Origin of the sequence: Mucilaginibacter sp. CAU 1740 (genome assembly GCF_039839285.1) — a bacterium.
GTDB lineage: Bacteria > Bacteroidota > Bacteroidia > Sphingobacteriales > Sphingobacteriaceae > Mucilaginibacter.
Genome location: NZ_JBDOQS010000015.1, coordinates 168,510 through 218,255 on the forward strand (window position 1 = coordinate 168,510; position 49,746 = coordinate 218,255).

General features: G+C 47.7%; 62 protein-coding genes (1 of these 62 cut by a window edge). 30 read left to right on the plus strand and 32 right to left on the minus strand.

Annotated elements, in window-relative coordinates; genetic code table 11:
- Nucleotides 1–194: the start of an OmpA family protein gene (locus AAFN85_RS26945; protein WP_347531020.1), read on the minus strand. It extends 427 nt beyond the left edge of the window; 194 of the gene's 621 nt are visible here — the first part of the coding sequence; it begins with the start codon at nt 192–194; the stop codon falls past the left edge of the window.
- Nucleotides 195–321: 127 nt separating this feature from the next.
- Here AAFN85_RS26945 and AAFN85_RS26950 point away from each other — a divergent pair, with 127 nt between their 5' ends.
- From AAFN85_RS26950 to AAFN85_RS26980, 7 genes are all read left to right on the plus strand, one after another.
- Complete coding sequence (locus tag AAFN85_RS26950; RefSeq protein WP_347531021.1) at nt 322–663, plus strand: hypothetical protein; 342 nt, start codon at nt 322–324, stop codon at nt 661–663.
- Entirely contained in the window at nt 660–929 is a 270-nt protein-coding gene (locus AAFN85_RS26955) for a YtxH domain-containing protein (RefSeq protein WP_347531022.1), read from the plus strand. The genes AAFN85_RS26950 and AAFN85_RS26955 overlap by 4 nt, the downstream gene beginning before the upstream one ends.
- A 9-nt stretch (nt 930–938) precedes the next feature.
- A complete protein-coding gene (locus tag AAFN85_RS26960) occupies nt 939–1,349 on the plus strand; it encodes a hypothetical protein (protein ID WP_347531023.1) in 411 nt (136 codons plus the stop codon).
- Complete coding sequence (locus tag AAFN85_RS26965; RefSeq protein WP_347531024.1) at nt 1,318–1,641, plus strand: YtxH domain-containing protein; 324 nt, start codon at nt 1,318–1,320, stop codon at nt 1,639–1,641. Before AAFN85_RS26960 ends, AAFN85_RS26965 begins: the two co-directional genes overlap by 32 nt.
- 8 nt (nt 1,642–1,649) lie before the next feature.
- Entirely contained in the window at nt 1,650–2,831 is a 1,182-nt protein-coding gene (locus AAFN85_RS26970) for an MFS transporter (RefSeq protein WP_347531026.1), read from the plus strand.
- A 64-nt stretch (nt 2,832–2,895) separates the two neighbouring features.
- Complete coding sequence (locus AAFN85_RS26975) at nt 2,896–3,882, plus strand: YihY/virulence factor BrkB family protein (RefSeq protein WP_347531028.1); 987 nt, start codon at nt 2,896–2,898, stop codon at nt 3,880–3,882.
- Between the two features lie 70 nt (nt 3,883–3,952).
- On the plus strand, nt 3,953–6,217 hold the full coding sequence (locus AAFN85_RS26980) for a mechanosensitive ion channel domain-containing protein (RefSeq protein ID WP_347531030.1): 2,265 nt from the start codon (nt 3,953–3,955) through the stop codon (nt 6,215–6,217).
- 118 nt (nt 6,218–6,335) lie between these two features.
- On the opposite strand, the gene AAFN85_RS26985 is transcribed toward AAFN85_RS26980, so the two are convergent.
- Both AAFN85_RS26985 and AAFN85_RS26990 read right to left on the minus strand, forming a co-directional pair.
- Nucleotides 6,336–6,923, minus strand: a complete 588-nt coding sequence (locus AAFN85_RS26985; RefSeq protein WP_347531032.1) for a DUF4142 domain-containing protein — start codon at nt 6,921–6,923, stop codon at nt 6,336–6,338.
- A gap of 87 nt (nt 6,924–7,010) precedes the next feature.
- Nucleotides 7,011–7,430: a PH domain-containing protein gene (locus tag AAFN85_RS26990; RefSeq protein ID WP_347531033.1), complete on the minus strand. Its 420-nt coding sequence runs from the start codon at nt 7,428–7,430 to the stop codon at nt 7,011–7,013.
- Between the two features lie 211 nt (nt 7,431–7,641).
- Here AAFN85_RS26990 and AAFN85_RS26995 point away from each other — a divergent pair, with 211 nt between their 5' ends.
- Complete coding sequence (locus tag AAFN85_RS26995; RefSeq protein WP_347531035.1) at nt 7,642–8,082, plus strand: Hsp20/alpha crystallin family protein; 441 nt, start codon at nt 7,642–7,644, stop codon at nt 8,080–8,082.
- A gap of 63 nt (nt 8,083–8,145) precedes the next feature.
- The gene (locus tag AAFN85_RS27000) at nt 8,146–8,439 is read left to right on the plus strand and encodes a hypothetical protein (protein ID WP_347531037.1); all 294 of its coding nucleotides are present in this window, start codon (nt 8,146–8,148) and stop codon (nt 8,437–8,439) included.
- Here the strand turns inward: AAFN85_RS27000 and AAFN85_RS27005 are convergent.
- Nucleotides 8,436–8,795: a response regulator gene (locus tag AAFN85_RS27005; RefSeq protein WP_347531039.1), complete on the minus strand. Its 360-nt coding sequence runs from the start codon at nt 8,793–8,795 to the stop codon at nt 8,436–8,438. The genes AAFN85_RS27000 and AAFN85_RS27005 overlap by 4 nt on opposite strands.
- A 165-nt stretch (nt 8,796–8,960) precedes the next feature.
- On the opposite strand from AAFN85_RS27005, the gene AAFN85_RS27010 reads away from it, so the two are divergent.
- Nucleotides 8,961–9,332 carry a response regulator gene (locus tag AAFN85_RS27010; protein WP_347531040.1) on the plus strand — a complete coding sequence of 124 codons (372 nt, stop codon included), beginning with the start codon at nt 8,961–8,963 and terminating at the stop codon, nt 9,330–9,332.
- Here the strand turns inward: AAFN85_RS27010 and AAFN85_RS27015 are convergent.
- The gene (locus AAFN85_RS27015; protein ID WP_347531041.1) at nt 9,329–11,236 is read right to left on the minus strand and encodes an ATP-binding protein; all 1,908 of its coding nucleotides are present in this window, start codon (nt 11,234–11,236) and stop codon (nt 9,329–9,331) included. The two genes, AAFN85_RS27010 and AAFN85_RS27015, sit on opposite strands and share 4 nt — an antisense overlap.
- A 141-nt stretch (nt 11,237–11,377) precedes the next feature.
- Here AAFN85_RS27015 and AAFN85_RS27020 point away from each other — a divergent pair, with 141 nt between their 5' ends.
- From AAFN85_RS27020 to AAFN85_RS27030, 3 genes are read left to right on the plus strand one after another with little or no spacing between them, the layout of a single operon-like run.
- Nucleotides 11,378–11,542: a hypothetical protein gene (locus AAFN85_RS27020; RefSeq protein WP_347531042.1), complete on the plus strand. Its 165-nt coding sequence runs from the start codon at nt 11,378–11,380 to the stop codon at nt 11,540–11,542.
- Between the two features lie 11 nt (nt 11,543–11,553).
- Nucleotides 11,554–12,660 carry a transaldolase gene (gene tal / locus AAFN85_RS27025; RefSeq protein WP_347531043.1) on the plus strand — a complete coding sequence of 369 codons (1,107 nt, stop codon included), beginning with the start codon at nt 11,554–11,556 and terminating at the stop codon, nt 12,658–12,660.
- A 4-nt stretch (nt 12,661–12,664) separates the two neighbouring features.
- The gene (locus AAFN85_RS27030) at nt 12,665–13,294 is read left to right on the plus strand and encodes an HAD family hydrolase (RefSeq protein WP_347531044.1); all 630 of its coding nucleotides are present in this window, start codon (nt 12,665–12,667) and stop codon (nt 13,292–13,294) included.
- Here the strand turns inward: AAFN85_RS27030 and AAFN85_RS27035 are convergent.
- From AAFN85_RS27035 to AAFN85_RS27060, 6 genes are all read right to left on the minus strand, one after another.
- Nucleotides 13,291–13,575: a circadian clock KaiB family protein gene (locus tag AAFN85_RS27035; protein WP_347531045.1), complete on the minus strand. Its 285-nt coding sequence runs from the start codon at nt 13,573–13,575 to the stop codon at nt 13,291–13,293. The genes AAFN85_RS27030 and AAFN85_RS27035 overlap by 4 nt on opposite strands.
- Nucleotides 13,576–13,642: 67 nt before the next feature.
- Entirely contained in the window at nt 13,643–16,327 is a 2,685-nt protein-coding gene (gene ligD, locus AAFN85_RS27040) for a DNA ligase D (RefSeq protein ID WP_347531046.1), read from the minus strand.
- A gap of 3 nt (nt 16,328–16,330) precedes the next feature.
- Nucleotides 16,331–16,486 carry a DUF3606 domain-containing protein gene (locus AAFN85_RS27045; RefSeq protein ID WP_347531047.1) on the minus strand — a complete coding sequence of 52 codons (156 nt, stop codon included), beginning with the start codon at nt 16,484–16,486 and terminating at the stop codon, nt 16,331–16,333.
- A 52-nt stretch (nt 16,487–16,538) separates the two neighbouring features.
- Nucleotides 16,539–17,021, minus strand: coding sequence for a PA2169 family four-helix-bundle protein (locus tag AAFN85_RS27050; protein ID WP_347531048.1), 483 nt, complete (start codon nt 17,019–17,021; stop codon nt 16,539–16,541).
- 46 nt (nt 17,022–17,067) lie between these two features.
- Entirely contained in the window at nt 17,068–17,256 is a 189-nt protein-coding gene (locus AAFN85_RS27055) for a YtxH domain-containing protein (RefSeq protein WP_347531049.1), read from the minus strand.
- A gap of 288 nt (nt 17,257–17,544) precedes the next feature.
- Nucleotides 17,545–17,826: a hypothetical protein gene (locus AAFN85_RS27060; RefSeq protein ID WP_347531051.1), complete on the minus strand. Its 282-nt coding sequence runs from the start codon at nt 17,824–17,826 to the stop codon at nt 17,545–17,547.
- Nucleotides 17,827–18,049: 223 nt separating this feature from the next.
- Between AAFN85_RS27060 and AAFN85_RS27065 the strand changes: the two genes are divergently transcribed.
- Entirely contained in the window at nt 18,050–19,225 is a 1,176-nt protein-coding gene (locus AAFN85_RS27065) for a hypothetical protein (RefSeq protein WP_347531052.1), read from the plus strand.
- Nucleotides 19,226–19,725: 500 nt separating this feature from the next.
- Here AAFN85_RS27065 and AAFN85_RS27070 read toward each other — a convergent pair whose 3' ends face one another.
- The 3 genes from AAFN85_RS27070 to AAFN85_RS27080 are packed head-to-tail and all read right to left on the minus strand — an operon-like array spanning nt 19,726 to nt 21,877.
- Nucleotides 19,726–19,902, minus strand: coding sequence for a DUF6496 domain-containing protein (locus AAFN85_RS27070; protein WP_347531053.1), 177 nt, complete (start codon nt 19,900–19,902; stop codon nt 19,726–19,728).
- A gap of 8 nt (nt 19,903–19,910) precedes the next feature.
- Nucleotides 19,911–20,699, minus strand: coding sequence for an SDR family oxidoreductase (locus AAFN85_RS27075; protein ID WP_347531055.1), 789 nt, complete (start codon nt 20,697–20,699; stop codon nt 19,911–19,913).
- A 14-nt stretch (nt 20,700–20,713) separates the two neighbouring features.
- The gene (locus AAFN85_RS27080) at nt 20,714–21,877 is read right to left on the minus strand and encodes a zinc-dependent alcohol dehydrogenase (protein WP_347531056.1); all 1,164 of its coding nucleotides are present in this window, start codon (nt 21,875–21,877) and stop codon (nt 20,714–20,716) included.
- 174 nt (nt 21,878–22,051) lie between these two features.
- Here AAFN85_RS27080 and AAFN85_RS27085 point away from each other — a divergent pair, with 174 nt between their 5' ends.
- From AAFN85_RS27085 to AAFN85_RS27115, 7 genes are read left to right on the plus strand one after another with little or no spacing between them, the layout of a single operon-like run.
- Nucleotides 22,052–23,029: an SDR family oxidoreductase gene (locus tag AAFN85_RS27085; RefSeq protein ID WP_347531058.1), complete on the plus strand. Its 978-nt coding sequence runs from the start codon at nt 22,052–22,054 to the stop codon at nt 23,027–23,029.
- Between the two features lie 3 nt (nt 23,030–23,032).
- A complete protein-coding gene (locus AAFN85_RS27090) occupies nt 23,033–23,521 on the plus strand; it encodes a low affinity iron permease family protein (protein WP_347531060.1) in 489 nt (162 codons plus the stop codon).
- Nucleotides 23,511–23,969: a DUF1003 domain-containing protein gene (locus tag AAFN85_RS27095; RefSeq protein WP_347531062.1), complete on the plus strand. Its 459-nt coding sequence runs from the start codon at nt 23,511–23,513 to the stop codon at nt 23,967–23,969. Before AAFN85_RS27090 ends, AAFN85_RS27095 begins: the two co-directional genes overlap by 11 nt.
- Entirely contained in the window at nt 23,966–24,598 is a 633-nt protein-coding gene (locus AAFN85_RS27100) for a hypothetical protein (RefSeq protein WP_347531063.1), read from the plus strand. Before AAFN85_RS27095 ends, AAFN85_RS27100 begins: the two co-directional genes overlap by 4 nt.
- Before the next feature lie 3 nt (nt 24,599–24,601).
- The gene (locus tag AAFN85_RS27105) at nt 24,602–25,804 is read left to right on the plus strand and encodes a DUF2252 family protein (RefSeq protein ID WP_347531064.1); all 1,203 of its coding nucleotides are present in this window, start codon (nt 24,602–24,604) and stop codon (nt 25,802–25,804) included.
- Complete coding sequence (locus AAFN85_RS27110) at nt 25,794–26,285, plus strand: inorganic diphosphatase (RefSeq protein ID WP_347531066.1); 492 nt, start codon at nt 25,794–25,796, stop codon at nt 26,283–26,285. Before AAFN85_RS27105 ends, AAFN85_RS27110 begins: the two co-directional genes overlap by 11 nt.
- A complete protein-coding gene (locus AAFN85_RS27115; protein ID WP_347531068.1) occupies nt 26,269–26,754 on the plus strand; it encodes a YetF domain-containing protein in 486 nt (161 codons plus the stop codon). The genes AAFN85_RS27110 and AAFN85_RS27115 overlap by 17 nt, the downstream gene beginning before the upstream one ends.
- A gap of 77 nt (nt 26,755–26,831) precedes the next feature.
- On the opposite strand, the gene AAFN85_RS27120 is transcribed toward AAFN85_RS27115, so the two are convergent.
- Genes AAFN85_RS27120 through AAFN85_RS27130 form a run of 3 tightly spaced genes read right to left on the minus strand, consistent with a single transcriptional unit; the run spans nt 26,832 to nt 28,255 of the window.
- Nucleotides 26,832–27,488, minus strand: coding sequence for a hypothetical protein (locus AAFN85_RS27120; protein ID WP_347531069.1), 657 nt, complete (start codon nt 27,486–27,488; stop codon nt 26,832–26,834).
- Nucleotides 27,489–27,540: 52 nt separating this feature from the next.
- A complete protein-coding gene (locus tag AAFN85_RS27125) occupies nt 27,541–27,912 on the minus strand; it encodes a hypothetical protein (RefSeq protein ID WP_347531071.1) in 372 nt (123 codons plus the stop codon).
- A 4-nt stretch (nt 27,913–27,916) separates the two neighbouring features.
- The gene (locus AAFN85_RS27130) at nt 27,917–28,255 is read right to left on the minus strand and encodes a zinc ribbon domain-containing protein YjdM (RefSeq protein WP_347531073.1); all 339 of its coding nucleotides are present in this window, start codon (nt 28,253–28,255) and stop codon (nt 27,917–27,919) included.
- A 45-nt stretch (nt 28,256–28,300) separates the two neighbouring features.
- On the opposite strand from AAFN85_RS27130, the gene AAFN85_RS27135 reads away from it, so the two are divergent.
- Nucleotides 28,301–28,588: a DUF5655 domain-containing protein gene (locus AAFN85_RS27135; protein ID WP_347531074.1), complete on the plus strand. Its 288-nt coding sequence runs from the start codon at nt 28,301–28,303 to the stop codon at nt 28,586–28,588.
- 173 nt (nt 28,589–28,761) lie between these two features.
- On the plus strand, nt 28,762–28,893 hold the full coding sequence (locus AAFN85_RS27140) for a hypothetical protein (RefSeq protein WP_347531075.1): 132 nt from the start codon (nt 28,762–28,764) through the stop codon (nt 28,891–28,893).
- Nucleotides 28,894–29,734: 841 nt separating this feature from the next.
- Here AAFN85_RS27140 and AAFN85_RS27145 read toward each other — a convergent pair.
- Nucleotides 29,735–29,980 (minus strand): hypothetical protein, encoded by a 246-nt coding sequence (locus tag AAFN85_RS27145; RefSeq protein WP_347531076.1) that lies wholly within the window; start codon nt 29,978–29,980, stop codon nt 29,735–29,737.
- Nucleotides 29,981–30,369: 389 nt separating this feature from the next.
- On the opposite strand from AAFN85_RS27145, the gene AAFN85_RS27150 reads away from it, so the two are divergent.
- The 3 genes from AAFN85_RS27150 to AAFN85_RS27160 all read left to right on the plus strand — a co-directional run bounded on the left by AAFN85_RS27150 (nt 30,370) and on the right by AAFN85_RS27160 (nt 32,053).
- Entirely contained in the window at nt 30,370–30,741 is a 372-nt protein-coding gene (locus AAFN85_RS27150) for a response regulator (RefSeq protein WP_347531078.1), read from the plus strand.
- A 10-nt stretch (nt 30,742–30,751) separates the two neighbouring features.
- Entirely contained in the window at nt 30,752–31,420 is a 669-nt protein-coding gene (locus AAFN85_RS27155; RefSeq protein ID WP_347531080.1) for an MBL fold metallo-hydrolase, read from the plus strand.
- Between the two features lie 63 nt (nt 31,421–31,483).
- Nucleotides 31,484–32,053 carry a DUF4142 domain-containing protein gene (locus AAFN85_RS27160; RefSeq protein ID WP_347531082.1) on the plus strand — a complete coding sequence of 190 codons (570 nt, stop codon included), beginning with the start codon at nt 31,484–31,486 and terminating at the stop codon, nt 32,051–32,053.
- A 94-nt stretch (nt 32,054–32,147) separates the two neighbouring features.
- Here AAFN85_RS27160 and AAFN85_RS27165 read toward each other — a convergent pair whose 3' ends face one another.
- From AAFN85_RS27165 to AAFN85_RS27175, 3 genes are all read right to left on the minus strand, one after another.
- Complete coding sequence (locus AAFN85_RS27165) at nt 32,148–32,726, minus strand: sigma-70 family RNA polymerase sigma factor (RefSeq protein ID WP_347531083.1); 579 nt, start codon at nt 32,724–32,726, stop codon at nt 32,148–32,150.
- Between the two features lie 123 nt (nt 32,727–32,849).
- A complete protein-coding gene (locus AAFN85_RS27170) occupies nt 32,850–33,392 on the minus strand; it encodes a hypothetical protein (protein ID WP_347531085.1) in 543 nt (180 codons plus the stop codon).
- Nucleotides 33,393–33,583: 191 nt separating this feature from the next.
- On the minus strand, nt 33,584–34,702 hold the full coding sequence (locus tag AAFN85_RS27175) for an alpha/beta hydrolase (protein WP_347531086.1): 1,119 nt from the start codon (nt 34,700–34,702) through the stop codon (nt 33,584–33,586).
- Nucleotides 34,703–35,702: 1,000 nt separating this feature from the next.
- Here AAFN85_RS27175 and AAFN85_RS27180 point away from each other — a divergent pair.
- The gene (locus AAFN85_RS27180; protein ID WP_347531087.1) at nt 35,703–36,914 is read left to right on the plus strand and encodes a site-specific integrase; all 1,212 of its coding nucleotides are present in this window, start codon (nt 35,703–35,705) and stop codon (nt 36,912–36,914) included.
- Nucleotides 36,915–36,991: 77 nt separating this feature from the next.
- Entirely contained in the window at nt 36,992–37,528 is a 537-nt protein-coding gene (locus AAFN85_RS27185) for an ORF6N domain-containing protein (protein ID WP_347531088.1), read from the plus strand.
- Nucleotides 37,529–37,599: 71 nt separating this feature from the next.
- Here the strand turns inward: AAFN85_RS27185 and AAFN85_RS27190 are convergent, their stop codons facing one another.
- The 5 genes from AAFN85_RS27190 to AAFN85_RS27210 form a co-directional block, all read right to left on the minus strand.
- Nucleotides 37,600–38,157: a hypothetical protein gene (locus AAFN85_RS27190; protein ID WP_347531111.1), complete on the minus strand. Its 558-nt coding sequence runs from the start codon at nt 38,155–38,157 to the stop codon at nt 37,600–37,602.
- Nucleotides 38,154–38,378 carry a hypothetical protein gene (locus AAFN85_RS27195; protein ID WP_347531089.1) on the minus strand — a complete coding sequence of 75 codons (225 nt, stop codon included), beginning with the start codon at nt 38,376–38,378 and terminating at the stop codon, nt 38,154–38,156. The genes AAFN85_RS27190 and AAFN85_RS27195 overlap by 4 nt, the downstream gene beginning before the upstream one ends.
- A gap of 110 nt (nt 38,379–38,488) precedes the next feature.
- Nucleotides 38,489–39,544, minus strand: a complete 1,056-nt coding sequence (locus AAFN85_RS27200) for a hypothetical protein (protein WP_347531090.1) — start codon at nt 39,542–39,544, stop codon at nt 38,489–38,491.
- Nucleotides 39,541–40,437, minus strand: coding sequence for a site-specific integrase (locus AAFN85_RS27205; RefSeq protein WP_347531091.1), 897 nt, complete (start codon nt 40,435–40,437; stop codon nt 39,541–39,543). The genes AAFN85_RS27200 and AAFN85_RS27205 overlap by 4 nt, the downstream gene beginning before the upstream one ends.
- A 221-nt stretch (nt 40,438–40,658) precedes the next feature.
- Nucleotides 40,659–42,185, minus strand: a complete 1,527-nt coding sequence (locus tag AAFN85_RS27210) for a hypothetical protein (protein ID WP_347531093.1) — start codon at nt 42,183–42,185, stop codon at nt 40,659–40,661.
- A gap of 187 nt (nt 42,186–42,372) precedes the next feature.
- On the opposite strand from AAFN85_RS27210, the gene AAFN85_RS27215 reads away from it, so the two are divergent.
- Nucleotides 42,373–42,792 (plus strand): helix-turn-helix transcriptional regulator, encoded by a 420-nt coding sequence (locus AAFN85_RS27215; protein ID WP_347531094.1) that lies wholly within the window; start codon nt 42,373–42,375, stop codon nt 42,790–42,792.
- 366 nt (nt 42,793–43,158) lie between these two features.
- Here AAFN85_RS27215 and AAFN85_RS27220 read toward each other — a convergent pair whose 3' ends face one another.
- Nucleotides 43,159–43,713 carry a hypothetical protein gene (locus tag AAFN85_RS27220; protein WP_347531095.1) on the minus strand — a complete coding sequence of 185 codons (555 nt, stop codon included), beginning with the start codon at nt 43,711–43,713 and terminating at the stop codon, nt 43,159–43,161.
- Nucleotides 43,710–45,200: a DEAD/DEAH box helicase gene (locus tag AAFN85_RS27225; RefSeq protein ID WP_347531097.1), complete on the minus strand. Its 1,491-nt coding sequence runs from the start codon at nt 45,198–45,200 to the stop codon at nt 43,710–43,712. Before AAFN85_RS27225 ends, AAFN85_RS27220 begins: the two co-directional genes overlap by 4 nt.
- A gap of 161 nt (nt 45,201–45,361) precedes the next feature.
- On the opposite strand from AAFN85_RS27225, the gene AAFN85_RS27230 reads away from it, so the two are divergent.
- Nucleotides 45,362–45,799 (plus strand): DUF1543 domain-containing protein, encoded by a 438-nt coding sequence (locus AAFN85_RS27230; protein WP_347531099.1) that lies wholly within the window; start codon nt 45,362–45,364, stop codon nt 45,797–45,799.
- 46 nt (nt 45,800–45,845) lie between these two features.
- Here the strand turns inward: AAFN85_RS27230 and AAFN85_RS27235 are convergent, their stop codons facing one another.
- The 4 genes from AAFN85_RS27235 to AAFN85_RS27250 all read right to left on the minus strand — a co-directional run.
- Nucleotides 45,846–47,537, minus strand: a complete 1,692-nt coding sequence (locus tag AAFN85_RS27235) for an FAD/NAD(P)-binding protein (protein WP_347531100.1) — start codon at nt 47,535–47,537, stop codon at nt 45,846–45,848.
- Between the two features lie 293 nt (nt 47,538–47,830).
- Nucleotides 47,831–48,112: a DUF3253 domain-containing protein gene (locus AAFN85_RS27240; RefSeq protein WP_347531102.1), complete on the minus strand. Its 282-nt coding sequence runs from the start codon at nt 48,110–48,112 to the stop codon at nt 47,831–47,833.
- 75 nt (nt 48,113–48,187) lie between these two features.
- Nucleotides 48,188–48,316: a hypothetical protein gene (locus AAFN85_RS27245; protein ID WP_347531104.1), complete on the minus strand. Its 129-nt coding sequence runs from the start codon at nt 48,314–48,316 to the stop codon at nt 48,188–48,190.
- Between the two features lie 1,054 nt (nt 48,317–49,370).
- On the minus strand, nt 49,371–49,746 hold a 376-nt coding region (locus tag AAFN85_RS27250; RefSeq protein ID WP_347531105.1), incomplete at its 5' end, for a hypothetical protein.

Here is a 49,746-nt window from a genome sequence, read left to right on the forward strand (position 1 = left end):
TCTACCGCGTCCCAATCGGGTTTCGTTACTGCGACGGCTTTAGTCGTCGAAGTGGAATAGGCGGTGCTGACCGTTGTTGTTTTAGAATTGCATCCCCGGAAAAGGAAAATGAGGATCACGACCGCGATGATCGCGATCAATAGCCAAAGCCACCAGGGACTGGAGCGCTTGGGCTGTACGTCTAGTTCTGCCATATGTTTTGTTTTTTAAGGTAAATAATGAAATATAACCGCCGCTCTGAACAAGATGTTTTGGTTAATTTATTTTCTTATTTTTTAAACCAAGCGCTGTTCATGTTGTTGCTTAAACCAGGGGATAACTATGGAAACAACAACTACACAGACAATTATCGAACAGCTTAAGCAGTGCCTGGAGACGAAGATCAAACTGCTGAAATATGAAGGGATCGATAAAGCCAGCGGCGTTATTGCGGATATTGTCACCGATATCGTGCTTATCATCATCGGCCTGGTCGCTTTTATTTTCTTAAGTGTGACGTTGGCACTGTTCGCCGGGTATTTATTGAAATCTTATTGGATGGGTTTTGGCTGCGTTACCTCATTGTATGTACTGATCCTGTTTTCGGGGCACCTCTTGAAAGTCAGCCTGCAGAATATGTTCATCCGGATATTTATTAAAAAAATGTTTAAAGACAGATCATGAAAGAATCAAAAGTTATCGTCGCCCTGCTGGCCGGATTAGCCGCAGGCGCGGCCCTGGGTATTTTATTCGCACCGGGCGAAGGCACCGAAACACGGGACAAACTATGCGAATCGCTGACCAGGCTCAGTGATTCGATCAAGGAGACAGCAGGGGAGCAGCTGGATAAGCTGACCGAAGTGTTACAGGATAAGGTAATAGGAACGATCAAAGAGAAACTCGGGTTCGCTGCTGCGGAAGAGCATCCGGACGACCTGGAACACGCTTAAATAAACGCCATGAATACTTTAGCTATTTCCAACAGGGAAGAATTGCGGGCAGAGATCAGCAGGCTGCGCAGCGCTGACATCGAGCAAGGCGAAGCCTTAGCGCTGCGCTTTAGCAGTCCGTCGGCCGTCTTCGCCAGCGTCCGGAGCCTGTTCCCGGGACACCAGGCAAATAAATGGCGCGACCCGGTAACGCTGATGGCACGCGTGCTGCTACCTTTGGCGCTAAACAAAACCTTGTTCCGCCATTCCAATTTCCTGACCCGCCTGATCGGCGATTTCGCCGCGCAGAAAGCCGCGGGACTGGTTACCGAAGAACGTGCCGAAAATGCCTGGCACGGTGCGCAGTCCCTGTTTAATAAATTGTTTCACAAAAAATCTACAGACAATCATGAAAAATCCATTCGAAAAGAACGACCATAAAGTGCTGATCGCCGGTATCGTGATCGGCTCGCTGGCAGCCGGTGCGGCTGCTTACCTGTTTTTGACCGAAACCGGCAAGGAAGTCCGGGGGCAATTGTCCGGTCATTTTAACCGCCTGCGCGATACTTTCCTCGGCCATGAGCCGGAAGCAGCTACTGCGGACGAAACACCTTCATACCTGCAGCACAAAAATAAAGCGCCAAAAACTGACCGGGAAGCGCTTAAAAACAACGAGATCCTGCATCAGGCACAACCCGGCAGTGCGGAGGATATTCAGGAACAGCAAAGTTAAACCAGGCGATGAAGGCTGGCAAAGCACTTTGGATCCTGGCCTTCGTCTGCCTGATCGACGCCATCGGTTTCGGTATCATGGTGCCGCTGATCTATAGTTACGGTAAACAGTTCGGGGTCAATAAAACCGTGCTGGGTTTCCTGACGGCATCCTTTTCAGTGGCGCAGTTCTTTGCGGGGCCGCTATTAGGGCGCTTGTCGGATCGCTGGGGACGCAAGCTCTTACTGGTGGCCTGCCTGTTGGGTACTGCCGCAGGATTTGTGCTGTTTGGTCTGGCGGGAAGCTTGGTCGTTTTGTTTGCCGCGCGGATCATCGACGGCGCAACGGGCGGAGATATCGCCATCGCCCAGGCGATGATAGCGGACATTTCCTCGGGTAAAGACCGCACCAAATTCTTCGGTATCCTGGGCTCGGCTTTCGGATTAGGCTATGTGATCGGACCGGCGGCGGGTGGTTTGTTAAGCCGTTTTGGGATGAGCGTGCCTTTTTTCTTTGCCGGCGGCCTGTCGGTGCTGGCGGCATTGTTAAGTATCTTTTTTCTGAAAGAAACGAACGGGGGTAAAAAGAAGGATAAGGATAGCGGCGTTAACTCTTTTTCCTATAGAGCCTTGATCGAGGTCATTAAATGTCCGGTGGTAGGTCCGGCCGTATTGAGCGGATTTTTATTGACTACCGCCCAAATTGTCATGCTGATAGGTTTTCAGACCTTTTGCGCGGACGCGTTACAACTGTCGCCGACCCAGGTTGGTTTGTTTTATGCAGGTTTCGGTATCAGCGGTATCATCATGCAGCTGGCCATCCCGCTGATCAACAAAATAACGAAAGCGCGCTCGGTCATCCTGATGGTATCGACCATCATATGCCTGGGCGCTTTGATCTGGGCGGGCCTGATCAGTACCATGGTGCCTTTTGCGATCGGTATCGGCATTTACGGTCTGTTCAACGGCTTGCGCAACCCGATGCTTAATGCGATCATTGCCGACCACAGTAAAGCAGGTGAAGAAGGCGAGCTGATGGGGATCAACCAGTCGTACACCTCGATAGGCCAGGCCTTAGGCCCGGCTATGGCGGGTGCCGCGGCGGCTGTTTCCTTGCACACGCCTTTCTTTCTGTCAGGCGCCCTAATGCTGGCCGGCCTGGGCATTGTTTTTCGTTTGAAGACCCAGGAATCTCCTGCGGGAAAGAACTAATTGTTCAAATGATGGTTAACCCATAAATAGTTAAAATCAAAAGACGCATCATCAACCTTTGCTCATGGCTTTAAAAGATTACCTGACCAAATCCGCCTTTAAGAACGGCTTTACGATCCTGAAGGCAGCCTTTAACGGCTTTATGAACGACCTGGCGCTGAAGTACAGCGCTTCATTAGCCTATTACACCATCTTTTCACTGGCACCGCTACTGTTGCTGGTCATTTCTATCGCCGGGTTGGTTTTCGGCAAAGATGCTTCGCAGGGCAAGATCTTTTATGAGATCAATGGGCTGGTCGGCAATGACGCCGCCAAGCAGATCCAGGATATGATCAAGCACCTGGAAATGTCCGGTAAGTCGACCATCTCTGTGATCATCGGCGTGGTCACATTGATCCTGGGCGCGACCACCGTATTCGGGGAGATCCAGGAATCGATCAATATTATCTGGCAGGTTAAGCCCAAACCGAAAGTGGGCTGGATCAAACTGGTGAAGGATCGCTTGTTATCCGGTTCCATGATCGTGACCATCGGATTTCTATTGCTGGTCTCACTCATTTTAAACGGCGCTTTGCTGGCTTTGAGCGATTACCTGAAACATTTTCTCCCGGCGATCACCGTCACCTTACTCAACGTGGCGAATGCGGTGATCAGTTTCCTGGTGATCGCGGTCCTCTTCGGTATCATTTTCAAGGTACTGCCTGATGCGAAGATCGGCTGGCGTGATGTGCGCTCGGGTGCGATCTTCACCGCCGTTCTATTTATGATCGGACGTTTGGTCATTGGCATTTATATCGAAAAGTCCGGCACGAGCTCGACCTATGGCGCGGCCGGTTCACTGATCGTCATCCTGCTCTGGATCTATTATACGGCGGCTATCCTGTATTTCGGGGCGGAATTCACGCGAGCTTATGCTGATTTCTATGGTATCAAGATCGAACCGGCAGAATTTGCGGTGCATGTCGAGCAAAAGGAAGAAACCAAAGATGTAGCTGTCTTGCCGGAAAAGAAAGATAAGAAAACCGGCGAAACATTAAAAAATAAAGATTGAGGCGAAGCTTTATATCGCTGGCGCTGGCAAAACGGTGTCAACAATTTGACGCCAAAGGTGTTTGCTTAACATGCGTTTCCTGAAAATTCTATTTATTTTATGCTGTTGCTGCCTGGCCGCGCAGGCCCAGGACACCTTGCGCCAGAAATTGAACAAAGCCAAATCGGCGCTGGACAAAGTCAATGCCACGGCCAAGAAAGCCGCTGCACCGGCACGTGTACGAAAAGACCTGAAAACAATTCACCAGCAGGTCGCTCCATTAACAGGAAAAGTCAAGGTGACCAGTGATAAACAAACACTCGGAAAGTACGCGGATACGCTGAAAAAAAATGCCGGCAAGCTTTCTGCTTATAAAAAGAGCTTGCAGCGCTCGCAGGGTAACCTGAAGCAAAGCCATAACCTGATCCAAAAGATCATCAAAGATTCGGTACTCGCCGTCAGTAAAACGGATTCCGTGAACCGCCCGGCCATCGCCGCCCAGCTGGCGGCACTTAACGAGCGCCTGCGCCTGACCGACAATTCCGTCAGCATAGGGCTGGATACGGTGAACCGTTTGCTGGCTGACGTATCGCAGGCTTTTGCGCAGATCAACAGCCTGGAGACGATGGTTGATCATAAGATCAGCCCACCGGCCCCCAGCAAATTCCGGCAGGAGGCGACCTATATTTGGTCCGCGCCCAAAGAAAATGGTAAGACCAGTATCACGGGTAATATCGGCAACACGTATGCCTGGCAGGACCTGGTGCTGGAGAAATTCCTGAACAGCACCTGGGGCGACCGCCTGCTGGCCATGCTGTTCGGCGTCCTGTTTTTTAGCTGGGTGTTTTTCAATTACCGGAAGGCTTTGCTGCCGGATGCTAAAGTTGGCGAACTGCATTTCCGCCACATTACCGCTGTACCTGTGACGGGCGCTATCATCGTTATGCTGATCTTATCGCCGCTTTGCCAGCCAGATGCACCTTTTCAATATATGGAGGTCGTGCACCTGTTACTGCTGATCGCCCTGAGTGTTTTCTTTTGGCGCCGCCTGCCGGGACATGAGCTGCGCTACTGGCTTTTCATGGTCTTCCTGTTCCTGGTGATCGAGGTCACCACGGCCGCTGTCCATGATTCCCTGTTCCTGCGATTATGGTTTGTCCTGCTGAACCTGTCGTCGATCTATTTCGGTTATGTCTTTTCCCGTAAGCTGCTCGCCGAGGAAGTGCATCCGCGGCTGATCCGCCCGGTAATGCTTATTTACCTGGCGCTGAATATCCTGGCGGTACTGGCTAATGTATTCGGCCGGATGAGCCTGGCGAAATCCTTTACCGGTACGGCGATCATCGGCATTACCGAAGTGATCGGGCTGGCCGTTTTCGTACAACTTTTTACCGATGCGCTGGAGTTGCAGATCAAGCTGAGCGCCTGCAGCGGGGGCTTGTTCTCCCGGATCGATATCCCCTCGGCGCGCCTGACCTTCAAAAAAGTTTTGAGCGGTTTATCTGTCATCATCTGGCTGCTGGTCTTTCTCATCAACCTGGGCGTGTCGCAACCGGTCTGGGATTTTATCAGCCAGCTGCTGGATGACAAGCGTTCGCTGGGCAGCCTGAACTTTACGATCGGCAATGTATTGTTCTTCTCGGTTATCCTGTACATTTCCAATATCCTGCAAAAAAATATCGGTGTGCTATTCGGCGAATCCCCGAGCAATCGTTTTACCCGGAGAGTGGAACACAAAAGCTCCAAACTAACGCTTTTGCGTTTAGTCGTGCTGATCGCAGGGCTGCTTTTCGCGGTGACGGCTTCGGGTATACCGCTCGACAAGCTGACCGTGGTACTCGGCGCGCTCAGTGTGGGGATCGGCCTGGGTATGCAGAATATCGTCAACAACTTTGTTTCCGGCATTATCCTGATCTTTGAAAAGCCCTTTCAGATCGGAGATTATGTAGAACTCGCGGACAAAAAGGGCAAGATCCAGGATATCGGTATCCGCGCCAGCCGAATGCTGACCCAGCAGGGTGCCGAAGTGGTGATCCCTAACGGCGACCTGATCGCTAACCGCTTTACCAACTGGACGATCGATTCGGCCTATGTCCAATCCGAGATCGTTTTGAAAGTAAGCATTGCTTCCGACCTAGAAATCGTCTCTAAGATCGTAAAGGAAGAAATGGCCAAATCGAATGTGCTGGTAAAAACCGAGCAGCCGGAGATCCTGGTCAATTCCATCACTGCCGACACGGCTGAATTGCGCATCCTGATCTGGATCAGCAGCGTTTTCGAAGAGGCGGGCTTTAAGAATCAACTCTTCCGGGCGTTGATGGTGCGGTTTCCGAAAGAAGGTATTAAGCTGATGTAGCTAAGCACCGCCCTTACATAGCATTCTTTATCAATAGCATTTCATTGGTTGTACCGTAAAATAACAAAGCCCGGGATCCCGGGCTTTGTCAAAAACTATAATACACTTTAAAAATTGCTTATTTCAACCCGTCATGGATCTTATTGATCATGTCCAGGTGCATCTTTACGGTCGGTGCGGTTTTTCCGGCAAAAGCTTTTAATTCTGCGTCTTTACCATCTTTGGCCTCATTCTGCATAAGGTCCAGGGTTTTCTTATGGCCGTCCACCATCGCATCCACGTAAGCCTTATCAAAATCGGTGCCTTTCAGTTTTTCCAGATCCGCCGCCTTTTTGAGGTGCGTGCTGTCCGGCTCGGTCGGCAGCGTAATGTTCTTGGTCTTGGCGATGCTCATCAGTTCATCGTTAGCTTTGCCATGGTCTTTGACCATCATGTTCGCAAAGTCTTTGATCTGTGCGTTGCTGGTTTTGGTGAGGGCCAGTTTGCCCAGTGCAACTTCAGCCATGCCGCCGCTGGCCGCTTCGGTCGCGAATTTCGCGTCATCGCTGGTCACAGCGATACCGCCGGTATTCATCGCATTGGAAGTGGTGTCTTTTGTTTTGTTCAGACTGTCTGCCGTCTGTTTGGCATCTTTCTGGCCATTACCGCAGCTTTGTAAAGCGAATAAGCCGGCAGCCAGAAGGGTCAGGTACGTTAATTTTTTCATGGGTGTTTGGATTGTTTGGAATGATAACACGATCACTGCCAATTAGTTTTACCGTTTGTCATTAAACACGTTCCACCTTTTTTGGCGCTAGACCATTACCACGATGGCCGGGTTCAGGCGTACCAGGTCGGCAATAAATTCGGCGCGTTCCTTTGGACTGACAATGACACTATCAAACTTTCCGTAAGTGATCTCGATGCGGTCAGCGACCGAAAGTGCCGGCGAGCTCAGGATGCTGTTGGTCGGCCGGATGGCTTTAATGCTGGCGACCGGGATATCGACCCGCACGATCCAGCCGGAGCGTACCTGGAGAATTCCGCCGTTGATCGTATAGCTGGTGTTTAAAAAGATCGGTAACACGATGCCCAGGATCACGCCGGTCACCAGGATACTGGATATGACCTGTCGGCCGTAGATCGCCGTCACCGCCGCCACGGCCAGCAGCAAGCCTGCCGGGATGAACAGCCCGTAACTGACCGCCGAACGATAGGTTCTGGAAGTTTGCATGTGGCAAGATAAGGAATGAAAATAACGCAACCATGTACCTTTTTTCTATGAAATGGAAAAATACTTTAACCAGCGCTGAAATTTTGACACGGAAAATGCAAAAACTTCAGCGCTGAACTGCAAATTTTGCAGTGCCAATACGCTGGCACAGGGCTTGTTACGGCTTTTTTAGTTTAATTAATTTATTGTTCAACTTTTAAAAGAGAAGGCCATGACCTTAGTTAAATTCAATCCTGAAAAAAGAAACAGTTCATTACTGCCAGGCTTTAGTGACGTTTTCGATTCTATTTTTAATGACACTTTTTTCAATGACCGTATGGTGACCCGCGTGCCGGCTGTCAATATTAGCGAGACCGAGAACAATTACCATGTGGAGCTGGCTGCGCCGGGCCTGAAAAAAGAAGATTTCAAACTGAATCTCGAACGCAACCAGCTGAGTATCTCGGTAGAACAAAGCACCAACCACGAGGACAACCAGAAGAACTACAGCAAACGCGAATACAGCTACAGTTCCTTCGTGCGTTCCTTTACCTTGCCGGAAAGCGCGGACGACAGCAAGATCGACGCTACTTACACCGATGGCGTATTGCGTATTGATATCGCTAAACGGGAAGAGGCCAAAACCCTGCGCAGGCAGATCGAGATCAAATAAATTTAGTGATTAATAGTTTGAAGCGGGAGGCCCTCAAAGGGGCCTTCTCTTTCTTTGTGCGTTATGAAAAGTGAGTTTGAGTTATTGATCAGCTTCCGCACGCCGGACGGCTTTAAGGCCTGCGGGCAATATTTTTTAGGCAAAGACCGCTCATTTGCCGAAACGGTCTTTGACGGGTTGAACGGCCGCCAGGATATAGAGGATAAGGCAATGCTGCACCTGGACCTGCTGGAAGTAGCGGGCGAAATACCGGTCAAGGTAAAAACCATCAGCTGCAAACTGAGCGAATTATGCGAGAACTGCCAGCACGTTACGCGCGAATTATTCCGGCTGCATGCCATCGAACCGCGGTCCTAATTTTTAGGAATATATTTCCGCAGTACCTCATATAACAATTCGAGGTCAAATGGCTTTGGGATATAATCATCGAAGCCATGCTGGTCATACACCTCGTTGATATTGCTGTTACAGCTCATCGCCACTACCGGCAGGTGCGGGTAACGCTTTTTGATCGCTCTGCAAAGCTGCCTGCATTCCTCCCCGCTAAAGCGGTAATCCAGTATCACCACATGCGGCCGTGCTTTATCGATCACTGCTAAAAAATCCACGTCAGCCTCCGGCAAGGCATACACGCGGAAACCTTCCAGCTCCAAAGCGGCGTATAATACTTCTAATACATCCTGATCGGATTCCTGAATAACAACGGTTTCCATGGCCTGGTTTTTTTGAAGGAATCCAAAAAAAGAAAGAAACTTTTGCTGTCGGCTGGTCGCTCGTTCTGGGTTCGATGTAAAATAAACAGCATAGTTGTACAATTGTTTGCTAATGGCATGGTAATTGGCTTACAACCAGCAATAAAAGGGTGCATAAAATAAAGTATGGCAGTTGGTTCGAAAAAGATACTCGTGGTGGACGATGATGAGGATATCCGGGAAGTAATGACGATGATTTTGGAAACGGATGGCTATACAGTATTCGCTCTTGATAATGGACACGAGGTCTTAAAAGCGATACAGGACAACCGGCCGGATGTCCTGTTGTCAGATGTGCGCCTGGGTGACATGGATGGCCGTGATATCTGCAGGGAACTTAAAGATAACCCAACAACGCGCGGTATTCCAATTAGTTTCGTTTCTGCCACACACGGCTGGCACACCATGCATGAAAAGAAATGTGGCGCCAACGATTACGTGGCCAAACCTTTTGATGTCGAAGACCTGTTGCTGCATGTCCGCCGCCTGGCAGCTTAAAGCGGCAGGCTGAAATAAAATATACTGCCTTTCCCTGGCTGGCTTTCTACCCAGATACGGCCGCCGTGATGCTCGACGATCTCCGCGCTCAAGTAAAGCCCGATACCAAAGCCGGAAACATGACGGAACGCTTTATCCTGCACGCGGTAATAGCGTTCAAACAGTCGTGCAGCATCTTCCTGACGGATACCGATCCCCTCGTCCCGTACACTGACTTCTGCCGCCCCGGAAACGATGCGGCAGGCTACGGTGATGCAAGTATCGCGCAGCGAATACTTTACCGCGTTGTTCAGCAGGTTGGAGATCACCGAAGCGATCTTGTCGCGGTCCGCGCTTATTTTGATTTTTGGGCCGTCCTCCATTACGATCTGGTGCGTGGTGCCGCCCAGGATCAGTTCATCGATCACTTCGCGGATCAGGTCGTCAAGCGTAAAGGGCTGCGGATCGATATGGATCTTACCGGCCTCCAGCCGCGAGACATTCAAAAAGCCATTGATCATCGTGGTCATTTTGCGTAGCTGCCGGCCGGCATTCTCCATTACATTAGCCAGGAAAGTATCATTACTTTTTTTCAGCTTCTGCTGCGCGAGCTGTACCATCGCGTTCAGCGAGGTCAGCGGCGTCTTCAGTTCATGGCTGACCATACCGATAAAATCATTCTTACGCTGCTCGTCCTGTTTTTGCTCCGTAATATCCAGCACGGAACCGATAAAGCGCAGCGGCCGGTTTTGCTCATCGAAATAAACCTGTCCCTTGGCCCTGACCCAGCGAACCCGCTGGTCTTCCATGCCGACGGTACGGTACTCGACATCGTACACCCCGTTCATTTTGCCCCTGTCAAAAACGTCGTCGATGATCCTGGTGATACGTTCGCGGTCATCGGGGTGAAGGCCTTGTACAAAGTCGCCTTCATAGGTCACTTCACCCTCATGGCTGATCCCGAAAAGCTCCCGGCAGCGCCTGTCCCATTCCATCGTTCCGGCCAGCATATCCATGTCAAAAGTACCGAGCTGCGCGGCTTCTTTGGACAAGCGCACCTGGGTATAGGCCTGTTCCAATTGCTTGCGCGCTTCCACCTGTTCCAGTACATCGATGGCCACGCACATGACACCGTAGACCTGGCCGGTTTCATCTTTTACCGGTTTATAGATAAAATTAAAATACCCGTCCTTTGCTTTACCCTCGATGGTCAGCGTGCCTTTCACCTCGCTGCCGTAGAATGTTTCGCCTGTAAGATATACTTTATCCAGCAGCTCAAAAAAGGGCTGGCCCACCAGTTCAGGTACCGCTTCCGCATAGGTTTTGCCAATGATCTCGTTGTCTTTGCCCAGCATGCGGTACATCAGGTCGTTGACAGTCTCAAAAATCATCTCCCGGCCGCGCAGTACAAATATCGCTACCGGGGCGTCCTGCACCAGGGCACGGAACCGGGCGTCGCTGCCCGCTAACCCTTCATTCGCTGTGGACAGTTCCCGGTTAGCGTTACCCAGTTGTTCATTCAGGATACTGATCGCTTGCCGTGACTTGACTTGTTGGGTATTTTCCAGCACCCAGACCGCGACCTTCACGATTTCGCCCGCGTCATTTTTTACGGGGGCATAGACGAAAGTCACAAAGATCCATTCCTCACGGCCGTGGCGGACCAGCATCAGTTCTACCTCGTCGGCATAATAAGGTTCGCCGCTTTTAACAACAGCCGTTAACGCTTTTTCATAATAGGCCCGCGCTTCAGCGAAAGGCTCCCAGTACCATTTACCCAAAATGGCTTCCCGGGACTTTCCCGCGATCTCCAGAAATTTATCATTAACGATCTCCGCTTTGAGCGTAGCCGCATCCAGGATACAGATCCCGATCGGCGCGGAACGCACTATAGCATAAAGATTTTCGCCGTCGGTGAGCTGCATGTTGCTTTGATTTATTAATGGCTAAAGTAGTAAAAATATGGCTCCCGCGGGCCTCCGGGCGGTCGTGGCTTCCGCTTTTTATTTCCTGCCCGGGGAAAACAATAGCAGACCGGGCAGGTTAACCTAATAGGCAATGACAGTATGGATGAGCATTTATTTTTGAAAGGACAGCGGGTCATCACCAAAGAGGGTGAAGAAGGCGAAGTAGTGGATGCCAGCGGCGACCGGATCAGCGTGAAGCTGGATAGCGGCGTAACCAAAGAATTCCCGTCTGATGACCTCCAGGATAATAACAGTGCCGGCTAACGATAATAGTGATGATAGAACAAGCAAACAGGGTCAAACAGATCCACGAGAATTTTAAGCAAAGCATCTGGCTGGACTTTATTGATCGGGAGATCATGCGTTCGGGTAAACTCACTAGCATGATCGAAGAAGATGGCTTGCGCGGCGTCACTTCCAACCCCGCGATCTTTGCCGCGGCCATTGCGGCCAGCGCGGACTACGATGCGGATATCGCCCGGTTAGGGAAAAGTGCACTGAGCGATGAAGAGCTATTTTTTGAGATCGCGGTCGCAGATATTCAGCAGGCCGCAGACCTGTTCGACGGCGTGTATAACGACGAGGTCAAGGGCGCCGACGGTTATGTCAGCCTCGAGGTAGCTCCTTCGCTGGCATTGGAAACGGAAAAAACCATTGCGCAGGCGCACCTACTGTGGGAAAAGGTCGGCCGCAAGAATGTAATGATCAAAATTCCGGGAACAGAACCGGGTTTACCTGCTATCCGTGAGGTGATCTCGGCGGGCATCAACGTTAATGTAACCCTGCTGTTTGGCTTGAAACGTTATGAAGCCGTAACCGAAGCTTATATTTCGGGGCTGGAAGACCGGCTCGCTAACGGCGAAACGATCAACGGGATTGCTTCGGTAGCCAGTTTTTTCCTGAGCCGAATCGACCTGCTGGTCGACCCCCTGCTGGACGAAAAGGGTTTACAAGACCTCAAAGGAGAAACGGCTATCGCCCTGGCCAAGCAGGCCTATGCCGTCTACAAAAGGGTTTTCAGCAGTGAACGCTGGCAAAAACTGGCCGACCAGGGCGCTAAACCGCAACGCTTGCTTTGGGCAAGTACCAGCAGTAAGGATCCTGCTGCCAGGGATACCAAATATGTGGAAGCCCTGATCGGGCCGGATACGGTGGATACCGCACCATTGGATACCATAGATGCTTTCCGCGATCATGGCATCGTCAACGCGACATTGGAAACCGGCCTGGAAGAAGCAGGCAATACCATCCGGAAGTTAACGAATGCCGGTATCGACCTGGAAAAAGTAGCACAGCAGCTGGAAGCGGAAGGGATCGAGAAATTCAATAAGCCCTTTGACAAGCTCTTAAATGCCATAGCGGGAAAACGAAATAGTAGATAAATACATGATCAAAGCGCTGATTTTCGATCTTGACAATACGATCTTTGCCACCACAACGATCAGCGACGAAATTTTCGGGCCGATCTATGAATTGATGGAACAATACCGTATTAATCTTAGCGATGAGATCATCGAAAGCATTAAATCGGAACTGGTTCGTATGCCGTTCCAAAAGATCGCGGACAAGTATCACTTTCCAGCCCAACTAAAAAGCAACGGGATCGAACTGCTGAAACAAACGGTTTATAACAAGCCAGTCAAGCCCTACAAAGATTATGAACTGGCCAGGTCGACCAGCGTGACGAAATTCCTGGTCACGGCCGGTTTTACTAAATTACAGCAAAGCAAGGTGGACGCCCTGGGTGTGCGCAGCGATTTTAAGGAAGTGATCGTCGTTGACCAGGAAGTCACCGACGAGACCAAGCGCGACGTTTTTGCGCGGCTCATGCAAAAGTATGGTTATGAGAAGGACGAGTTGATCGCAGTCGGGGATGACCCGGAATCGGAGATCGGCATGGCCCGTGATCTGGGCATCAAAACTTACCTATACGATCCGGAGAGCCGGTTCAAGTCCGAAGGCGTCACCTGGCACGAGCAACATTACGATAAGCTGGTGGCGCTCTTGCGTTCTTAACCTTCCCGCTTAAGATCCAAACCCACCAGGAATTTCTCCTGGTCGCTCAGGTCACCCACCAATATCCTGATCGGTTCGGGTAATTTTTTGATCAGCGTCGGCGTGGCGATGATCTGCTTGCCTTCGGCCAGGTGCGGGTGTTCCCGCAGGTCGATCACCTCGACCGTGTAGTGGTCTGCTAAATGTTCTTTACAATAGCGCTCCAGGTTTGTAATGGCGCTGCGTGATTTTTGCGTATTGCCGGCCACATACAGGCACAGCTTATATTTTTCCTTTTCCATAGCTCGGTCGGGATCTTTATAAATTGTACTTCTATCAATTGTTTTCGTTTATTTTTTGAATACAATTTTAGCTGAAAACGGTTTGTGCCTTTTGAATGGTTTTTGACAGGTCGATGCCTTCCCCTAAAACGCCTTTGAACAGGTCGCCGGTTTCTTTCAGGCGGCCCAGCGCGTTATGGATATTGAAATGCTGTATGGTCAGGCCGGGTTTGACCTCGTCCCAGCTCAGCGGCATGGAAACCGTCGCACCGGGTTTTGGGCGCAGGGAATAAGGCCCGGCAATAGTGGCGCCGGGGCGGTTTTGTAGGAAGTCGAGGTACATCTTACCATTGCGGGCAGCAATGCTGCGTTCCAGGCTGGTATAGTCGGGTATTTGTTTGTGCACCAGTTTGACAATAATGTTCGCGAACAACTGGCTTTGCTGGTAAATATATTTGGCTTCCAGTGGGATATAGATATGCATCCCGGTCGAGCCCGAAGTTTTGGGATAGCTGGGCACATCGATCGCATCCAGGATATCTTTGGTAATTCGGGCCGCTTCGACCACCTGGTCATAGGTATGTTTATCCGGGTCCAAGTCGATCACACAGTAATCCGGGTTGTCAGGTGTTTCTGCTCTACTGAACCAGGGATTGATCTCGATACAGCCTAACGAATTCATCCAAAGCAGGCTGGCTTCATCGGTGCCGACCAGGTATTTGGTAACCTTGCCTTCATCGGTGACATGGTCGAACGTCTTGGCCCAGTCCGGCGCCTTATCGGTAACGTTCTTTTGATAGAAGCTATGGCCATGGATACCCCCGGGAAAACGATTCAGCGACATAGGCCGGTCCTTTAAGTAAGGCATCATGTATTCGCCAACTTTATAATAGTAGTTGAGCATATCGCCTTTGGTCACTTTATCTTCCGGCCAGTACAGCTTGGTCACATGATTGAATTTCAGCTCATGGCCGCAAACTTTCTTGGTTTGGGTGTCCTCGGTCGGATTGACCAGCGTTTTCCGTTCGGTCGATCTGACCGGCTCCAATTTGAGATCAGTTTTTTTTGCTGGCTTGTTTTCGGTTTCGTGAACCGTTTCTTCCGTATCAACCGGTGTTTCCAGCACGACATCTTTGGCTTTTTTGTCGGTACGCATCCCTTTAAAGGAGGCTTGTCTAAACACGCCGTCGCTGGTCACTTCGGCAAAAGCCACCTCGCAAACCAATTCGGGTTTGAGCCAGGTCGGTTTGGCGCCCATACGTTTCGGCCGGAAGCGCGTCGGTTTATCGACATCCACCTCGTAATCAAAAGGGCTATTCTTGGTGATCAGCGGTTCGAATTGCGCAATCATTTCCTTTTGGAGCTTGTCTGAAAAGCCCGTGCCCACCTTGCCGACAAACTGCAGTTCGCCTTTGGCATCATAAACGCCCAAGACCAGCGCACTGAATGATTTGCCGGTACCCTCGTTCTTGGTAAAACCGGCGATGACCACTTCCTGCCGCCGTTGTACTTTTACCTTCAGCCATTCTTTCGAGCGCAGGTCGGAGGTATAAACACTGTCCGCTTTTTTGGCGATGATCCCTTCCAGTCCCATGCGTTCAGCGGCAGCAAAGAAATCAATGCCGTTGGCATCGAACACTTTGCTCTGGCGGATATGGTCGTTATCTCTTGGCAAAATGCTTTGAAGGATAGCCTGCCGTAGGCTTAATGGCAGGCTCATCAAATTCTTGCCCTCGTACCACAAAATATCAAAAATATAAAAGACCAAATTGCCGTCGGCTTCGCTGCGCCAGTTCTGCATGGCGCCGAAGTCCGAAAGCCCTTTATCATTGAGTACCAGCAACTCGCCATCGAGTACCGCATTCATGCCCCATTTCTTTAAGGCGTCATTGATCGGGTAATATTTTTCAAAGGGAAGATTGTTGCGGGAGATGAGCGAGACCTCATCTTTTTGAATATTGGCGATGGCCCGATAGCCGTCCCGTTTGACCTCGAACAGCCAGCCGGGTTCGTCAAAAGGTTCATCGACTAGGGTCGCCTTCATGGGCTTGATGTTAGCCGGGATCTTAGATTTTGGGGCTGCTTTTAACAGCGCCTGCACATCGACTTCAGGCGATTCTTCTGTTTCCACCTCGTCTGCTAATTCCTCATCCGGCACCACATCTTCTTCGTGGCCGTTTTGCCAGACCTTTTCACTGGTCTTTTCCATCGTTTCGATGGTCTTGCCGGAAAGGACGGATTTATCTTTTTTGGTCACATCTTCGCTGGTAGCGAATTCGTCCTTGTGCTTGATCATCAGCCAGCCGTTCTCGCCCATGCCGTGTGTTTTGACCAGCGCGAACTCGCCGTTGAGTTTTTCACCGTGCAGTTTGATCTTTAAAGAGCCGGAAGCCAGTTGTTTCAGCAAATGCTTCTCCTGTGCCTTCTTGCCTTTTATCGGTTCGATGGGCTCATAGATGCCTTCGTCCCAGACAATGACTGTGCCGCCGCCGTATTCGCCTTTAGGGATGATACCTTCAAAGTTCAGGTAGTCGAAAGGATGGTCTTCCACCATCATGGCCAGGTGCTTCACCTTCGGGTCAAGGCTCGGGCCTTTCGGTACTGCCCAGCTTTTCAATACGCCCTCCATTTCCAGCCGGAAATCGTAATGCAGACGGGAGGCGTCGTGCTTCTGCACCACGAAGATCAGGTGATCCTTGTCCTTGCTTTTACCGGCTTTGGGTTCAGCCGTCTTGTTAAAGTCCCGCTTTTTGACGTATTCTTTCAGGCCCATAAATTACTTTTTAAAATATTTGGCGATCTCTTCGAGGTTATCGCCGACCTTGTCTTTAGCTGCTTTGAATTCATCAACCGAAACATCGAAATGTTTGGCCCAGTATTCGTAATCGAACTGATCCATTTTGGCCACCTCGGCTTTATTATTTTCTTCCATAGTTCTATCTTTTAAGACCACAATTCCGCCCTGAAAACAGGGCGGCCTGTACTTATTCCTGATATTTTGCCTGCTCCGATTCGATCTGCGCCAGCGCAGTTTGAATACCTTCCCGCTGGCCCTTTAGTAATTCCATATGGTCAGCATGGTCGGCAAAATCTGCGATGAGTTCATCGTACTTAGCGATCACGGCTTTCTCCCCGGTGATGATCGTTTCTATCAGTGATCTGTTATCCTTGCCTGTCAAGGCACCTTTAATGATTAACCAGGTCCGGTGCAATCCGCCTAAGATACCGCCGCTGTCATTGTCGGCATCTGCGCCGTGCAGGGCAAGATGGTCCCTCAGCTCTGATGTATATACAATGCGCTCGCCCGATAACTTTGAAAACAGCGCTTTAAGTTCGGGGCTAGCGGTTGCTTCGGATGCGGTATGGTAGCCTTCTTTACCGTCATTGACCAGTTCCAGTAAATCTTTCAGGTCGCTGATCACTTCGTCTTTGGTTTTCAGGGATGATGATCCTATGTCGTTGTCCATTTTTTAAGTTTAATAAATCTATGCAATTACACTCCGTTTAGAATGCTCAACTCAGTTCTTCCTTGATGGCGTGAACCGTATCCTGCACCGCCAAATCTTTTGCCTGACGCATGAAGGCGCCCGGATCGGCTAATAGTTCGTCTAAAATGGAGCGACCGTCCGGCCCCTTTCGGGTGATGTAGTAAACACCATAGGCCGTGAACAGGCCTAAGGCGAATGATTTAAAATGTCCCATAATGTTTTTTATTACTGTCAGTCAAAGGCAGTGCCAAACGTCCAATAACAGCGTACTGGTCACAAACTTGGGTAGTGCCTATAGCGCAGGATCTTTCGTTATAGTTGATTTTAAAGGGCTGAACCAATGAAAAGATTTTTTATCTTTAAGCGTGCAAAAGATCCTTTGTTTATTGGTCAGTCATGATTGGCGCCTGCTTAACCAAAACGCACCGCGTTTGTCAGCGCTGTTGCAAAGCGCAGGTGAAATACCCTTATAACCGGGGAGCCTGGTCGGATCTTGAGTGAGCTAACGAAATTTAGCTGAAAGTTCCTGCCAGGGGCGGACGGCGGTGACCGCAAGCATGCACGGCACCAGGTTACGGGCTTGTTCCAGGATGGCCTGCTCAAATCCCTCGTCATCATTGTTGCCGGACAAACCCTGCCACAGCCCTGAAACATCATCCTTTTCTAGCAGCATAAATTGCCCCTTCGGTCTCAGGATCAGACAAAGGAGCTCTGATGGATCCTTCCTTTCGTAAAATAAAATATCAAATGGATAGGGACGGTAGAGGGTCAGTGTAAGGCTCATCAGGTTTGGTTTTATTCAAATATAAACAGCGGCCTGAAACCTTGCTATAGCGGCAGCCGAAAACCTTACTCCATTCCGGAATAATTGCGGCAGGGTGAATTTAAATTAATTGACAAAAAATTAACTCAAATTTAAAATCACATTCTCATTAAATTATTATATTTATAAAGTCAGACTCGCTGTAACAGTGAGGCCCGCTGGCGATCATTTCCATTTGCTATTCATGACACAACATACAGATGCGCACGCTTTAGCGAATGCGGCTAACCAACGTTTTGAAAACACCATGCACCGCTTTCTAAAGCGGTGGGCCAAAACTAACGGGCAGGCGACCTTGCTGCGCTTCGATCAGCCGCTGGGCGACTACCTACAAGGCGATGCCCTGCGGGATTTTTTTCTCAGCACCACGCACCCGATGCATGAGCTGTTGAAACATAAAGCGATCGCCAGGCACCTCGGCCGCTCTGTTCGTAGCGTATATTTCGACCCCATCACGGGCGATCCATTATTGGCTGTCACAGAGCAGCGTATTTACAACCTGGCCCGGCGCCTGGACAGCGAAAAGATGCAGGTGCCCTTCCGCTCGGTGCAGCCCAACAAGCAAACCCCGGAAGGTGATACAGCCGACATCGCGAGCTATCCGGAGCATTCCGACACCCTTCGTTATAATAGCGGCAACCATTTCAGCAGCCGCCCGGCGAACGGTAACGTGTTCGACGAAAACAGCCATCGCTGTTTAGCCGAGTCTGGCGGCAGGCTGCAGGTGCTCTTTAGCCGCGGCTATCTGGAGGACCGCCTTCAGGAGGTTAAAGTGCTGACGGCTGGGGCGCAGGCTGCCGGACAGACCGGGCCATTATTTTTTGTGATCTGTAGCCGTCATTCAGCCAAAGAGGGGCATTACGGGGTCAACCTGTTGGTGATGGACCCGGCGACACCGCTTTACCCGCAGCGGGTGTTGGTCTGCGATACCCTGCTCAAGGAATTACCGCAGCATCCCCGCTGGTGGTACTTCTTTATGGAAGAATACGCCAACCTTTTTGGCGCGGCTATCAAAGACCTGATCGAAGATATTTCCCACCCTTTGCAAAAAGTGAATGTCAGCGGCGATGATCCCTACCGGCATGACTGGGACTGTCCCTATTATGCCGCGGCCATGACGCTGGCGTTGATCCGGATCGTCAGGGCCCGGCCGGGACTGCCCCTGTTCGGTACAACCGAAGCGATCCACCGGGCGATGAAAAAAGAACTGCGGGAATATTACCTGGCCGATGGGACGATCAAAGACCGGGCGGGCATCCGGCTGGCCAATCGTTTAAAGCGCTGGAACAGCGGGCGGCTACTGATCAGGATCATCGCTGCCCAAGCGAAAACCCAAATATTGGAACGCCTGTCAGCCTGAAAACCGTATATTTACAGGACTTCAAATCAAGGACGATGAAGATCGAGTCGGTTATTCCTATTTTTTATTCAGACGATGTGTTGCGCAGCATCCGGTTTTATACCGAAGTGCTCGGCTTCGACGACCATTGGACCTTGGGCAAAATTTTAGCGCCAGCGGGTCCCAAGCTTTTTATGATTATGTCCTGGCACTACTACGAGGAGAAAAGATCGGTCTGATTTAAACCGGGTGTCACTTCCCTGAACGGAAATTTATTTTTAATGTGCCTGTTGAACCAGATGCCCTTGGCGACCGTCGCCTTAAATTGCCGGTACTCGCTTTCCGGTACGTTCAGGTAATGATACACCTTCCCGGAATGATAAACGACCTCGAAGATAACGCGAGCGGCGTCGTAATGATAAGATTTGATAACGGCAGACGGCATAGTTGTTGCTTAAAACCTGATTGACGCCAGGCCCGGACAATCGGCTTCCGGGCCTGGCGTTAATTCTTTTCTTCCATTAATCTTTCTTTTTAGGGGCTTTTGCGCCTTCTTTCCGGGCTTCGGAAAGACCGATGGCGATGGCCTGTTTTTTACTGGTTACTTTTTCGCCGCTGCCGCTTTTCAGCGTACCTTCTTTTTCTTCGTGTAAAGCTTTATGGACCTTGTCCTGTGCTTTTTCTGAATATTTTGCCATGAGCTTTGTTATTGTTTTTCGATAGGTTTTTGTTGTTCATATAATTGATGCGCTACAGCGCTGTCCGGCATCAGGTTGGCGGCATGCACTTCCAGGCTGTTCTTCCAGCCCGCGATCACCCGGTCCTTACCAGCCATCAGGGCTTCATAACCCTCTTTGGCTACATCAGCCGGGTCGGCCATGGCTTCTTTATCCTGTACGGCTTTACTCTCATTCATACCGGCTTTGTTAAAGAAATCAGTATCGGTCACACCCGGCATCAGTGCGGTCAGGGTAACGCCGCTGTCTTTCACTTCCTCGCGTACCGCCGTGGTAAAGGACAACACAAAGGCTTTGGTCGCATGATAAACGGCCTGCCAGGGGCCGGGCAGCTTACCGGCCACGGAACCCAGGTTCAGGATCTTGCCTTCCCCGCGGGCAGTCATCTGTTTCAAAAAGTGTTTGGTTAAGATCACCGTCGCGCAAATATTCAGGTGAACAATGCCCAGTTCGCGCTCCAGTTCGTTTTCGGTGAACAGGCCGTAAACACCCTGGCCAGCGTCGTTGACCAGCACATCCACCTGCTCGGTCACTTCCGTGCACAAAGCTTTGGCCTGCTCCATATCGGAAAGGTCTTTGACAATGGTTTCTACCGTGATGCCAGCTGACTGCAGTTCAGCAGCCGTACTGTCCAGTTCTTCCTGGTTACGGGCGACAAGAATCAAATTATAGTTTTCTTTAGCGAACAGTTTCGCCAGTTCTTTGCCGATCCCGCTGGTACCGCCGGTGATCAAGGCCGTTTTAGTGTTATTTTCCATAGGTATTGCATTAGTTAAGCGTGCGGGTCGAGGACGATCTTTACGCAGTCCTCTTCCTTTTCGTCAAATATTTTATAGGCGTGTTCCACCTGGGTAAGCGGCAGGCGATGTGTAATGATATCATCCAGTTGCACCTTATCCTGTTTGACCAGGTCGATGAGCTGGTCGATATAATTCAGTACCGGCGCCTGGCCCATTTTCAGCGTGATGCCCTTATCGAACAGGCGGTGCAGCGGAAAGTTATCATAAGGCGAACCATAAACACCCATGATCGAAACCGTCCCCATGCGGCGTACCGCTTTAAAAGCCATTTCCAAAACCTTGATGCTGCCTTTTTCAAAATTGACCGTGGCTTTCAGCTTATCGAATAAATTGCGTTCCGGCTCAAAGCCCACCGCATCCACGCAAACATCCGCGCCGCGGCCATTGGTCATCGCGCGGATCGCTTCCACCACATCCACTTCATGCGGGTTCAGCGTATCCACTTTATTGACCGCTTTGGCTTTTTCCAGGCGGTAGTTCAAAGGATCTATGGCGATCACCCGGCTGGCGCCGTTGATCCAGGCCGCTTTCTGCGCCATCAGGCCCACCGGGCCGGAACCGAAGATGGCCACCACTTCGCCGCCTTTTAACTGCGCCCAGTCGATGGCCGACCAGCCCGTAGGAAAAATATCGGTCAGGAACAGTACTTGCTCATCCGTTAGGTTATCCGGCACGATACGCGGGCTGATATCGGCATAAGGTACACGTACGTACTGCGCCTGTCCGCCGGAATAACCTCCATAAAGGTCGGTATAACCGAACAAGGCGGCGCCTTTCTGGTCCATCAGGTCACCGTCCGGCCCATAAGTTTTATAATTGGAATGCTCGCAGGCAGGCGAAGCGCCATGCTGGCAAAAAAAGCAATGACCGCAAGCGATGGGAAAAGGCACGACCACGCGATCGCCTCGTTTCAGGTTCTTCACCTCTTTGCCGACCTCTTCCACGATGCCCATGAACTCATGGCCCATGATCATCGGTTCCTTTTGTGGCACCGCGCCGCTCAGGATATGCAGGTCGGAACCGCAGATCGCGGTCGCCGTGACCTTTAAAATAACATCTGTCGCCAGTTCGATCTTCGGATCTTCTACGGTATCGCAGGTGATCTTGCCTGGTTTGTGAAATACTGCTGCCTTCATAGGTTTATAATTAAGTTTTGATGCTTATAATTAACTTGAAGGAAACATTATTGTTTAATAATATTTAAAAAACAAATACCGCCGATCCTGATGTTATAGTGAGGTGAAACCCTTTACTCTCTGTGGCTATGAAACTGACCCTGATTAAATTATTAACGTCTAAAACCTGAACCCATGAGCAAACCAATTTCCTTAACAGGCACTACCATTGTGATCACCGGCGCTTCCAGCGGCGCGGGCCGCGCGGCCGCCCTGGAGTTCGCCAAGTATCGGACCAATTTAGTGCTCGCCGCCCGCAACGAGGCTGCCCTGAACGAGGTCAAAGCTGAATGCGAGGCGCTGGGCGCGCAGGCGCTCGTGGTACCGACCGATACCAGCGATGCCAAAGCCATGATCGCACTGGCTAATGCTGCTGCCGACTGGCAGGACCGGATCGATGTCTGGATCAATAATGCAGGCGTGCTGGCGGCGGGTGACTTTGACAAAACCCCGATGGCCGTCCACGAGCAGGTCATTAAGACCAACCTCCTGGGGTACATGAACGGCGCGCACGCTGTACTGCCTTTTTTTAAAGAACAGGGTTGGGGCACGCTCATCAATAATATTTCCATCGGCGGTTTCCTGCCCGTGCCCTATGGCGCAGGCTATACGGCGGCCAAGTTCGGCCTGCGCGGCTGGTCGGAAGCGTTGAAAGGCGAACTAACCGGCTTTCCCGAGATCTATGTATGCGACCTGTTCCCGGCCTTTTTGGACACGCCCGGTATCCAGCATGCGGGTAATTACACCGGCAAGGTGCTTAAACCCGCGCCGCCGGTCTACGACCCGGTGCGACTGGCCCAGGTCATGGTCAAGGTAGCCCGACGGCCCAAAGCCAATACCTATGTCGGCAGTGTATCGCTTTTGTTCAAACTTTCGCACGCGCTGCTACCGGAAACCGTGACCAAAATGACCGGTTTCGTCATGAAAAAATACCTGGATCGTGCAGACCCCATCGCCCTGAGCGACGGCAATGTTTTTACCACCGTGGATTACGGCATGAGCCGGCACGGCGGCTTTGGTCTGCCGGGCAAACCCAAAGCTCACCGCAAATATATCGCCGGCGCTTTGCTGGCCGGCCTGGCCCTGGGCTGGGTGATCACTAAAAGAAAATAAGCTATGAAAAAGAAAAAAAGTTTTTTTGAAAAGTTCTCCAACTGGGCCACGACAGCTACCGGGAGTTCGGCCGCATTTATGATCGCTGCGGCGACAGTTGTCATTTGGGCGGTCAGCGGCCCTTTATTCCATTATTCTGAAACCTGGCAGCTGGTCATCAATACCGGCACCACCATTGTCACTTTCCTGATGGTGTTCCTGATCCAGAAATCGCAGAATAAAGATTCCAAGGCCATCCACCTCAAACTCAACGAACTGCTGGCCTCGCACGAGGGCACCAGTAACCGCATGGTCAATATCGAAGACCTGACGGAGGAAGAGTTAGATCACTTATACAAGTTCTATATCCGCCTGTCCGAACTGGCTGAAAAAGAGGATGATCTGACCTGTACGCATTCCATTGATGCCGCTGAGGAAAATAACCGCACCAAGTCCGGGCATTTCCGCAGCCGGAAATCTTACCGGCCAAAACCGAAGAAAAATGAAAGCTAAAACATCCGGCCATCTTCGCTCAGCGCTCACCGCGCAGCCCGGTGCGACCGAACGTTTATCCGATATCCTCGGCAGCGTTTGGTTCCTGATCGCCTGCCTGCTGCTGATCGTTTTTTATATCGCCTGGAACAGCGGCTGGATCGCGGGACTGAAGCCTTTTGACGCTTCGCCCTTCAATGTCCTGGATACGATCCTTTCCATATTTGCCATCGTGCTATCCGTAACCGTACTGATCAGCCAGAAAACACAGCGCCGGCAGGAAAAGATCAGGGAGCAGGTCGAGTTCGAGATCAATGTCCGGGCAGAGCATGAGATCACCAAGATCCTGGAAATGCTACACGAGATACAGCAGAAAATGGGCATTAAGCGCAACGACCAGGAGCTGGAAGAAATGAAAAAAGAAACTGATATCGCCGACATTCACCAAAAAGTAAAAGACAAAACGTGAAAAAAAACTTACCCCTCATTTTACTGCTGTTGTTACTGCTCAGCGCCAGACAAATGCAGGCCCAGACCATTCCGCCTGCTGCAAAGCCTTTGCTGGTGGGCCATACGCAGCGCGATACGGTGACCGAAAAGGACACCACCAGGGAAAACCAGGAACCCCAATATTTTTATCTGTCATTTAATGCCAACGTTTTCGTAAACAGCAAAGGCGGCGTGGAACAGCGTTTTTCACCCGCCGTAGAATTTGGCAGAACGTTCGGGATCTTTGATATCGGCCTGGCAACCGGCAGGCTCAGTTCACTCGATCACGGACCCGATACTTCCCGTTTCATCGAGTTCCGGCCGACAATCAATGTGTTCTCCAAAGGACGTTTCGCCGAAGCGCTCTGCCTGGGCGGCGGCTATGTTTTCAAAGCCAAGCAGGGCATGATGACCGAGATCTGCAACAGCATCAATTTTAATGTGACCGAAGTTTTCGCTGTCGCCGTACAGCAGGGCTACCTGTTCTTTGACGGTACCAACGACCACAGGAACGAACAATACATGGGTTTTGCCTTCACCTACAATTTCCTGCGGAAACACAGTGTAAATATGCGGCGCAAACGAAAAGCCATCGTCAGCGATAATTAAACTATGGATAAACTGCTATACCGTTTAAAGAAATTTAACGAAGCCCTGCTGCCGGAAAAGGTGCAGCTGAAATACGAAGCGATGGCCGAGAATGCCTTCCGCTTTTTTCGCGGCACCTGTCATTTGTTTTACGAAGACCTGGCGGCAGCCGAACCCCTGCCGCTTTCACCGCTGGCCTGGATCTGCGGCGACCTGCATATCGAGAACTTCGGCAGCTATAAAGGCGATAACAAGCTAGTGTATTTTGACCTGAACGATTTTGACGAGGCGCTCCTGGCACCCGCGAGTTATGAGACCGTACGCATGGTGACCAGTATTTTTATCGCTTTTGACAACCTCGGTTTTGAAGAAAAGAAAGCCCTGAAAATGGCGCAGCTCTACCTCAAAACCTATTCGGCTACCCTGGCCAAAGGCAAAGCGATCAGCATCGAGCCAAGGACCGCCAAAGGCATCGTTTGTGATTTTTTAAAAGCCGCGGCTGATGGTACTTACAGGGAACTCCTGAAAAAACGCACGGTCAGCAAGAAAAGAACGATCATGCTGTCGCTGGCCGATGAACGGCATTTCAAACTGGATAAGCCACTAAAGAAAGAATTAAAATCCCACATCAACGAATGGATCAGGACCAGCAGCGACGGGCCCTATAACTATGAGGTGCAAAGCATAGTTTTTCGATTGGCAGGTACCGGCAGCATCGGCGTCAAACGCTACCTGTTCCTGCTGAAAAGCACCAATACCAAAGATCATTATTTGCTGCTGGATATGAAGCAGGCCCGGCCATCTTCGGTACAGCCGCACCTGTCCGTTCAGCAATTGGCCTGGGACAGCGAAGCCGCGCGGGTGATCGGTATTCAGCAGCGGCTGCAGAACGTCCCCGCTGCCTTGCTTAGTACCACCGAATTCCGGGGCGAATCATTTATTATCCAGGAACTGCAGCCGGTCAAAGATACCATCAAGTTTAAATTGCTGAAAAATTACCGGGATATGTACGAGGTGATCGATGACATGGCCGCACTGACCGCCTCGGCCCAGCTCCGCAGCGGCGGCATGCAGGGTTCGGGTAATATCGATGAACTGATGGCCTTTGGTCTGGACCAGGGCTGGCAGGAGGCCGTGATCACTTATGCGCAGCGCTATGCAGCAAAAACCAGATCCTATCATGAAGAATTTGTCAGAGACCTTAAAGCCGGGAAGTATGGAAACTAAAACGATCACCGTTATGGTCGAAAGTCCCAAAGGCTTCAGCCAGAAATTTGATTACGATGAAAAAGTCAACCGTTTCCGTCTGAACAAGATTCTGCCCGCCGGGCTGATCTTTCCCTTTGATTTCGGGATGATCCCCGGTACGAAGGGAGAAGACGGCGACCCGCTGGATATCATCGTCATCGATGAGAACGGGACTTTCCCGGGTTGCCTTATCGATTGCCGGATCATCGGCGCCTTCCAGGCCGAACAGACGGAGCGGGACGGCAAGCAGATGCGAAACGACCGCTTCGTCGGCATCCCCGATGTATCCCAGCTTTTTTCCGAAGTGAACACCCTGGCGGAACTACCCGAAGCCCTACTGAATCAACTGGAACACTTTTTTAAGAACTATAATGAACAGGCGGGCAAACAATTCCGGGTCACCGCCCGGCTGGATGCGGCGCAGGCGCTAAAATTGATCGAACATGGAACTATTACTTAAACTTTTTGGCGAGGGCGAACACCTGGACGCCCTGCAAATGAGCAGCCGGGGCATCGTGATGTTCCTAGTCATGCTGGTCCTGATCCGTATCTCGGGGCGCAGGTCTTTCGGGGTGCGGACCGCGCTCGATAACATTATCGCTATCTCGCTGGGCGCGATCATGAGCCGGGCAGTCGTCGGCGCTTCGCCTTTCGGAGCGGTCATCTGCTGCTGTTTCGTGATCGTCCTGCTGCACCGGGCCACCGGCCGGCTGATCGCCGGCAGTCAAAGGATCAGCCGGGTCATCGAAGGTGAGAAGATCCTGCTTTTCAAGGACGGTGTGTACCTAAAAGAAAACATGAAAAAGGCGCTGGTCTGTGAGGAAGACCTGATGCAGGGCGTCCGGAAGTCGGCTTTGACCGAGGATATGGACCAGATCCAAAAGGTCTATATGGAACGGAACGGGGAGATCAGCGCGATCAAAAAATAGCCATAGTTTTTGGAAGAAATGTGTAGCCGCTTTACTTTGATATTTATGCCGAGATGAGCGCTGTCATTCGCGTCTCATTATTTCCGTTTATTGCTCCGCCCCAGTTTTTTCAGCGTCTCGATCAATTTGTTCGGTTTGCCTGGTTTAGCCGTTGCCTTATCTGAAATATCCCGGATGATCTCGTCCAGTTCCCCGGCGCTGCTTTTCAGCATCCGGGTCAGGTGCTGATAGTCCTCGTAACCTTCGACGCTATCCATCAATTCAATGATGCCGACAATATTGGCCAGTGGCTTGCGGACACCGTGGGACTGGATATAACCGATCTCGTCCAGGTCAGAAGCGGCCTGCTCCAGTTTGTTTTGCGTGTCAATGAACTGCGTGATGTTGTAGCCGATGCAAAAGATCCCTTCCGGCTGGCCGTTCGCGTCGAAGAGGGCCTGCATTTCCCATTGCGTGATCACAAAGCCGCCTTTGCCATCATGCTTGCGCAGCGTAGCCGGGAACAAGCGCCCCGGTGCCGCAAAACATTTCGGGCCCACCGCTTCGCAAACCTTGATATCATCCGGGTGCAGCGTGACCGAAAAATGCTGGCCCTTGAGCGTTCCTTTACCTAAGCTGAAATTGCGGTCATAGTTCGGGCTGACAAAAATGTAGGTACTGTCCATCCCGATCGCGATCGTATAGAACAGTTTGGACGTATGCAGGAAGGCGTTGATCTGGCTATAGCGATGCATAAAGTAAAAATTAAGAATAGATGTAATTCACATGCAAAATCATGCCAATAAATCAATCAAAAAGTGCTGCACTGGCGGGGGTGACCTTGCCAATGCGCTGATCCCTGTTGTTCACCAACCGGCATAGCTTGGTCGCTGCGTCCTCGAAATCATCATGCTTGTCGCTCAGGAGCAACCAACTGGTATCGAAGCCTTCCTCCAGATCGAAATTTGTAATGGCGAGCACATCAGCTTTTAAGCTTTGATGATGTTCTTTGCGGGTGGATACCCAGATGCCATTATGCTGCGGATTCTTTTTCGTACGACGGAAGATCAGCACGATCTTGCCGCCAAAATAAACATAAAACATGCCGACCGCGGGTTTGACGATGATGCTTTTGGGCAATTCGTCCAGCAGGAAAGCAAATGGCATCTCTTGCTTCACTTGCTCAGGCTTTTTTAACGAATTCGGATTTCAGCGCCATGGCCCCGAAGCCGTCGATCTTGCAGTCGATGTTGTGATCGCTCTCCACCAGGCGGATATTTTTCACTTTCGTGCCCGCTTTGATGCTTTGGGAAGTGCCTTTAACCGGCAGGTTTTTGATCGTGACCACCGTGTCGCCGTCCTGAAGCACATTGCCATTGCTGTCTTTGACCACCAAAACATCTTCAGCTGCCGGTGCTGCTGAAGCAGCCCATTCGTTCCCGCACTCCGGGCAGACGAGCAGGTCGCTTTGTTTATAGGTATAAGGGCTTTGGCAGACCGGGCAGGAAGGAAGTTGGTTCATTTTTTGTAAATACGTTTAAAGCACAAAGGTAAACATTATCAAATAATGAGCTGGACCTGTCCTAAATGTGATCGCCAACTGCCCTGGCAGGATTACCGGCATTATTGCCAGCGCGTGAACCTCGACAGTTTATTCGAAGGCCGCTCGCCGGAACTGGTGCTGGTATTAGATAAGATCCTGGCCGAGGTCGCCGATTGGCCCAAGGTGCTGATCGGGGTATCACCCAACTGTATCGTCTTTACCCGGCGGGTGGGGTTCCTCATGATCCGCCCCATGAAAAAATGGCTGGATCTCAAGTTCTATTCGACGGTGGCGCATCCGGAAAACCGGTGATCAAAAGCGTGGCTGCCGGAAAGAACTTCGCCAACCATATCCGAGTGGACAGACTGGACGACATTCGGCCCGGACTTTTCCAGTACATCCGGGAATCTTATGCCGTACCTTAATTTCAAGCCAAAACAAAAGCACAGACCGAGTGTATTATTTACAGATCAAAAATTAAAACCATGGGCATTAAAACAGGACCGAAAAAAACAGCGAAATCAACCGGTAAGGTCGACAAACGTCAGCGCGACAATAAGGAGACGCCGAACAACAACCCGGCACTCAAACCGCACGAACACAAAAAGGGGGATTAATCGTGCCGCGGGACAAGCCAGTTAACGAGGTCAGCGAGCTGCGCAGCTATCGCTGACCTCGTCATATTTAAAGCTTATCCAGATCACCGCGCTGTTTCCCCCGCGAACTCGACATGCTGGATAAGTATTTGATTATTTGCCGGGCGAAGACTACTTGAATATCATTTAAGGAAATACAAATTACTAGAATCAAAATAGTAAATTTGACTAACAATTAGATTACCCTCCTATTGCGTCATTCGTAGCGTAGGATCACCTTATAAATTATAATACACTGAATACCAGTTATAAGCATATCAGGTTTAGAACCTTCTTAGTAAGCTGATACATCAAGTCAAATGAACTGCGTCATTCGTAGAGTCTTTTTGACTTTGTCGTCAAAAACGGTATCAATAACGCGTAGATTGCATAGGGTCGAATCTCTCCCTCTCCTCTATTCACTTCAGTTAATTACAAGTCCTTCACCGAAAGTTGGCATGGAAAAGAATTATAAATTATATATTTCAATAATCATCTAAACTTATTACGGTAGTGAAAAAATCAATCTACATATTCATACCATTCTAATTTTAAGCAAATACACTTTGACTTTACCTTGGAGATCTGAAGTCATATACTAAAAAATTAGAAAATAAATGGCATCGCAATCACAAATCACAATTATGATTTTGATTAATCAATTTAACAATCCCTGAATCGTCGATTACGTTGCTGACTTCGGTGGCGGTATGCTGGATGGCATAGGTTTGGCCCTGTTTATCCAGCAGCGGCTGGTAAGTAAAATCAAAATAAAAGGTTTGGGCCGGCCGTCGACCACGAGCTGTGCCTGCAGGCCTTTCTCTTAGCAGGTTTTCCCGATGAACCAGCCTTCTTTCAATAAGCCGGTAAAGGGCTGGCCTGCCATTTCCGGCAGGACGGCTTCAAAAGTACTGTCGCTCACGTCCTGATCTTTCCCCCAGAGCAGCAGCATGCCTTCGTTGGCGAAAGCGATGGTCAGGTCGGCATAACTGTAAACTGCAGCTGCTTCGGGAATAGCTTGTAATATCTGCAGCAGCTGGTTTTGCTCCAGCCCAATTTGCTCATTCATAAACATTAACAGGGGAAAACAGTACGGGTGATCGGATGCCCTAAATTAATTAAATATACTAGAAGTTAAAATAAAGCTGCTGATTAGGTCATTGCTGTAGCGATTAAGCTACAGCTGTTGCTGATTGGAGGGGCATTCCCGCATGTAAACCGTATGGCACGGTTATTAGCCCATTTGGTTTATCAAAACAACCACTATGAAAACGACCGCCAAAACCGCTGTACTGTTAAAATCATTCGACCTGCAATTACTGGCTTTGCTGAAAAGCGATTTGCAGCAAGTAAAAGCCGTAAAGAAGGCGGCATAATATATTTATTTCCATCCACCTGTGAAGGAAAAGCAGCTTCGGCCTCTCTTTTTAATTAGTGTGATGAAAAACACTGATTAAAATGGAAAACCACAAAAAAATTCTGATCGTGGACGACGATAACGACATCCGCGACATTATCCACCTGATCCTCGAAGGCGAGGGTTATGAGGTCAGCGAACTGGCCGACGGCCACAGCATCAATAGTGCAGTGGATCATTTTCACCCGGACGTAATCCTGCTGGACGTAATGCTCGGAGATATGGACGGCCGGGATATTTGCCGCGAACTCAAATTAGCATCAGGTACCGAATCCATTAAAATTATTATGATATCCGCCAGCCACAAACAGGAGGTTTTAAAAGACGGGGGCTGTCGGGCCAATGATTACCTGGCTAAGCCTTTCGATATTGAAGATCTCATCCAGAAAGTCGGCTTTTACGCCGCCGCTTAATACGCAATTCATGAAAATCACAAAATACATCCATTCCTGTTTGCTTTTTGAAAAAGATGGTTTTAAATTATTATTCGATCCCGGTAAATTTTCCTTTGCGGAAGGTTTGGTCAAACCTGACCAATTTGCAGATATCAATGCAGTGATCATCACCCATAACCATCCGGACCATTTGGACACCGATAACCTCCGCAAGATCATTGAATTAAGCCAGGCGGCCATCTATACCAACGCAGAGGTTTCCCAGGAACTTAAGGAAGCCTGCCTGGAAAGTATAATTGTCGAAGAAGGTGAAATGACACTCGGGCATTTTCTGTTCCAGGTTATTAATGTTAAGCATGAGCCTTTGCTGGATAGTCCGGCACCTAATATGCATGCTTATGTCATTGATCAGCTTGTCCTTCATCCCGTAGATTCCTTTGATGAAAAATTAAATGAATATCAGGGTATTCCCCTGCTGATCCTGCCAATTATGGCGCCCTTTACTACCGAACTTGCGGTTGCCGGATTTGCTGACCGGATCAATCCAAAGGAGGTACTACCGGTACACGACGGCTATGCGAAACCTTTTTTTTTAAAACAGCGGTATGAAAATTACACGGAACATTTTGAAAAGAACAATATTAAATTTTACAGTGCGGGAGAGCCGGGTGACGCTCTAGTGATCAGTCAGGAATAAATGCTTTTAGTTCTTTAGGAAGAACTTTTACATATCAAAACTAAAATTTTAAATACAATCAACATGAAAGACAACACAATTGAGCGCAGAGATTTTTTAAAAAAATCCATCGCATTGAGCGCAGGCCTGACAGTAGCGGGCGGTATGCTAACATCTTTTAATGCCGAAGCAGCAACTGTTGTCGACAATCCAATGGCGGCCAACGAAAAAGAATTCCGTATGGGCGTAATCGGCCCGGCCGAATTATCTCTGGCGACCAGCCAAATCGCCGTGAATAAAGCCACCAACAAAAACGCGAAAGAATTTGCGGGTTTTGAACTTGGGGAAGCTATTGCGGTAACGGGCGTGCTGAAAGACCTGGGAACACCAGTGCCGATGATGGATGCCAAAGCAAAAGCTACATTGGAAAAGATCAAGTCCACCCCGGCAGGTCCTGAATTTGACAAAGCCTACATCAAAGCGCAATTAGAGAACCACGAATTTTTACGTGACCTCGCGCAAAACTACATCAGCAAAGGAAAAATGGCTGGTGCAGCTGAAAACCAGGGCAGACACTTGGCCACATTGTCACTTGCGGTATTTAAAGAGCATGTGGCCATAACGAGCCGGATATTAAAAGAATTGGGTGCTTAAAATTATTATTTAAATACTCAGTGTTATAAGGCGGGATAGGATCCCGCCTTTTTATTTGGTTTTTTCGCGGATAAACAACAGCACCGAGTTTAATTTAAGCGCTACAGGCAACTATTTGCCTGTCGGATAGGTAATATTCCCTTAATTTGTTTATCGCGGCGCGGCAGCGGGTTTTAACAGTACCCAGCGGCATTTGCAGGGCTTCGGCGACCTCGGTATGTTTAAAGCCTTTAAAATAGATGAGTTCCAGTACCTGGCGTTCTTTATCCGGCAGGTTAATGACTGCCGAGCGCACTAGTTTGAAGTCGGTGGGGTCAAACAGCGGAGCTGCTTGCGCCAGTTCGTTGCCATATTCGGCAAGGTCCAGGTGCAGCGCCTGTTGCCGGTAATCTTTTTTGCGGAGGGCGTCGATGGCTAGGTTCCTCGCGAGGTTGACCATCCAGGTAAAGAGGCGGCCCTTTAAGGCATCGTATTTGTCAAAAGAGTTCCAGATTTTCAGGAACAGTTCCTGTAAGATGTCTTCAGCTAGGCTACTATCAGGCACGATGCGGCTAACCACACCCAGCAGCGAGCCGGCATACATATCATACAGCGCTTTCGCACCTAAGTCTGTTTTTTCCTGTATTGCGCGGATCAGCAGTTCTTCGCTGAGTTTGATTTTGCGTCTGGCCATAGTTCACCTTTGACCTTTTTTCTGAATGGTTATCGGGGGGTCTGGCAAGCCGGATTAATGATAAAAAAGCAGGGGTCTTTATGTTAGTTACAACACGGCTAAGAAAAAGTTGTTTGCCTGATTTTAAACACTTTGTGGCACCGGCCTGCGCGGCGACCGCAGCTTCAGGTTCAAGGGCCAAATGGCATCGGCTTTGGCAGTCAGTTTGCCGCCCCTGACGGTGGCACCTAAAACGATAGCGCCGGATAAGAGCACAATATTTTTGATAATGTATTGGCCGAGCAGGGTCGGGATAAAAAGTGCGCTGAACGTTTCCTGCGGAAAAAACCAGAGCGGCAGAAAGGTGCCGATCATCTGAAGGTAAAGGAGGCCGAGGGTCAGTGTCAGCCAGCGGCGGAACAAAAGGCCCAGCCCAATGGTGCATTCCCAGATGGCCAGTACCGGCAGGGAAACGGCCGGTTTAACCGTGCCGAAAGTAAGTTTGAGGATGGTCCGGCCAGCGATCTCTTCTGCCGGGCTGACGCCGTGAAAGAATTTGAGTACGCCGAACCAGATAAACACCAAGCCGAGTGATACCCGCAGAATATTAAGGCCGTTGCGTGCCTTCCACTCGACGGAACTGCGCTCCAGTCGGATCAATTGTCGTATCAGCGGCCAGTTTCTCATGGGTGTGTTTATAAGAACTACGAATAGTTGCGCTTGCCGGATGCATTTGCGTAAACAATTAGTCATTCTTTCTGGGAGTACGAATTTATTGGATATAATTAAATTGATCTTTCGGTTCATTCCCCGACACCCAGGCCAAATAAAAAGGGCAGCCGCGTGGCCGCCCCTCTTGTTTTCCCAAACACTATCAATTATTTGCCAAAGGCCTTTTTCAGCTGGCCGGCGGCATAAGTTTCGGCTTCCTTAGCCTGTGGCACGACCGCGCCCATACCAAAGAATTCGTGGGTGACCCCGTCATAATTTTTAGTGTCTACATTCACCCCGGCCGCTTTCATTTTGTCAGCCAGCATGGTACCATCATCATGGAGCGGGTCATACTGATCGGTAATGATGGTTGTTGTCGGTAAGCCTTTTAGGTTTGCGGCCACCAGATTAATGCGCGGGTCCTTGGCTTCGGCCATATTGTTTAAATAGTTTTTGACGAACCAGGCCATCATCGGTTTATTCAATGGTTTATCACCCGCATTTTTGATATAAGAATCGGTATTCATGTCCGACTGCGCTACCGGGTAAACCGTCAGGATGGCTGTCGGCAGCATGACGCCCTTATCGCGTGCTTTGATGGCGGTGTTCACCGCCAGGTTGCCACCGGCGCTTTCGCCAGCTAAGGCGATTTTTTGGGGATCTCCTTTAATGCTGGCTGCATTGTCCACCACCCATTTGTAGGCGGTATAAGCATCTTCATGCGCCGCAGGGAATTTGTGCTCCGGTGCCAGGCGGTAAGCCACGGATACCACCACCGCGCCCACCATATCGGACAGGGTTTTAGGTGTCGCATCATACACATCCAAATTCGCGATAACAAAACCGCCGCCGTGGTAGTAAACGATCACCGGGAAAGGTCCGTTTCCGCTTTTCGGTGTATATATTCGCACGTGCAAACCTCCGGGAATATCTTTGCCCGTAGTGTCTACTGCCAGTGCCGGCATGAGGATATTATTTTCTTTCATAAGGTCCATCACCGCGTCGGTTGGCGTGTGATTTTTACGCGCTTCCGGTGCGGTTAACTGCGGAATCGGTTTATCACCATAGCTATCGAGTTTTTCCAATACGGCCTGCATTTCGGGTTTCAGGTCGGCACCCCAGGCAGGCTTCGGGCTTTTGGGTTTTAAGCTTTTAGAACTGTCGGCCATGGCCATTATAGCCGTGTCTTTCGTCGTCGTGTCGCCGGCGGTCTTGCTGCCGGAACCTGAACAGGCAGCCAGGCAAAGTGCCGCGCCAGTTAGGCCTAATAAAATCTTTTCTTTCATAGGTGATGTTTTTGTTTAAAACAAAACCAGCGCTGCAAAAGAATGTTCTACTATAAATTCAATTATTTCACAACCAGTTAAATTATGAAGGCATTATTATTTATGGCTAGTTAACATCCGGACAAGTTATTTTTCCAACTTAACCGGATTCGCCGGTGCGATGACAATAAAGTCGGGATTGCGGTGCTTCCTCGACGGGTAGATCTGCACAAAAATCGCGATGGCCTCACTTTGTTCATTCAATTCAAACATTTCAGGGATAAAACAGCCATCCCACTGAGATTTGATGATATAATAATTTAGTTGTTCGACTATTCGGGGACCTAGAACTTTTGTAGCGCTTTTCTGTCTTCAAAATATATTTTCCAATATTAGCGCCAAGTATCGTCTGTTGCGTCTGCCCATATAACTTCAAACGTCAGATTTGGATGCAGACAAATTATTGTAGTCAGCTCGTGAATCATGACTTTGGTAAATTCTTTAAGCTTACGGTAAGTTTTTTTAATGTCCCTCGATTAGTTAAATACGGCAGCTTTATTGTTAGGTATTTTAAATTAATATAAATAAATGACAGAATTTTAAATTAGACTAGAAGGTTAAAAAGCTTTTCAATTAATAATTATTTTTCTATATTTGATTTAACAATTAGAGTATAGTTGCTGCGTGCGTCATTCGTAGAGTAACGGACTTTTTAAAATGTAAATTACTGATAATAAAAACATAAGAGCGTTGGTTCTGAACCCTAGCTCTCCGCCAAGTATTATTCAATTAGCATCAAAAGCGCTGTAAATAAATAATTTACGGCGCTTTATGTTTTTGGCCCACATCAAATAAACCAATAAATCGCTTTGGTCCAGGGACCTGCGGGTGACCTTTTGAGAGGTAAAACCGCTAGTCACCAGAATGCTTATAAGTCACTGTTATTGAGCCTGTTTAGTATTTAAACATCTTGATTTCAGGAGGATATGTAACTAATTTTATTCACTTAAAAGCTTCAGCGATGAACAAATCTTTTAACCTCCTCTTTTACGTAAAGAGATCAAAAACAAATGCCGAAGGCCTCGCCCCTGTTTACCTGCGTATCACTATTGATGGTGTGCGCATCGAAGTCTCCTCTAAACGCTATGTCAATCCAGACAAATGGAATACAAACGGCCAAAAGTTAACCGGGAACAATGAGGATACAAAAAGTATCAATGCTTACCTGAAAACATTAGAACACCAGGTGTACGATGTTCACCGGGATATGATAGAGCGCAAATTGCTAATCACTGCTTCCAACTTAAAAGACAGACTCCTCGGCGGAAAAACCTCGCCCGGAAAAATGCTGGTACCAATATTCCAGGAACATAACCGTCAGGTCGCAGCGCTGATCGGTAAAGAATATGCAAAGGGGACGCTTGATCGATACGAGACAAGTCTCAAACATACACAAGCATTCCTGCAATGGAAGTTCAACTCCTGCGATATTGATATCCGGGCAATCGACCACGAGTTTATTATGGCTTATGACTTTTATTTGCGTTCGGAAAGGAGTTGCAACAATAACTCAACCGTTAAGTACCTAAAAAACTTCAAGAAGATCATTCTGATCTGTATCGCCAACGGATGGCTTGATAGAGATCCATTTGTCAAATACAAGCCTAAAGTTAAAGAGGTTAAAAGAGATTTCTTAAACGCTGAAGAACTGGAGGTGATGGCCAATAAGAAACTTGTTAGTGACAGGGTATCACAAGTAAGGGATATTTTTCTTTTCAGTTGCTACACAGGCTTAGCTTATGCGGATGTTAAGAAATTAAAACGTTCAGAAATCGTAACCGGAATCGACGGACAGAAATGGGTTTATACCAACCGTCAAAAAACAGATACTTCGTCCCGAATTCCTTTACTTCCCCAGGCAATGGAATTAATGGCAAAATATGAAGATCATCCGCAATGCGTAAATGATGGTTTATTGCTTCCTGTATTGAGCAATCAAAAGATGAATAGCTATCTGAAGGAAATAGCTGATGCCTGCGGCATTAAAAAGGAATTGACTTACCACATAGCCCGCCATACTTTTGCAACAACTGTAACACTTGCAAATGGCGTTTCTATCGAAAGTGTATCTAGGATGCTCGGCCATACCAATATCAAAACAACCCAGCACTATGCGAAAATTCTTGATATGAAAGTCGCCCAGGATATGTCTAAACTTAGGCAGCTTTATTAACAGACCACCTGATTAAATAACCACGGAGCCAAATTATGGTTCCGTGGTTGATCATTTTGTTTTTAACCAACAAATACATGAGCAATACAATATTAATATCAGACGATATCATTATGACTAAGATCTATTATATCAGGGATCAGAAAGTAATGCTGGATAGCGATCTCTCCGAGCTTTATGGCGTAGAAACACGACGTTTGAACGAACAAGTAACAAGAAATATTGACAGGTTCCCGGATGATTTTATGTTTAGATTGAACGAACCCGAATTTGAAAGTTTGATGTCGCAAATTGCGACGTCAAAACGTGGAGGCAGACGAAAATTACCTTATGTGTTTACAGAGCATGGTGTATTGATGCTTTCAAGCGTGCTAAACAGCAAACAGGCCATCCAGGCCAACATTCAGGTTATGCGGATATTCAACAGGATAAGAAATATGTATCTTGATAATACCGAGCTTCGGTTGGAAATTGAACAAATTAAAAGCAAATTGATCAAGCAGGATAAAAGCCTTGAGTTGGTATTTGGATATTTGGATGAACTTATTGAGAAAAAGTCGCAACGAATGGACAGAAAAAAAATCGGTTATATGCCGGATACAGATAGTTTCTAATCGACAGAAATTGGTACTACCTTATCTTTTTGAAGAATACCGGCATGGAGATATGCCGGTATTCATTCATCCTACATATTTAACGATAGCGATTTTCCGCCATCAAAACTTCTATGTTCGTCCTGGTGGACATACCCAAGCTGATTAGTTACCAGTTTAGTTTTCCCAATGCTGAACTCGGGTGTACCATCGTGATGATGGCCATAAATCCAATAGTCAACACCGCTTGCCTCTATAAACGCATCCAGATCAGTTGCAAAAGCTTCATTTAAAATGCTCTCCAAATACTGTTTGGGGTAATGCTGAAAGGTAGGTACGTGATGCGAAATAACGATATTTTTGACATGCATCTTCTGATCATCTTCACCATTTCTTAAAGCAGTATTAAGAAATGCTAAAGAATCTAAATGCATCTGGTTATATTTTTCAACTGACAATCTTATCCCCTCATCCCTGATTACCCGAAAATCCATCATACCACGTTCTATATACCGGGCTTTGTATTTCGATATTTTCGACCATAGTGTTGTAAAATGGACCCTGATCTGGTTCAATTCAATAGTGGAATTATTGAGCAGTGTTACGTTAGAGCGGATCGATTCACGAAAAGCGCCTGTCCTGTTTACTATATCAAAATCGTAATACTCATGGTTACCCGGAACCCAATAATATGCCCATAACTGTCAGCGAGCAAATCAAAAAAGTCTCCATGTCGGTCAATATCTTTCAACGGAATAATATCGCCCGCCAATAAAAGTATATCCCCCTCGGCCTTTAAAGGGTTTGACACCATGTATTTCCGGTTTTCCGGAAACTCCAGGTGAAGGTCTGAGGCAAACTGTAATCGCATAATTGTAAAGGTATTTAGTATTTAATCAATGATGGAATATTAAACCTTTAATGTTGGGCGAAATCTGGAATGACATTGGATCAGACCTGTTTTCATAGCAATATGATCGATCAAAGATCATCCTTATCTGCATCGTTCAACCAATCGTCCTCTGCCGGGTTATAAGGATCGAGCCAGTCTGCTTTAGCATTCGCCCAGGAAAACCATTGCGGATCAGCGTCTGGCGTGGCAAGCGTGAATTCCCGGATCAGTTGTGCTTGTTTCCAGCGTTCGGCATTTTTCATCAATTGCTTATAGGCATCTTTCTCCTGCTTTTTGCGCGCTTCAAATTCGGCTTTTTGTTTTCGTTCGCGTTCCCAATCCGCTTGCCAAATCCGGGCTCTCTCAAGGTAAAGCTCTTCCTCTTTCGCTGTTAGCTCCAGTTTAGCGAGGATCTTAGGCAATTGCTCTTCCAACAACTCCGCCTTGAGGTCCTGCCATTCTGATTTCAACCTGGCTTCAATCCTAAAGACAACTTTTCCGTTGGGGTGCCATTCGTAATTCCAGTACGATTTATCATGCACCCTTATTCTTGTGGTTCGCTCCCGAAAAGTAATTTTCAACCTGATATTCCTTATCACGACATAGCTGCCTTCATCATCCAGTTCAAATAAATATCCTCGCGCCCTGATACATTTGATCAACGTGTCCATAAATCGAAGTGCCCTGCCGATATTGGCTGGCGAGACTTTGATATCCAATTCCCTCTTTCCGGTTATCGCCATGCCTGGGTAATTAGAATCGGTCAGCTTTTTAAGGCTTTCACGTGCAGCAAGGGTGACCGGCTCAGGTCTAATCAGCCGGTCAGGAACTTTGAATGGTAGTTTCTCCGATGCAACTTTCCTGGTATGAAGTTTAAGCTGACTCTGTTTTTTAACAGGTGTTCCGTCTGGCCGTTCTTTTAGCTTGGCGGGTAAATAGTTTTTGCCGGTTACAGGCAGGAATGGTCGTTTGAGTTTATAACCAGCTTTAATTTTTGCCCAATAACCTCTTTTCGGAAAGGGCACATCCATTCGGATGCATAGTTTACGAAACCCTACATCTGATATGGCATATTTTTCGGCGATCAGCGTCATCGGCGTTTCCCATACAAGCCGGTATATTTCTTCGCGTGTCAATACGATCATAATACAGGTGCCGCTGCTTTTAACTCCTCTGTATCAAATTCGCCCAGGCTTCGGAGGTATTTTAAGGTGACCACCACTGAAGAATGTCCCATTATCTTCTGCACCATATAGACATCCTTGGTCCGCCGAAATACGTCTATGGCGGCTGTATGCCTGAACGAATAAAGGGTTTGCTTAGGATAGATCAGGCCGTGACTTAGCATTTTCTTCTTTTCACGGTTCCATTGCTTGCTAAAATAGGTTTGGTTAAAAGGTTCGCTAATCCCACTAAAAATATTATCCTCTCTTTTTAACTCGCATAATACCGGTTCCAGTTCTTCCCTGACATAATCCGGCACGTAAACGACACGGATCTTGCCACCCTTATTTTCTGAACCGTCTAAATGGATTTCCGTATTGTCCCGCTTGAAATGTTTTTTAGCCAATAACCTGATCTCTTCATGCGGACGAAGCAGGCAGCCATAGGTCATCAGGCAGCATCGGTAAAGATTAGTATGATTGGCTTTCAGGAAATCGAGAACAGGTTCCAATTGTTCTTTTTCGTAGGCTAAATGAAGTGTTGCTTTAACCCTTCTGGATTCGGTTCGCTTTGCGGCCTGTAAATCCTCGTCAATCATTCTTGAAGCCAGATTAAATAGGATATTCAGTTCGCGCCGCCTGTTCATATAATAGGTGGCTGATGAACCGAAAAGTTGCAGGAACTCTTCGATCCTTGATGTGGTCAACTCCCGGATTGACATTTCACGTCCGCTTTCGCCGAGAAACTCCATGAAATGGTTAAACGCATAGCGCAGGTTGTTTTTGTGATGCTTGCTCAGGTCAGATGCAAGCTTTTTATCCAATGCTTGCTGAAACAACAGGCCAATTGAATCATTTTTAATTTTTTCGTTCATCGGGCAAAAATCTTTCACCAAACGACAAAATGATAACCTCGGCTAAGCAAGCGGGGCTGTGAATTATTCACATCCCCGCGATGCTTTCGCCGGCCTTGGCCGTTGCCTCCACTCGTTCCTTGGCGGTACAATACAAATTTCACAATGAAAATCCGGATAATCTATTTTTTGCGTTTCTAAAGTATCCTAAAACATGTCATATTTTAGTTTACGGTATTTGCTCACGAAAATTTGCCCAGAGAATACTCAAGAAATGCAATTTGTTGAGTATATAGCTTTTCAGTTCTCGACAGGTACTGTTCAATCTTTTTCACGGCAGTTTCCAAAATGGATTTGTCGGCTTTGAAATTTTTCGTTTTAGCCTTAGGATATCCCTTATCGAAAAGATTGTAGAAAACAAACTCCGTGTCATCATCCGTATCCTTATAAAGGATATATTGGTAATCATCAGTAAACAGGCTAATTATCTGTTGCAGTTTGGCAAATTTTCCGTCCTGTCTGTTGTATCCCAATTTAAGCTCTATCGCACACTGTTGTACAGTTTCAATCGCTTTGATCATAAATGATAGTGCAGACTTGTATTCTTCCTTATTAAAGTGGGTTTCTATTCGTTTTAACAGGCTGCGGCACTCTTTATGAGCGTTCTTCCAGGACCTTTCCAACACCGACTTATGCATTTCGACAGTCACATATTCAGGGTTCGGAATTAGAAGATCCTGGTCAGTATATAATACTGTCCCTGCATAAACTACCCATTCCCAAAAGCGTGGATTCGTTTTGATTTCATCTAAAGCATCTTTGACTTTATAAACGATGGGAACGATAAAGGTTTTTCCAAGCCTATCAGATTGAATTTTATCCGATACCTCATCTTCTGTCATTACAACCTTATCATCAACTAAAATCAGCAGGTAAATCCTGTCCGCATGGGGTATAGCACCCAGGTGGCATACATGTTTAATAAATGGAAATTCCTTTACGAGAGCCTCTGCCATTTCCCCGAATTTAAATTCCCTCTCTAATCTGTTTTTTCGTTTAAGTGCCCGTGGCAACTTCCAATCGAAAAGATTGTAATTTTCCGTGTCCTCCATGATCGTGATCACCTTTCGGCCCTCTTTAGTATAAGATAGGTGATGCCCGTTATTTGTAGTAAGGGTTTCCCATACCGCGCCGATAGCAAGTTGTTCGACCATATAAGCTGCCGAGTGGAGTTTTAACAGGTCGTCAAATAATTGGGGCATATTGCCTTCAAATTCTTCTACAGTCAATGCCTTATTGCTAAGAGCTGCGTAAAGCCAGTAATCGAAATAGTCACGGAGGTCCTGCAAGCTGATATAGCTAAAAATTCGCCTAAAAACTATATATGGATTGCGCTCTTCGTAGAACGACAAATCATCCGGAAAATATTTCCATGTATGTTTGGCAAACCGCAATTCACTCCCCTCAACAATTTCGGCCTTATCCCAATCATCCGGGGTTTTTCTGTCAAGCCACAAAATAAAACAGATCTCGATCATCCGCACCCACTCGTTTACCGCCTGCACCATTTTTGCAGGTCCTTCTTTGCCACCTTGATAATGTATATCGCTAAGCGCAAATGTTTTTAATTGTTCCAGCAAACGTTTATTCCCTTCTGGTTCTTCGCCCCAAAAAGCATCTCGTAACGCGCGATACGGATCGCGGATTTCATTAAAAAGCAGGAATTTAGGATAGTTCTCCCATGGTACATAATGTTCGTCACCTCGCATAGCTTAATGAATTAAGTGAATAATATCTTAATACCCGAAGTTGAAGAGATCCTGTTGTATATCCTACTCAGCCATGTTCTATCTGACATCAGATTATGCATATTTCACCCGTTATTATTTCTATATTAGATAAAGTACAGGTTTTTATTATTTTGTTTAATTTTGAACAAACTCTACATACTGACTTATGAATACTACCGATACGCCCAAAAATATCCATCAAGGCCGAAACATTAAACGCTTCCGTGAAATGATGGGGCTAAAACAAGAGGCTTTAGCTATCGCACTTGGTGAAGAATGGAGTCAGAAGAGAGTGTCATTATTAGAGCAAAAGGAAAAAATTGAAGATGACATTTTGAAGCAGGTCGCTGAAATATTAAAAGTACCCGTTGACGCGATTAAAAACTTTAGTGAGGACAGCGTTTTGAATATAATTTCAAACACTTTTACAAGTACAGATACTTCCACTCTAAATGCAATAAATTACCAACCTACTTTTCATCCAATTGATAAGGTGATTGAATTATTTGAGGAAAATAAACTCTACGAACAACTTTTAGCGAGTGAAAGAGAAAAAGTAGAGATCCTAAAAAATAGGAATCTATAAAAAGCATATATTTTTTACTATCGCTCATCTGATCAGCCTCAAGCTTTTAGCAGATCAAACTGTTACTTCATGCGTGACCAATTTTGAACGCCATGAAAGTAACTATCAGAAAACTTCCGCTTATCAAAGGGCGGTAACACTTGTATTTGGATTACTATCCTTGATTATCAATTCGAAAGCTAAAAAGCAAACAGGCTACAGGCACAAAAACATGAGATGTTCCCCAGTTTACGAAAACACGAGAGTTTTATAACCTACTTCAAAAATTTAATGATCAGCAACGCGGCTTAATAAAACAGTTCGACAATCATATCATTGTTCCACAATGCCAAACGATTAAGGACTTGTTTTATGAAATCAATCTGTTTAACTATCAGCATAGATTTTTAACGCATGACGAGCCGTTTTAAGAGCTAACTGTCGCATCGTTGCATCTCCTTTATCCAGCTGTTTTAGTAACTTTAGCTTGCGCTTCAGATATCGCCTCACTTTTCTCTGTTGATAACGTATCACCCAACCAATATTATAAACCATGTCGGCGTATTTGACGGTTTGCGCCAACGGGCAAATGCGTTCCAGCCGGTTCGCTTCTTTTTGCCGGCGTTTCTTTTTGGAAAGTTCGGGATAAGCCTCGGCAGTGAAGACATCGGTCAGTTCAATGACCGTGCGCCTGATCAACGAAATTTCCTTTTCCGTGTAATGAAGTCCTTGCAGTACAGCTTGAAGTTCCGTATCCGTACAGATGCCATCCTCCAGCATGTCGTGGCAAAGACCCGTCTCATACCCCAGGTCGGCGTACTTTCCGGCTAATTCCGCCACGGTCAATACATGGTGAAAATAAGGCTCTCCACTCAGCGGAGTCAGCCGGCCCGCGTACTTACCGCTTACCCAGGATCTCAGTTGTTCCTGGCGTATGTTCATGCTGATAAGCGTTGCAGCGCTCTGCGGTTCATGAGCTTGGTGATCAGCGTTCTCAGGCGGCTGTGGTAATCCTCCATCAGCCAGTCGGTGTAATTTTTGGTGACTTTGCCCAGGCATTTGGCGTATTGCCTGATCCGCCAGTTGATTTCTTTATCCAATAATCCGGCCAGTTCAAGAGCACTGCTGACATCGTCTGCATTCTCGGCACACATCAGTGCATGCTGCCGGATCGCATCCCGGATCACTATTTTGGGTTTAAGGTGCTGCGCGAGAACCTGTTGATGAGCCTGTTGGATATCAAAGGAGAGCTGCAGTGTATTGGGAAAACGCTTGCGCAGCTCCGGTGCCAACTGGTGGGCTTCGAATTCGTTTTTGGAATGCAAGGCCAGGTGAAACGCTTCGGGGCGCTCAAATACCTGCTGCCAGTCCAATGGCGCGTTCCATTCACCGAAACGTTCTGTGTTATTACCAAGGTCAACGATGGTGAAAGTCTTCTTTTGCGGAAGCCGCCTTGCACCGCGCCCGATCATTTGATGGTAAAGGGTCAGCGAAATGGTCGCCCGGTTCAGCACCACGGCTTGTACGGTCGGCTCGTCAAAGCCGGTGGTCAGGATCGATACAGAAGTGAGGACTGCGCCTTTTGTTCGTTTAAACCAGGTTAAGATTTCCAAGCGTTCATCCGCAGGTGTCTCGTTATCCAGGTGTTTTACAGGAAATCCGACCTCGCTGAGGTACTGGCAAACCGCTTTGGAAGTAAATATGCCATGATTAAAGATCAGCGTCTTTTTGTTGCGGGCATGTTCCTGCAAGCCATGCAACAGCAATTCGAGCATTGCCGGGCTGCTATACAGTGCATCGGAACTGGCCACGGTAAAATCGCCCCCGGGGCCTGTTTGCAGCGTGTTTAACTCTACATCGTAGCGCTTGTTAACAGGTTTAGCCAGGTAGCCCTGCGCAATCAGGCTCCTAATGCTTTCCCCCACAATGAGTTCTTGATAAATTTTCCGCATAGGCCGATCGATATCGGCACTGAAGGGCGTTGCTGTAACACCGACCACTTTTTGCTGCTCAAATCTCGCCAGCAGTTTTCCGAAAGCATTGTAATGTGCCTCATCGATGATGACCAGGCCGATGTCTGAAATATCTATATCACCACTTTCCAACCGGTGATAAAAAGTTTCCACCATGGCAACGTAACAGGAGTACGGATTTCTAGGAGACAACTGTTTGACCTGGCTGTTGATTAGTTTATTCCGTATACCCAAGGCTTTGAGTGCAGTTGAGGTTTGTCGACACAGCTCCTGTCGGTGTGTCAGGATCAGTACTTTCCGTTCACAACAGTCCAGGAAACGGCGCGCCGCTTCTGAAAAGATCCGTGTTTTGCCTCCCCCTGTAGGCAGCTGATATAACAACCGGTAGCCCGGCGGGGCCTGCTGGATTTTACTAAAGATCAGATCAAGATCGCGCTGCTGATATGGGTATAACATGTTTTAACTGGTTTGCAAGTAGGAATATAGGAATACAATATTTATGCCACGCGGTGAGCCGTAGTAATAATCTTTTGCCGTTTTTTAAACAGTTATGATCACAAAAGAAGTTGACACCTGAAAGCAACTAATCATGGATGTATGAATCAATTATTTAAAATTTGATATTTGAATTAAAGTCTTTTTTCGCTTTGCACGCATTCTGGCCTGAGGCTGGGAGCAGCCTGCATATAGACGGATGGCGGGAGGTCACCCACGTTGACGGTTACCGTGTAGAGGTCCGCAAGGTTTCGGAAATCAATCCAGATTTGAATAATGGCAGACGCCTCTTTTTCGTTAACCTGGGCGGCTATCAAACAGCGAAACTCGAAGAGCAGCACTACACTTTGTTAACGGTTCAGGAACATCGGAAAGGTGCCATCAAAACTTCGACGCTGACCAATTTTTTTAAACAGCAAACTATTACAGCTGTTAAAAGCGCCAGTGCGCATATTGATGAAAAATATGGCATTGATGTCGATGAGATTTACCAGATCGATGACGTTCTGGCTCCCGTGATGAAATTACATTACCGGTTGGTTTTAACACCGATCCTTTAGGTACAGCCGACGAAATCCATCTGGGATATTATAAATTGGATAAAATTTAAATCAATTTTTCGATGATCCTGGCTGAAGCGGCTTCACCAAAGTCCAACCCGGAATAATCGGGATTATAACCGCCGATAAAGGGTACAGCCATCATATGGATCCTTTTATTGGTTCTGCCAGCTCCATCAATGACCCGGAAGTGATCGTCGATGGTAACTCCAGGAACTTTTAGATAGTAATTGCCATCCTCTGCGAGATGAACCTGTTCATTACCGGCAGCGATGCCGGCAATCGCATTTTGCCGGTCTTTGAACCTGATCCTGGCCGGAGATATCGTTTGATCGTTGATGAGGCTAGGAAACGGAACCTGTTCATATTTTAAATGCGGCTGTCCGATGCAATCAATAAAAGTATCGTAGAACAGGGATATCTTTTGTCCCGTAGCTTCCAATAAATGATAATAAATCCCTCCTTCTTTGCGTACTTCTATCTCACCTTTTTCGCCCACGCTAACCAGTTTTAAAACGCCGGCATCATACAGCGCAATCATTTCCTCCACAGAATTTTGTGGCGCGAATGCGATCACGATGGAGATCAGCGGCATCAAGGTTTTCTGCAGTCGCAGCATGTCCTCGCCGGAAAAATATTTGGCCGGATAATTCATGGCAAAACTTAAAACAGCAAGCATCTCTTTCCAGTATACCGAACGCTTCAAGGCGATCGACCGCTCTGCCTCGGCATACTCCGCTTTTAATAAATCAAATGCAGCCGTATCTTCACGTCGGATCATCATCAGCTCAACAAAGTCTTCCAGGCTAAGCTCTTTGATCAGTTCATAGAATTCAGGGCGGTTATCCTTTAAGCCATTTAAAAAATTTCTCCGGTAAACATGATCCAGTGGCAAAAAACCACCATTTTCTTTTCTTACCCTTTCCACTTCTTCCGCGTCAAGCACGGAGTCTTTAGCCAAGTGTGAATCTTCCAAATGGAACCGCACGGCCGGCAGTAGACCGTTCCTGGAATGCAGGATGATCCTGAATTCAGCACAATCTTGACGTAATTGATAAATCATCTTTCTATTATCGGAAATTTCAAAGGTGCCATTGTTTAAAGCCAATGTCCGCAAGGCATCAATGGCTGTAAGCGACGCTCCTCTGATCGCAATCGGGCGGTTGACAATATGGGCTAACTTTTGTGGCGGATAAGGTGAATCAAAATAACCGGAGATCGATCCCTCGTGTGACTTAGGCCAGTAATGACCGCTGCAAACGACGACTTTATCGAATGTAAATATGCGCCCATCTAACGCGTAGATTTCCACCTTATCGTTTAAAGGCAGGTCTTTGATATCTATAATTTCGGTGCTTAAATGGACATTGACCTCAAGCCCGGCACGTTTAGCTTTAATCAGCAAAAAGTCAAATTGCTGGCTCAGGTATTCGCCAAACAGCAACCGTGGCAAGACTTTATAATCATTGAAGTTCTTAACCGTTATATTATAGTTGACAGCAGTTTCGCCGTTCATGCCAACCCAGTCCTCTACAGTGGTCACCAGTTCCGGGATTTCATTCCCGGAAACGTTCGTGATATGTTCCCTGCATGCGCCTTCGTGACTATAGGGCATACCAACCCCCAGTTTTTGTTTTTTTTCAAATATACTGACCGTTAAACCGCTTTTTGTTGACTCCACGATTCTTTTCAGCATAAAAAGCGCGCTCGGCCCGCCCCCGATAATTCCGATATGCATAAGTTAGGCAGCGATCGATTGTTTGTGTAACCTGCGTGCTTTTAGTTTTTTGAGATCAGCCTTTAGAGCAAGCAGTATTTTCAGGTCGAATAACTTTATCTGTTTTTTTTTATCTTCCGGTTCCATAGTTGAAATGATGTGCTTACCTCTTACATAAATCATTCCTAACCTTCTAAAGCGAGAACCTAATCATTTTAAGTCCTGGTTTAAATATTATCTTATGAGGATATGGCGGTTTTTTAATACACTGTGTCCCAATTGCAAAAAAAATCTTATGAATGCCCTGGACCGGGTCAGTCGGCTTCAGGACGCCGGTCGGATTGAATTTGATTTTTCAGGCCAATGCGAATAGGGCCTTTGATCGGACCGTTGTCAATCGCGACGCCTTTCCGGGTAATTACGATCTGCCCGTTTTTATGCATCTGTAATGCCACGGTTCTGATTTCTTCCATGTAGCTTCTCCAGTCGTGAGGAAAAAGTGCACGGGCGATCTCCGAGGGACAGGTAGTTTTCGAAACGCCGCGGGAGAGTGCTTGATCAAGAATAGCTTGTCGGATGTCAGGTTTAACAGACATGATTATTTAATGGAGGGGCATTGTAAATATAAAGGCGGCACTTTCGCGCCGCCTTTAAAGCGAAATCCTGATTGTTTATTTGCTGCTTTTTTTGCTACCGCTGCTCAGTTCTTTAGCTGCCGCGCTTTTTTCCTGTTTTGAATTTTTGGGGTCGCGCATCTCTTTCGATGCTTCCGATTTGCTGTTTTTTGCTTTAGTAGGCATGATGTTAAAATTTAAAGTTTATAAAGTTTTTCATATGCGGTAACCCGCAAATAATTATTTTCACAAACCATGCCAATATAGTTGACCTGTCTGATATCTGTGAGTATAAAAGGATATTCGAAATGAAATTTTCATTGATTAGAAAAGCTGCGCTATTGAAGTCCGTTCCAACTATTATCGGTAAACCTACGTAAGCGATATACATCATTAGGGAATGGCAAGCTTGCTAACTTTTAACAAAAAGGTTGGATTGTTGCCGTATATAATGAGTAAAATTGCACTTACATGCGATTAAAAAGAGGTTTAATTTAATTAGGAAGTGAGCGCAAGCTTCTTGATGCCAGTGAATCTTAAATGCAAATAGTGGAAAGGATGTTGCGTTAGTTATTTACGGTGACAACGTAACAGAGTTAAAACCATGCCTTTGCCTATACTAAAAAAGTCGTTGCAAAGCCAATTATCCTTATAGTTTTAAAATTCCTATGCATTCTTTTTAAGTGAATCATTTTTCTTACATATTAATTAAATTGTATCGCATCAGCTTTTTCCAAATATCGATCCGGCCGGTAAAAGTAAAATCTAGGTTTTATCTTCATCGATTAACAAGTTGAATATCACAAAATCCTAAGCGGATCCGCGCGTTGAGAGTGTTTTATTTAAGCCAATTGATTTTGGAAAAATTAAGGCCGTCTTTTTCCCAAATTAAAAGTCATGTGAGACAGGGAATTGCCGAACTGCGCACATCCAGTCATACTAACGCTTAAACACCCGGAGCTGTTAGAAGGCAAACTGTCAAGGCCTGGCGATAGCCAGTTTATATAGCCTTGACAGTTTGCCTGCGTAGCTAACTTTGTGATTGCGGTGCTGTGACTAACCGATAAGCCGAGGTTCGGAAAGGCAGATGTGTATGAGAAACGAATACACGCCTGCATGTGCGGCGGCGTGGCTGGCGGCGTAATGGAACCCGCAGCAAAGCGCGTGGTGTAATGAAGCCGCCTGCCGCAGCTGCATGGCCATGCTCCTCTATCAAAAAAGAAAACAGGTCAAAGTAAAATCACTTGGCTGACCTTACTTTCTTCAGGTTATCCCGCGCCGTTTTCTGATCCTTGTCTGCCTGATCGGCAAGAGCTTTAGCGGCATCAATGGCTTGCTGTTTCTCCATCGCCTTTTCAGCCTTAGCAATAAAAGCATTTGGATCATTCTTCAATCCCGTAATAATTATTTTTGCTGTTTTAGGATATAGCGCCCTAACCAGCCAGAAATTATAAGCCTCCTCGTTTAGCCGGTCGTTTTGATGGTTAAGATATAAAGCTGTACCAAATGATCCGGCTGTAATAACAAAAGCTACCACTACCCCGATAACCAGGCTTTTTGACCATACCCCGAAATGATGATGATTTTTGACACCGATCACTTTAGGCACCCGCGAA

Coding starts and splice junctions, on each gene's coding strand:
- AAFN85_RS26950 (WP_347531021.1), top strand. CDS start 322: ATGGAAACAACAACTACACAGACAATTATCGAACAGCTTAAGCAGTGC.
- AAFN85_RS26955 (WP_347531022.1), top strand. CDS start 660: ATGAAAGAATCAAAAGTTATCGTCGCCCTGCTGGCCGGATTAGCCGCA.
- AAFN85_RS26960 (WP_347531023.1), top strand. CDS start 939: ATGAATACTTTAGCTATTTCCAACAGGGAAGAATTGCGGGCAGAGATC.
- AAFN85_RS26965 (WP_347531024.1), top strand. CDS start 1,318: ATGAAAAATCCATTCGAAAAGAACGACCATAAAGTGCTGATCGCCGGT.
- AAFN85_RS26970 (WP_347531026.1), top strand. CDS start 1,650: ATGAAGGCTGGCAAAGCACTTTGGATCCTGGCCTTCGTCTGCCTGATC.
- AAFN85_RS26975 (WP_347531028.1), top strand. CDS start 2,896: ATGGCTTTAAAAGATTACCTGACCAAATCCGCCTTTAAGAACGGCTTT.
- AAFN85_RS26980 (WP_347531030.1), top strand. CDS start 3,953: ATGCGTTTCCTGAAAATTCTATTTATTTTATGCTGTTGCTGCCTGGCC.
- AAFN85_RS26985 (WP_347531032.1), bottom strand. CDS start 6,923: ATGAAAAAATTAACGTACCTGACCCTTCTGGCTGCCGGCTTATTCGCT.
- AAFN85_RS26990 (WP_347531033.1), bottom strand. CDS start 7,430: ATGCAAACTTCCAGAACCTATCGTTCGGCGGTCAGTTACGGGCTGTTC.
- AAFN85_RS26995 (WP_347531035.1), top strand. CDS start 7,642: ATGACCTTAGTTAAATTCAATCCTGAAAAAAGAAACAGTTCATTACTG.
- AAFN85_RS27000 (WP_347531037.1), top strand. CDS start 8,146: ATGAAAAGTGAGTTTGAGTTATTGATCAGCTTCCGCACGCCGGACGGC.
- AAFN85_RS27005 (WP_347531039.1), bottom strand. CDS start 8,795: ATGGAAACCGTTGTTATTCAGGAATCCGATCAGGATGTATTAGAAGTA.
- AAFN85_RS27010 (WP_347531040.1), top strand. CDS start 8,961: ATGGCAGTTGGTTCGAAAAAGATACTCGTGGTGGACGATGATGAGGAT.
- AAFN85_RS27015 (WP_347531041.1), bottom strand. CDS start 11,236: ATGCAGCTCACCGACGGCGAAAATCTTTATGCTATAGTGCGTTCCGCG.
- AAFN85_RS27020 (WP_347531042.1), top strand. CDS start 11,378: ATGGATGAGCATTTATTTTTGAAAGGACAGCGGGTCATCACCAAAGAG.
- tal (WP_347531043.1), top strand. CDS start 11,554: ATGATAGAACAAGCAAACAGGGTCAAACAGATCCACGAGAATTTTAAG.
- AAFN85_RS27030 (WP_347531044.1), top strand. CDS start 12,665: ATGATCAAAGCGCTGATTTTCGATCTTGACAATACGATCTTTGCCACC.
- AAFN85_RS27035 (WP_347531045.1), bottom strand. CDS start 13,575: ATGGAAAAGGAAAAATATAAGCTGTGCCTGTATGTGGCCGGCAATACG.
- ligD (WP_347531046.1), bottom strand. CDS start 16,327: ATGGGCCTGAAAGAATACGTCAAAAAGCGGGACTTTAACAAGACGGCT.
- AAFN85_RS27045 (WP_347531047.1), bottom strand. CDS start 16,486: ATGGAAGAAAATAATAAAGCCGAGGTGGCCAAAATGGATCAGTTCGAT.
- AAFN85_RS27050 (WP_347531048.1), bottom strand. CDS start 17,021: ATGGACAACGACATAGGATCATCATCCCTGAAAACCAAAGACGAAGTG.
- AAFN85_RS27055 (WP_347531049.1), bottom strand. CDS start 17,256: ATGGGACATTTTAAATCATTCGCCTTAGGCCTGTTCACGGCCTATGGT.
- AAFN85_RS27060 (WP_347531051.1), bottom strand. CDS start 17,826: ATGAGCCTTACACTGACCCTCTACCGTCCCTATCCATTTGATATTTTA.
- AAFN85_RS27065 (WP_347531052.1), top strand. CDS start 18,050: ATGACACAACATACAGATGCGCACGCTTTAGCGAATGCGGCTAACCAA.
- AAFN85_RS27070 (WP_347531053.1), bottom strand. CDS start 19,902: ATGGCAAAATATTCAGAAAAAGCACAGGACAAGGTCCATAAAGCTTTA.
- AAFN85_RS27075 (WP_347531055.1), bottom strand. CDS start 20,699: ATGGAAAATAACACTAAAACGGCCTTGATCACCGGCGGTACCAGCGGG.
- AAFN85_RS27080 (WP_347531056.1), bottom strand. CDS start 21,877: ATGAAGGCAGCAGTATTTCACAAACCAGGCAAGATCACCTGCGATACC.
- AAFN85_RS27085 (WP_347531058.1), top strand. CDS start 22,052: ATGAGCAAACCAATTTCCTTAACAGGCACTACCATTGTGATCACCGGC.
- AAFN85_RS27090 (WP_347531060.1), top strand. CDS start 23,033: ATGAAAAAGAAAAAAAGTTTTTTTGAAAAGTTCTCCAACTGGGCCACG.
- AAFN85_RS27095 (WP_347531062.1), top strand. CDS start 23,511: ATGAAAGCTAAAACATCCGGCCATCTTCGCTCAGCGCTCACCGCGCAG.
- AAFN85_RS27105 (WP_347531064.1), top strand. CDS start 24,602: ATGGATAAACTGCTATACCGTTTAAAGAAATTTAACGAAGCCCTGCTG.
- AAFN85_RS27110 (WP_347531066.1), top strand. CDS start 25,794: ATGGAAACTAAAACGATCACCGTTATGGTCGAAAGTCCCAAAGGCTTC.
- AAFN85_RS27115 (WP_347531068.1), top strand. CDS start 26,269: ATGGAACTATTACTTAAACTTTTTGGCGAGGGCGAACACCTGGACGCC.
- AAFN85_RS27120 (WP_347531069.1), bottom strand. CDS start 27,488: ATGCATCGCTATAGCCAGATCAACGCCTTCCTGCATACGTCCAAACTG.
- AAFN85_RS27130 (WP_347531073.1), bottom strand. CDS start 28,255: ATGAACCAACTTCCTTCCTGCCCGGTCTGCCAAAGCCCTTATACCTAT.
- AAFN85_RS27135 (WP_347531074.1), top strand. CDS start 28,301: ATGAGCTGGACCTGTCCTAAATGTGATCGCCAACTGCCCTGGCAGGAT.
- AAFN85_RS27140 (WP_347531075.1), top strand. CDS start 28,762: ATGGGCATTAAAACAGGACCGAAAAAAACAGCGAAATCAACCGGTAAG.
- AAFN85_RS27145 (WP_347531076.1), bottom strand. CDS start 29,980: ATGAATGAGCAAATTGGGCTGGAGCAAAACCAGCTGCTGCAGATATTA.
- AAFN85_RS27150 (WP_347531078.1), top strand. CDS start 30,370: ATGGAAAACCACAAAAAAATTCTGATCGTGGACGACGATAACGACATC.
- AAFN85_RS27155 (WP_347531080.1), top strand. CDS start 30,752: ATGAAAATCACAAAATACATCCATTCCTGTTTGCTTTTTGAAAAAGAT.
- AAFN85_RS27160 (WP_347531082.1), top strand. CDS start 31,484: ATGAAAGACAACACAATTGAGCGCAGAGATTTTTTAAAAAAATCCATC.
- AAFN85_RS27165 (WP_347531083.1), bottom strand. CDS start 32,726: ATGGCCAGACGCAAAATCAAACTCAGCGAAGAACTGCTGATCCGCGCA.
- AAFN85_RS27170 (WP_347531085.1), bottom strand. CDS start 33,392: ATGAGAAACTGGCCGCTGATACGACAATTGATCCGACTGGAGCGCAGT.
- AAFN85_RS27175 (WP_347531086.1), bottom strand. CDS start 34,702: ATGAAAGAAAAGATTTTATTAGGCCTAACTGGCGCGGCACTTTGCCTG.
- AAFN85_RS27180 (WP_347531087.1), top strand. CDS start 35,703: ATGAACAAATCTTTTAACCTCCTCTTTTACGTAAAGAGATCAAAAACA.
- AAFN85_RS27185 (WP_347531088.1), top strand. CDS start 36,992: ATGAGCAATACAATATTAATATCAGACGATATCATTATGACTAAGATC.
- AAFN85_RS27195 (WP_347531089.1), bottom strand. CDS start 38,378: ATGCGATTACAGTTTGCCTCAGACCTTCACCTGGAGTTTCCGGAAAAC.
- AAFN85_RS27200 (WP_347531090.1), bottom strand. CDS start 39,544: ATGATCGTATTGACACGCGAAGAAATATACCGGCTTGTATGGGAAACG.
- AAFN85_RS27205 (WP_347531091.1), bottom strand. CDS start 40,437: ATGAACGAAAAAATTAAAAATGATTCAATTGGCCTGTTGTTTCAGCAA.
- AAFN85_RS27210 (WP_347531093.1), bottom strand. CDS start 42,185: ATGCGAGGTGACGAACATTATGTACCATGGGAGAACTATCCTAAATTC.
- AAFN85_RS27215 (WP_347531094.1), top strand. CDS start 42,373: ATGAATACTACCGATACGCCCAAAAATATCCATCAAGGCCGAAACATT.
- AAFN85_RS27220 (WP_347531095.1), bottom strand. CDS start 43,713: ATGAACATACGCCAGGAACAACTGAGATCCTGGGTAAGCGGTAAGTAC.
- AAFN85_RS27225 (WP_347531097.1), bottom strand. CDS start 45,200: ATGTTATACCCATATCAGCAGCGCGATCTTGATCTGATCTTTAGTAAA.
- AAFN85_RS27235 (WP_347531100.1), bottom strand. CDS start 47,537: ATGCATATCGGAATTATCGGGGGCGGGCCGAGCGCGCTTTTTATGCTG.
- AAFN85_RS27240 (WP_347531102.1), bottom strand. CDS start 48,112: ATGTCTGTTAAACCTGACATCCGACAAGCTATTCTTGATCAAGCACTC.
- AAFN85_RS27245 (WP_347531104.1), bottom strand. CDS start 48,316: ATGCCTACTAAAGCAAAAAACAGCAAATCGGAAGCATCGAAAGAGATG.